This is a genomic window from Gordonia sp. 852002-50395_SCH5434458 (genome assembly GCF_001665905.1).
Lineage (GTDB): Bacteria > Actinomycetota > Actinomycetes > Mycobacteriales > Mycobacteriaceae > Gordonia > Gordonia jacobaea.
In genome coordinates this window covers 1-57,671 of sequence record NZ_LZTC01000059.1, presented here as the reverse complement: position 1 = coordinate 57,671, position 57,671 = coordinate 1, and the positions used below count along the sequence as shown (strand labels likewise).

Genomic DNA, 57,671 nt, shown 5'->3' with positions numbered 1-57,671 from the left:
GCGGTGTCGGTGCCGCCGTGATAGGAGCGGTAGCGCGACAATACTTTTCGACGACCCGTGTGCAAACGGGCCATGCGAACCGCGTGCTCGTTCGCGTCGGCACCACCGTTGGTGAAGAAGACCTGATTCAACTCACCGGGAGTGCGCTCGGCGATAAGTCGTGCGGCCTCCGAGCGCGCATCGTTGACATGTGCCGGCGCGACGGTGCACAGCTTGGCGGCCTGCTCCGCGATCGCGGCGACGACCTTCGGGTGCTGGTGGCCGATGTTGGTGTTGACCATCTGTGACGAGAAGTCGAGAAGGCGATTGCCCTCGCCGTCCCACACGTAGCACCCGTCGGTGGCGGTGATCGTCATCGGGTTGAGCTTCGCCTGCGCCGACCACGAGTGGAAGACGTGCTTGCGATCAAGTTCGTAGGCACGCTTCGCCGCGTCGAGATCGATGGCGGGAGTAGTGCGTTCAGACTGAATGGTCATATGCGGCAATCCGTTTCGGTACTCGGTGAAGCTCAGGCGTTCTGGGGGAATCCGAGGTTGATTCCGCCGTGGCTGGGGTCGAGCCAGCGGGTGGTGATGGCTTTGGTGCGTGTGAAGAAGTGTATTCCTTCGGTGCCGTGGGCGTGGCTGTCGCCGAAGAGGGAGGCCTTCCAGCCGCCGAAGCTGTAGTAGGCCATGGGGACGGGAATGGGGACGTTGATGCCGACCATGCCGACCTCGACTTCGTTGCCGAAGCGTCGGGCTGCGCCGCCGTCGTTGGTGAAGATCGCGGTGCCGTTGCCGTAGGGGTTGTTGTTGATCAGGTCGAGCGCTTCGTCGTAGGTGTCGACGCGGACGACAGACAGGACGGGCCCGAAGATCTCGTCGGTGTAGATGCTCATGTCGGGGGTGACATTGTCGAAAAGTGTTGGGCCGAGCCAGAAGCCGTCGGCTCCGCCGTCAGCCTCGACCGTGCGGCCGTCGAGAACGACGGTGGCACCGGCCTTTTCGCCAGCGTCGACGTAGCCGGCGACCTTGTCGCGGTGAGCCTTGGTGACCAGGGGTCCCATGTCGGCGTTGGTGGTGCCGTCGCCGGTGACGATGGTGGTGGCGCGTTCGGTGATCTTGGCGACGAGGTCGTCGGCGATGTCTCCGACGGCGACGGCGACGCTGATGGCCATGCAGCGTTCGCCTGCGGAGCCGAAGCCTGCGTTGACCATGGCGTCAGCGGCGAGGTCGAGATCGGCGTCGGGCAGGATGATGGCGTGGTTCTTGGCGCCGCCGAGAGCTTGGACGCGTTTACCGTTGGCGGTTCCGGTGGCGTAGACGTACTGCGCGATGGGGGTGGAGCCGACGAAGCTGACGGCCTTGATGCTCTTGTTGGTGAGCAGTTCGTCGACGGCGGTCTTGTCGCCCTGTAGGACGTTGAATACGCCGTCGGGCAGGCCTGCTTCTTTCCAGAGTTCGGCGAGCCAGATCGATGCGCTGGGGTCTTTTTCCGACGGCTTGACGACGACGGTGTTGCCTGCGGCGATGGCGATGGGGAAGAACCACATGGGGACCATGGCGGGGAAGTTGAAGGGGCTGATGATGGCGACGGGTCCGAGTGGCTGGTGCACGGAGTGGATGTCGACGTTGGTGGAGGCGTTCTCGGTGTAGCCGCCCTTGAGCAGATGCGAGATGCCGCAGGCGAATTCGACGACTTCCTGGCCGCGGCTGATCTCACCGAGCGCGTCGGAGAGCACCTTGCCGTGTTCAGCGGTGATGATCGCTGCCAGCTCTTCCTTGCGCTCGTTGAGAAGTTCGCGGAAGCGGAACAGCACCGCGGTGCGCTTGGCCAGTGACGTGTCGCGCCATTCGGGGAACGCGTCGGCGGCCGCGGCGATGACCGTGCGCGCATCCTCGACCGACGCCAAGGCCACATTCGCGGTCACGACGCCGGTTGCCGGATTGGTCACCGGCGCCGTCGCCGACGAGTCGCCGGCGAACGCCTTGCCGTCACACCAGTGCTGCACGATGGCTGTCATCAGAACTCCTCCACAAGAACGGAATTTGGCACGCGACTCCACAGTGGGCAGAGTCGTCGCGCGAGTACCTCCCAGTCTGGTGCAGAACGGAGAGTTTGGCGCGCTACACTCTGTCAGTGAAATTCGATCGGAATTTACACCTCGTAAAGCTCTGCGGATGAGATTCGGATGACTCTGACTGTCGGCGACGTCATCGATCTGCCGGTGATCCGCGCTGGGCTCCCCGACGTGCTGAGCACGGCGGGCGTCGACCGCACAGTGAGGTGGGTTCACGTCAGCGACGTCGGCGATCTCGGGCACCTGCTCGAGGGCGGCGAACTCGTCCTGACCACGGGCGATGCCCTGCGGCGTGATCCGCGACGTTACCTCGAGAATCTCGCTCGGGCGGGTGCGCTCGGTGTGATCGCCGAGTTCGACGATTCGTCGGCCATACCGTCGGAGATCGGGCCGGTGGCCGTCGAGCTGGGTTTGACGGCAGTGGTGTTGCGCCGGGAGATCAAGTTCGTCGAGGTGACCGAACAGGTTCACCGCAGCCTGGTTGCCGAACAGTATGCCGCCGTGGAGTTCGCGCACCGCACTCACGAGACTTTCACGCAACTCACCATACGACGGGCGTCGCCAGCGGAGATCACGAACAGTGTTGCGGCGCTGCTTGATTCACCAGTGGTGTTGGAGAATCTGCAGCATCACGCGGTGGCGTCGGCCGGAGCTCCGGCGGCGTCACTGCTTCACGACTGGGAACGCCGTTCGCGGCTACACGCATCGGACGTCGCGACGACTGAGGTTTCCGATCACGCACCGTGGAGAATCGTCGACGTCGGTCGCGGCGACGACCACTGGGCCAGGCTGATCGTCCCCGAACCACACGCTGACGAACAGCGAACAGCGATGGTGCTCGAGCGAGCGGCGCAGGCGCTCGTGATGCATCGGATGGCCGAGCGTGGCCGCCTCGACATCGAGCGGCAGGCACAGGCAGGGCTCGTCGACGACGTTCTGCAAGAACGCATTCGAGACGAGGGCGAGGTGGCGGCGCGAGCGTTCGCGCTCGGCCTGCGCGAAGCCAACGAGTACGTGCCGATCTCGGTGCGAGTGCCCGGCTGGCCGGCGAGTGACGATCCGATCTCCACACGACGTCGCACCGCCCAGTTGCTCGACGTCGTGGTGCGGGTTGTCGGCGCGCAAGGGCACAGCGCGCTCTTCTCAGTGCGAGGCGACGGGGAGATCCTTGTAGTGCTCGCGTTGACGACGGCACGTGGCAGGTCGCGTCAACACGCACTCGACACACTCGCCGCCGCCACACGGCGCGACATAGAGCGAACCGTCGGCCATGCAGGTGCCGTTCTTGGTCTGGGCGCGCCCGGACGACAGGTGATGTCGACAATCCACACGCTGCTGCAGGCGTCACAGGTTGCCGAGGTCGCTGCCGGAATGCCGACGTCGGAGCGTGCCGTATTCGGAGTGCAGGACATCGGAATTCGCGGATTGATCTCATTGCTACGCGACGATCCGCGTTTACAGCGGTTCGCCGAATCCGAACTACGCGACCTCGTGCTCGACGACATCAACACCGGCGGTGACCTGCTCGACGTCTTGCGCGGCTACGTGCGGCACGTCGGCAACAAGTCGGCACTCGCCTCTCATCTACACATGAGCAGACCGTCGTTGTATGCGAAGCTTGCGCGCATCGAGCAGATACTCGGCGTCGATCTCTCCGACGGTGAATCCGTCACCTCGCTGCACGTCGCTCTTCTTATTCTCGACGGGCGGTCACAGGGAACCGCAACTCCTTAGCTGCGAGAAACTTTCCGGACTGCGGTCCGTTTTGCAATGTAGTTTTGTACGAATTTTCAGGCGATCGTAAGAAATCGGTGGTGAGGTAAGCCTTATGAAACCTCCAGAGACGATCACCGACCCGAACCACTCCTCCACGAGCGGGGAGGTTGCACGATGAAGCGACGCTACCTGTGGTGGGGGCTCGGAACGCTTGTCGTTCTCATTGTTGTCGTTGTCGCGGCAGGCCCGTGGGCGTACTCCAAGTGGATTGCGGGCGACGCCGACGAGGAACTCAAGCTCCCGACGTCGACGCAGGCGGCGTCGGAAAGCGTCGACGGCGCATGGACGATCGTGCCCGGGCCCTCCGCCGAGGCGACCCGAACGCAGGCCGGATATCGAGTCGACGAGACGCTGCGTGGGCAACCCGTCACGGTGAACGGACGCACGACATCGGTGACCGGCACGGCGACGGTGGCGTCGTCGAAGTTGGAGAGCGCCGACATCACGGTCGACGTCGAATCGATCACCAGTCCGGAGTCGATGCGCGACAACCGTTTCCGCGGTGAGTCGATCATGGACACCGAGAAGTATCCGACCGCGACCTGGAAACTGACTCAGCCGGTTGATATTTCGTCCGTCCCCGAATCTGGCCAGCCGCAGGCCGTGCAGGCAACCGGCGACATCACCATCAAGGGAGTGACCAAATCGGTCACGACGGCCCTCAACATCCAACGATCAGGAGCATCGGTGATCGTGCAGGGATCGATACCCGTCACCTGGACCGACTTCGGCGTCACCCCACCGTCACTGGGCTTCGTCGAGGTGGAGAAGACCGGCAGCATCGAGTTCCTGGTGAACCTCGAAAAGAAGTGAGCGGTGGTCTCGACAGGCTCGACCAGCGGGTGTGGCGCGACCCTTTCCGCTGGTTGAGCCGGCCGCGAGCGTAGCGAGCAGCCGAGTCGAAACCACTTCCGTGGGGGTGTGGTCTCGACAGGCTCGACCAGCGGGTGTTGCTCGGCTGGCGGTGGTCTCGACAAGCTCGACCATCGGTGGGGCGGCGCTCGACCAGCGGTGATAGCTCGACCGGCAGGTGTGGCTCGACCAGCGGCGAGTGGCAGCGCCGGACACGCGGGGCGCCCCTTACGCTTGCGAACTTTCGGTAAGCGCGGCAGACTCCAACACGGACCACAGCGTCGCCGCGGCGCGGGAGGGATCGCGATCGGATGACCGACGAGCGCCAGCAATGCAGGTCATCTCCGTCGGTCTCGTCTATTCCGCTGAACCGTCGTCGATTCTTCACTCTGAGCGCCGCTGCAGGCGTGGGTGTGTTCGGGGTGTCTGCGCTGAGCGCGTGCTCGCCCGGCTCGGGTTCGGGATTAGCAGGTTCTGCCAACACAATTCGGGCAGCGATCGCCGGTGAGCCCGATCAACTCGACCCGCACAAGACCTCCGCCTACTTCTCCTTCGAGGTACTCGAGAACGTCTTCGACACTCTCGTCGAACCCAACGAAAAGCTCGAGATGGTCCCTGCGCTCGCACAAAGCTGGCAGGTCAATCCCGAAGAGACGCAATACGTTTTCACGCTGCGCCCGAACGTTCGGTGGCACAACGGTGAGCCGCTGACCGCATCCGACGTCGTCTACTCCTATCGGCGGATCATCGACGGTGAGCTCTCGGCGTCGTGGCGATTCGACAACGTCGCCACCATCACGGCACCCGATGATGCGCACGTCGTGATCACCACCCGCACGCCGAGTCCTAACCTGCTCAGCAGTATCGGCGGTTTCAAGGGACTCGCGATCGTGAACAAGCGCAACGTCGAGTCGGGGCAGATCCTCACCCGTCCCATCGGCACCGGGCCGTTCTCGTTCGAATCACGTTCGCCGGCAACGTCGATCGTGCTCAAAGCCAACCCGGGACACTGGTCGGGCGGACCGCATGTCGACGGCGTGGCCTTCAGTTTCATCTCCCAGGGGACGACGGCCGTCTCGTCGCTGCGATCTGGCGAGGTGGACTGGACCGACGCCATTCCCGCGCAGCAACTGCGCATCCTCGACAGCGACGACGAGATCAACGTCGGAACCGTGACCGCCAACGACTACTGGTACGTTGCAATGAACTTCGCGCGTAAGCCGTTCGACGACCGACGCGTCCGGCAGGCGGTGGCTTACGCGATCGATCGCAAATCCATTGCGCAGGTGGTCGGATACGGGACGGCGACACCGAATCAACTGGCGATTCCCAAGACCAGCCCGTGGTTCACCCCCTATGACCGATTCACCGCCGGTCTGGATCGGGCTGCCGCGGTGAACAAATCGCGGTCGCTGCTTCGTGACGCCGGGCATTCGTCGTTGTCGATGGGTCTGATGGTCTCCACCGAGTATCCCGAAACCGTCACTGCCGCACAGGTCATCGCGTCGAATCTCGCCGACGCCGGAATCAAGGTCACCATCGAGCAACTCGACTTCGGTGTCTGGCTCGACCGCCAATCCGCCGGGCAGTTCGACTCGTTGCTGATGGGCTGGCTCGGCAACATCGACCCTGACGATTTCTACTATGCGCAACATCATTCGGGCGGCACGTCGAACTCGCAGAAGTACTCCAATCCGGAAGTCGATCGGCTCCTCGACGCCGGACGTACCGAACTCGACGTCGGTCGTCGCAAACAGATCTACGCCGACGTCTCGTCGCGGATCGCCGACGACGTCAGCTACCTCTATCTCTACAACCCGTCCGCCACACAGGCGTTCTCGAAGTCGGTGCGCGACTACACCGTGCGAGCCGACAAGGCCGTCCGATTCCGCAACGCCCGACTCGACAGGGGAGGTGCGTCATGAGCGACTTCGGTTGGCCGCTCATCAGGTTCATCCTGATCCGACTGCTCTACACCGTCCTCGTCTTGATCGGTGTGACGATCGCGGTGTTTCTCCTGATGCAGATCGTTCCCGGTGACCCGGTCAAGATCGCGCTGGGCACCCGCTACACGCCCGAATCCTATGCGGCACTGCGTAGTGCATCTGGGCTCGATCAGCCGTTGTTCACCCAGCTCATCCACTACATCGGGAATGCTGCGACCGGAGACCTGGGCGTCAGCTTCCGCAACAATGAACCGGTCACTCAGATGTTGATGGATCGACTGCCCGCGACGATCGCCCTCGCGGTGGCGGCCATCCTCGTGGCGCTGGTGATCGCGATTCCGTTCGGTACGTGGGCAGCGTTGCGCGAGGGTCGCGCTGCGGACAACACAATTCGCGTCGTCTCGCAGTTCGGTATCTCGGTGCCTGACTTCTGGATGGGCATTCTGCTCATCGCACTGTTCTCGACTTCCCTTGGCTGCCTGCCGTCATCGGGATATCGTTCGCTCGCAGACGGATTCGTGCCGTGGATATCTCACCTGGTGCTGCCGGCGATCACCGTCGGCGTCGTCACCGGCGCCATCATGACCCGATACGTTCGCGCCGCCGTCCTCGAGGTGGCGAACGCGCCGTACGTCACCACCGCGGAGTCCAAGGGGCTGAGCCGTAGACGAATCATGGTGTCGCACATCGGCCGCAACGCGTTGGTCCCGGTACTCACCATCTCGGGTATCCAGCTCGCAGGACTGCTCGGCGGCGTGATCGTCGTCGAAGTGGTCTTCGCCTGGCCTGGCCTGGGGCGACTCGTCTACGACTCCGTTGCCGCACGCGACTATCCGATGCTGCAGGGAGCGATTCTGCTCATCGCAGCGATCTTCCTCATCATCAATCTGATCGTGGACATCCTCTACGCCGTCATCGATCCGAGGATTCGGTTGTCATGAGCGAGCTACCCGAGCCAGAACGCACCGCACAGACCGCACTCGACGACGCGGGCGAACCGACCTCCGCAGGTACCGGCAGCACCGACTCGGCGTGGCGACTGCTGCTGCGCAACAAGGCGTCGGTGGTCGGCATCGTCGTCATCTTGGTGATGGTCATCCTGGCGATCTTCGGTTCGTTCATCGCCCCGTACGGCGCCAACGACATCGACGTCCCGAATGCGCTGCAGGCACCCGATTTCTCGCATCTGTTCGGCACCGACGACCTTGGCCGCGACGTGTTCTCGCGGGTGGTCCTCGCGGCGGCGGTGAGTATGCGTGTCGCCGTGATCGCCGTGGCGATCTCGTTGATCGCGGGCGTGATCATCGGCATGGTGTCGGGTTTCGCGGGCGGAATCACCGACACCGTGCTCATGCGGGTGATCGACGTCGTCTTCTCGTTCCCGGTGATGTTGCTGGCGTTGGCGATCGTCGCGATCCTCGGCCCGGGCGTCACGTCGGCGACCATCGCCATCGGCATCGTCTACATCCCGATCTTCGCCCGTGTCGCGCGAGCCGACACCCTGCGTGTTCGCGAAACACAGTTCGTGCAGGCCGCCCGCACGATGGGGGTGTCGACGCCCCGCATCCTGTTCGGCCATGTGCTGCCGAACATCTCGGGTCCCGTCGTGGTGCAGACGTCGATCTCGTTGGCCTTCGCCATCTTGTCGGAGGCCGCCCTGTCGTTCCTCGGACTCGGAGTTCAACCACCCGAGCCCTCCTGGGGCCGCATGCTTTACGACGCCCAGGGCTTCCTCACCACCGCGTGGTGGATGGGTGTGTTCCCCGGCCTGGCGATCCTCGTGACCGTCTTCGCCTTCAACCTGCTCGGCGACGGAGTGCGCGACGTCCTCGACCCTCGGCAACGAACTCTGTTGCGAAATCGGGGCAAAGCGGGTCGACGCCCCGCCACCCGCAGCGCGAAGGCGGCGACTACCGAAGCGGCACAGGCAACGTCGGACGCCGCGGCGCACGACGACGACCAGGGGCGAACCGACCCGGTCTTCTCCGTCTCACAGCTCGTCGTCGGCGTCGGTCCACGGGAGATTGTGCACGGCATCGACTTTGCCGTGGCCAAGGGCGAAACGCTGGGCATCGTCGGCGAGAGCGGTTCGGGCAAATCGCTGTCGGTGCTGTCGGCGACGGGGTTGTTCCACGCACCGAGCTCGTACGTCGACGGATCGTCGACTCTCGCTGGCACACAGGTGATCGGCGCCTCCCGCGCGGTTCTGCAGTCGCTGCACGGGGCGCGCGTGGGATTCGTGTTCCAGGACCCGTCGTCGAGCCTGAATCCGTTGCTCACCATCGAACAACAACTGACCGAGGGTCCGCGCCGGCACCTCGGATTGAGCCACACGCAAGCCCGCGAGCGTGCGGTGCAGTTGCTGACCGACGTCAACCTCCCCGACCCCGAGAGTCGTCTGCGTGCCTACCCGCATCAACTGTCCGGCGGTCAACGGCAACGCGTGATGATCGCGATCGCGCTCTCCTGCGATCCCGATGTGCTCGTCGCCGACGAGGCGACCACCGCGCTCGACGTCACGACGCAGGCCCAGATCATCGACCTCGTCGCGCGGTTGCAGCGCGAGCGAGGCATGGCGGTGGTGTGGATCAGCCACGACCTGGGGGTGATCGGACGGATCGCCGACCGCGTCGTCGTTCTCCGGCAGGGCGAGGTCGTCGAAACCGGTGACGTCGCAGAGATATTCGCCGATCCGCAGCACGAGTACACCCGCGAGCTGTTGGCGTCGCGTCCGCTGTTGTCGAAGGTTGACGATCGTGACGACACCGACCTCGAGTCCGGAAAAGACACCGCCGCAACACCTCTCGTCACCATCTCTGACCTGGACGTGAGGTTCGCGGTACGTACCTCGACCGGTCGCGACGTGGTGCACGCGGTCAGCGATGTCACCCTCGACGTCGCACGCGGGACGACGCTGGGCATCGTCGGCGAATCGGGATCGGGCAAGTCGACGATCGCGGGCGTCCTCACCGGATTGACCACCACTGGCCACGGCACGGTGGTTCGCGGCAGCGCACGAATCAATGTGGAGGACAAGGAGATCGACGCTGTCGGCGTGCACGGTGCCGAGCAGAAGGCGCTGCGTCGACGGGTTGCCATGGTGTTCCAGGACCCGGGCGCCTCACTCGACCCGCGGATGACCGTCGTCTCGTCGATCGGCGAGGCGCTACGCGCGCACAATCTGGTATCGGGTAAGGACGCATTGCGGAGTCGCGCAACGCAATTGCTCGACGACGTCAGTCTGGACAGTTCGTACCTCGACCGCTATCCACACGAGCTCTCCGGCGGTCAGCGGCAACGTGTCTGCCTCGCCCGCGCACTCGCGTCCGACCCCGAGTTACTGATCCTCGACGAGTCGACGGCCTCGCTCGACGTGACGGTGCAGGCGTCGGTTCTCGATCTGCTCGCCGAACTTCAGCGCGAGCGCGGGCTGACGTACCTGTTCATCGCACACGACCTCGCCGTCGTCGAGCAGATCAGCGACACGGTGGCTGTGATGGAGAAGGGGCGGGTCGTCGAGACCGGCCCGGCGTCGAAGATCCTGCATCACCCCGAGAGCGACTACACCCGCAAACTGCTGGCCGCCATCCCGCCGGAGACGCCTGCCCGGGCCTGAACTCCGAGAGACGAGCGACCATTAACCGTGCAGCAGTTGCTGCCAGTTCGACGGCACGCGGTCGACCGGACCGGGTGCGGTCTGGTCGTCGGGGTGGCTTGTCGGCGGAGCCAGCTCCGGGCCGCTGGCCATGGCCGAGTCCGGGAAGCTCCAGAACCAGTCCTCGCCGGGTTCGAAGCTCTGGATGTACGGGTGCCCCGTGTCGTCGGCGTGATGCGAAGCGTGTTGGCCGGGGGAGGAGTCGCAACATCCGACGTGTCCGCAGGCGGCGCAGCGTCGAAGATGAAACCACCAGCCGTCGGCGGTGTCGAGGCATTCGACGCAGCCGGTGCCCGACGGCGGGACTGTGGGATCGATGAGGTTCTCAGCCATAATCCGACGCTACGCTCGGGTGGAGACGAGTTCGACCCTCACGCGACTCGACTCTCACATGACTCTCAGAAGGGTCGGGACCAAATCCGACGTGGCTGCTGTTGGAGTAGATGACATCGCAGCCAGCGGTGATCAGAAGGAGGATCAATGTCCCACGACTACCGCAAGAACCCGCAGGCCCTCGAGGCCCTCACCGCGGACCAGTACCGAGTAACCCAGGAAGACGGGACCGAGCCCGCGTTCCACAATGCCTACTGGGACAACCACGAGCCAGGCATCTACGTCGACGTGGTCTCCGGAGCGCCCCTGTTCAGCTCGCTCGACAAGTACGACAGTGGCACCGGATGGCCGAGTTTCACCCGCCCGATCAGCGACGACGCGATCTCGACGCGCACCGACCGATCGCTGTGGATGAAGCGAACCGAGGTCCGCTCGGCGTACGCCGACAGCCATCTCGGCCACCTCTTCGACGACGGACCGCGAGCCGAAGGCGGCAAGAGGTACTGCATGAACTCGGCGTCGCTGCGGTTCATCCCCGTGGCCGAGCTCGACGAGCAGGGTTATGGCGAGTACCGCCGCCTGTTCGAGAACACCGATAGTCCCGACACCACGCAGGAGAACGCATCATGACCAGTGGAAGCAACGACGACGGCCGCATCACCGAGCAGCCCGGCACCGAGACCGCGGTGCTCGCAGGAGGCTGCTTCTGGGGCGTCGAGGATCTGATTCGCCGCCAGCCCGGCGTGCTCGCGACGCGCGTCGGCTACACCGGCGGCAGCAACGACCACCCGACCTACCGAAATCATCCCGGGCACGCCGAGGGGGTGGAGATCGTCTTCGATCCGACGCAGACGAGCTACCGCGACATCCTCGCGTTCTTCTTCCAGATCCACGATCCGACGACGAAGAACCGGCAGGGTAACGACGTCGGTAGCAGCTACCGGTCGGCGATCTTCCCGGTGACGCCCGAGCAGGAGCGCGTCGCGCGTGACACCATCGCCGACGTCGACGCCTCGGGCCTCTGGCCGGGTAAGGCGGTCACCACGATCGAGCCTGCGGGCCCGTTCTGGGAGGCCGAGCCCGAGCACCAGGACTACCTGGTGCGCTACCCCAACGGGTACACCTGCCACTGGCCACGGCCGGACTGGGTGCTCCCACACCGCGACGAGGCGCACGCCTGATCTGATCTGACGGGGAACGGCCCGGTCACCGAGTTACTCGGCGACCGGGCCGTTGTCGTGGGCGGGGCCGCAGAATGTCGCGGAAGGGTGGTCCGGCCGCGCAGGAAGTAGGGGAAGTGTGGTCCGGGGCCGCAGAATCTCGCGGAAGGGCCATCGGGCGGCGCAGAAAGTAGGGGAAGGATTCTTTCCGTGGGTTGTGTACGTTTCCCCGGGTTGTGTCTGGGGAAAAGGTAAAAACCCCGAGGAAAGAACTCTTCCCCGAGTTTCTGCGAGCGGGGTGTGGTGGACCGGGCGCGCCTCGGCGTCGAGAGTCGTGCGGCGTCGACCGATGTTCTGATTCGACGGCGATGCCGACGTCCGGGTCAGCAGAGTCCTGCGGAAGGAACGTCGGGCGCCGCGGAAAGTCGGGGAAATGTGGACCGGCCCTGCAGAATCTCGCGGAAGGGCCGTCGGGCGCTGCAGAATCTCGCGGAAGGGCCGTCGGGCGCTGCAGAATCTCGCGGAAGGGCCTTCGGGCGCTGCAGAATCTCGCGGAAGGGCCTTCGGGCGCTGCAGAATCTCGCGGAAGGACCGTCGGGCGCTGTAGGAAGTGGGGGAAGGGTGGTCGGGCGGCGCAGAGAGTGGGGGAAGGATTCTTTCCGTGGGTTGTGTACGTTTCCCCGGGTTGTGTCTGGGGGAAAGGTAAAAACCCCGAGGAAAGAACTCTTCCCCTAGTTTCTGCCGGTGGGGTGGGGCGGTGGGTCTGGACCGGGCGCGGCGAGGAGCGCGGCGTCGACCGATGACCTGATTCGACAGCGAACTCGACGGCCAGCCCGCAGAATCCCGCGGAAGGTCCGCCCGGCGGCGCAAAATTCCGCGGAACCTTCGCCCCGGCGGCGCAGAGAGTAAGGAATCGAACCCTTCCCCGACTTTCTGCCGGCGGGGGTGGGGGTGGACCGGGCGCGGCAACGGGCACGGCCCGGCCGCCGAGAAACTCGGTGGCCGGGCCGCGTTCGTTCACAGCCGCAGTGGCAATACGACGACTCAGTGCGCCATCGCGGGAGCCTCGTCGCCCTCGGTGACGGGGAGTTTGCCGTTCGGGACGAGCAGCGCGGAGATCACGGCGCCCGCGGCGAACACTGCGGCCGCGACCCAGAAGGCGGTCGTGTACGAGTGCACCGCCGCAAGCTGTTGCAGCGCAGCGGGATTCGCCACCTGGCCAGCGTGCGACGTCGCATACGACGCCGCGGCGCTCGCCGCGATCGTGCTGAGCAGCGCGGTACCCACCGAGCCGCCCACCTGCTGCATGGTGTTGACGGTTGCCGACGCGACGCCCGCGTCTTCGGGCAGCACGCCCGACACCGCGCCCTGCATGGCCGGGGCCATCGACGCGCCGAGTCCGACGCCCATGATCAACAGCGCGGGCAGGACATGAGCCGCGTACGTGCTGGTGTCGGTCAGTTGTGTCAGCAGCACCATGCCCACGGCGGCGATCAGCATGCCGCCCGCCATCAGCCAGCGCGGTCCGAATCGGGGCAGCAGAACACCCGTCGACGTCGTTGCGGTGACGATCAGCATGCCGATCATCGGCAGGAACGCCAAGCCGGTCTGGATCGGGCTGAAGTGCAGATTCACCTGCAGGTAGTAGGTGAGGAACAGGAAGATGCCGAACATTCCGATGCCGACGATGAACACCGCGAGGTACGAGCCGCCACGAGTGCGATCAAGAATCACGCGCAGGGGGAGCAGTGCGTGCGGGGTCCGCGACTGCCACCAGACGAATCCGGCGAGCAACACGGCTCCGACGACCAGCCAGGTGATGGTGGCCCAGTCGGCCCAACCGTTGGTCTCGGCGTTCGAGAAGCCGTAGACGATCGAAAACAGTGCGATCGACACCGTGATCACACCGGGAAGGTCGAGCTTCGGGCGGTGTTCGGTCTTGTGCGCGCCGATGAACAGCACCGCGCCGACGAGCGCGATCGCGGCGATCACGAGATTCACGTAGAGGCACCAGCGCCAGTCGGCCCACTCTGTGAGCATGCCGCCGAGGAGGAGTCCGAGTGCACCGCCACCGCCGGCGATGGCACCGAAGATGCCGAACGCCTTACCGCGCTCGGCCGGGTCGGTGAACGTGGTGGTGAGCAGCGACAGTGCTGCGGGCGCGAGGAGTGCACCAAAGACGCCCTGGCCTGCGCGGGCGACGACGAGCATGTCGAAATTGACTGCGGCGCCACCGATCGCGGACATCACGGCGAATCCGACGAGGCCGACGATGAAGGTGGTCTTACGGCCGAGGAGATCCGACAGTCGCCCGCCGAGGAGCAGCAGGCTGCCGAATGCCAGCGAGTATGCGGTGACGATCCATTGCCGATCGGCGTCGCCGAATCCGAGTGACTCCTGCGCGTGCGGGAGTGCGATGTTCACGATGGTCGCGTCGAGCACCACCATCAACTGTGCGAGGCCGAGTACGCCGAGCACGACCCACCGAAGGCGATGGTGTCGTTCCTCCCGAGACTCCCCGTTCGCCGACAATCCGTCGGCAGTGTCGTAGGTTGTGGTCATCAGTCCTCCAAGTGGCGGAATAGTGGAGAAGACTCCTCCGTTTACGAGGGTGGCAACGAAGCGAATACGGAGATGATTCCTCCGGTTGAGAGAATGTGACGATGACCACACAACAGAGCCCGGTCGCACCGACCGGACGACCCCTGCGCGCCGACGCCGAGCGCAATCGGCGTCGGATCATCGCCGCTGCTCACAAGCTGTTCGCCGAGCGTGGCCTCGACGTCTCACTCGACGACGTCGCGGCAGCGGCCGGTGTGGGTGTGGGGACGGTTTATCGACGATTCGCCAACCGGGACGAGCTGATCGTCGGAGTGTTCGCGGCGCACCTGGAGGAGGTGGCAGAGCAGACCGAGGGAGTCCTCGCGGCGGACAGCGACCCGTGGGCGTCGGTGGTGACGATGGTGTCGACGGTCTGCACGGCAATGGCCGAGGATCGTGGGCTGGCCGCGATCATCATGCAGATCGACCACACGGATCCGACGATCGCGACGGTGAAGGCGCGGATGACGAAGCGGATGGGCGAGGTCTTCGATCGGGCCCACGCCGCCGGTGTGCTGCGCGAAGACATCGTCGAGACGGACATCTTCTCCATCTTCTCGATGGTGTCGTCGTACGCGGATATCACCGAGGCGACGGTCCCCGGAGCGTGGAAGCGCTACCTCCAGCTTCTACTCGACGCCATCCACGCCGCCCCGCCGTCGGAGCCGCTGCGGACCCCGGCGCTGACCGAAGAGCAGATCCACGAGGTGCAGGCGTGCCGCATCGCGTTCCGGCGCGGCGGCGCGTCGAGCTGACGTCGGTCAGAGCATGTGCACCTTGCGGTAGACCGATGCCGCCGCGGGTGTCAGCAGCCCGACCTCGTCGAGAAAGCTCATCAGGTGCGAGCAACTCGTTCGGACCATCGCCTGGAAGTGATGATTTCGTCGCATCTCCGAGACGGCGCGGTACTTGTCGAGCCCCGCGTCGGCGTAGGCCTGCGGTCGGACGAGGCTGGTGAAGATGAACGACGCCGCCACTGCCGTGTAGTACGCGCTGGCGTGGCGACGCACCGGGCCGACGTCGGCCATCGACTCCCGGATCTGCTCCCGCGCGAAGCGCATGTGGCGTGATTCCTCGAGCACGTGGATCTCGTTGACGGTGCGGACCAACGGCAGTACGCGTTCGTCGCTGGTGCAGCCGCGTTGGAATACGTCGAGGATCTCCTCGGCGGCGAGGATGCCGCCATACGCGATCTCGCCCCCGGTGGTGGCCGCAAAGAACTTGCCTCCCTTGCCGATTCGAGGGTGCGGCACATACGACGTCCCGGCGAGTTTTTGCGACGCCTTCGCGAACATCAGCGAGTGCCTGCATTCGTCGGCGATCTCGGTCATGGCGAACCAGTACTCCGGGCGGTGTCGGTCGGCGAGGTACTGATCGCGGAGTACCAACTGCTGCAACAGCATTTCGAACCAGATTCCGATCGACATCACCGACGCCGTCTCGTGTCTGGTGAGCCGCACGCGCTGCTCCTCCGTCATCTCCGCCCAGTAGGAGGTGCCGTACAGCGTCGACCACTCGGGGCTGCAGCCGTAGAGCGTCGGGTCCATCGGAGCGTCCCAGTCGATCTCGACCAGAGCGTTGCGCGACAAGCGTGCCGACGAATCGACGAGTCTCGCCGACACCTCATCGGTGCCGCGGTCGAGCGTGCTGACGTGCGGTGCTGAATCGTCGACGACCTGAACCGACACGTGCGCCTCCTGGTCTCAATGCCATTGGATGATGTAACCGTAACATCCATAAATGGCAAAGTGGAGAGCCGGCGCTGAACGCGCAGTGGTAACTAATTCTTGGGGACGATCAATTTCTCGCTGAGTAACCAGTCGTATGCTACGTCGGCAGGGTCTTCGCCGTCGATGTCGACGCGGCCGTTGAGGTCCTGCATGACGTTGTCGGTGAGACGCTCCGAGATGGTTCCGAGTAGTTCGTTGAGTTGTGGGTAGCGCTTCATGACGTCCTCGCGAACGACGGCGGTTCCGCTGTAGGGCAGGAAGAACTTCTTGTCGTCCTCGAGGACGGCGAGGTCGAGGTTCTTGATCCGGCCGTCGGTGGTGTAGACCATGCCGAAGTTGCACGGCGAGCTCTTGGCCGTCGATGTGTAGACGACGCCGGCGTCCATGCGTGTCACGTTGCCGAGCGGGACCCCGTTCGGGCCGTCGAGCGGCATACCGTACTTCGCCAGCATCGGCTTGAAACCATCTGGGCGGGAGAAGAATTCGTCGTCGACGCAGAAGGTGCGATCAGCGACCGGCAGTTTGGCGACGTCCGAAAGAGACTTCACGTTGAGGCGTTTCGCTGTGGGTGTCGACGCCGCGAACGCGTAGGTGTCGTTGAAGTTGGCGGGAGGCAGCCAGACGAGCTGGTTCTCCTTGAGTTCGATGTCGTGGACCTTCTGCCAGAGTTCCTTCGGGTCGGCGATGGTCTCCGTCTCGTTGTGGTAGTTCACCCATCCGGTTCCGGTGTACTCCCAGAGGATGTCGGCGTCGCCGTTGAGTTGCGCCTGGCGAGACGACGCCGAGCCGGGTGCGCCCGTGAGGTCGGTGACGTCGGCGCCCGCGGCGGCGAGATAGGTTGCGGTGATCTTGCCGAGGATGACGCCCTCGGTGAAGCTCTTCGACGTGACGGTGAGCTTGGCTCCGTCGAGCGGTCGGGAACCGTCGGGGAGCGACGCCTGCTTGAAGGTGCCCGACGAACTGACCAGACCACATCCCGCAAGGCCGATGACGGCGACGACGAGAAGTGTTGCGACGGTGGCGAGTCGTGCTCGCGTGGCGCTCATGCGACGCCCTTCGGTGTAGCGACCAGTTCGAAGACCCGGCCGAGCCAGTCGATGATCATGGCGAGCAGAGCGACGAGTATCGCGCCCGAGATCAACAGCTTGGGCAAGAAGAGCGTGACGCCGGTGGTGATCAGCGTGCCGAGGCTCGTCGCGCCGATGAAGGTACTCAGAGTGGCCGTGCCGACCAGGATCACCAGGGCGGTGCGGACACCGTTGAGGATGACGGGCACGGCCAGCGGGAGTTCGACCTGCACGAGCGTGCGCGCCGCCGAGTATCCGATACCGCGCGACGCCTCGATGGTGCGTTGGTCGACCTGGCGCAACCCGACGATCGTGTTCTGCAGGATCGGCAGGACCGCGTACACGACCAAACCGATGACGGCAGTACGGAATCCGGTGCCGAGCCAGAATGTGAACAACACCAGCAGTCCGACGGCGGGCGCAGCTTGACCGATGTTCGCGATGTTCACCGCGATCGGCGAGAGCCATCGCATCGACGGCCGGGTCAACAGGATTCCCAAGGGAATCGCGATGACGATGACGACGATTGCCGCGACGAGAGTGAGCTCGATGTGGTCGATGATGGTGGACTGCAGAGTGGACCAGCCCAGCGACGCCTGCTCGGTCTCGGTGAATGTCGTCGTCGCATACCAACTGAAATATCCGACGGCCAGCACGATGAAGACGAGTGGCTCGAACCACACGTCGATCGGGAGGTTGCGGAATCGTTGTTTCATGCGCCCGCGTTCTGCTCGGGGTCGTCGGCAGCGATCACCGGCGTCTCGGTGGGGGCGGTTCCCTCGGTGTGACTTTCGTACGAGCCGTCGTCCTCGTCGGGGCGGGCTTCGGAAAGTTGCGTACGGATGATGTCCATGACCGAGGCGATGGTGAGCATGCCGACGACGGCGCCGTGACGATCTGTCACCAGCGTGCCGCCCTGGCTGGCCGCGAGCATGGTGTCGAGGGCGTCGTTGAGCGTCGACGATTCGGCTACGACGGGTAGCCGCGGATCGAGGTAGTCGGAGACCTCCGGCTTGGAGGCGACCTCATCCAGCGACGGCCATGCACGCGGGCGGTCGTGCTTGTCGACGACGACCACCCAACTCTGCCCCGCGGCCCGTGCGCGCGTGATCACCTCTCCGGAACCCTCGCCGACGCGCGCGGTGATCACCGAGTCTTGTTCGACGTCGCGCACGCGCGACAGCGTGAGCTGCGCAAGCGTCGCCCCCGACCCGATGAACTCTTCGACGAAGGGTGAGGCGGGGTTGGCCAGAATCTCCTCGGGCGCCGCGTACTGCTCGACGTGAGCGCCCTGCGACAGGATCAGCACTTTGTCGCCGAGTTTGGTGGCCTCCTCGAAGTCGTGCGTCACGATCACGATGGTCTTGCCGAGTTCGTGTTGGATGGCGATCAGGCTGTCCTGCAACCGGACTCGCGTGATCGGGTCGACCGCGCCGAACGGCTCGTCCATGAGGAGGACCGGCGGATCGGCGGCGAGGGCCCGGGCCACGCCGACACGCTGCTGCTGACCGCCCGACATGTCCTTGGGGAGCCGAGTGGCGAACTGCGCGGGATCGAGTCCGACGAGATCGAGTAGGTACTCGGTGCGTTCGGCGATCCGCTTCTTGTCCCAGCCGAGTACACGGGGGATGGCTCCGATGTTCTTCTCGACGGTCCAGTGTGGGAAGAGGCCGCCCGATTGGATCACGTAGCCGATGGACTGTCGGAGTTTGTCGGGATTCTCCTTGGTGACGTCGCGCTCGTCGATGAAGATCCTGCCGTCGGACGGTTCGATCAGCCGGTTGATCATCTTGAGGGTCGTCGTCTTACCGCAACCCGATGGGCCGACGAAGGCGACGATATGGCCCGCCTCGATGTCGAGGTCGAGGTGTCCCACGGCGGGCTGGTCTTGCCCCCGGAATCGTTTCTCGACGCCGTCGAGTCGGATGGGGGCACCGGTCACCGTTGCCCCGGATGCGCTACCGGCCCCGGGGGCCGGCGTGTTGGCTACGTCGGTCATGACAGTCCTTTGGAGATGGTGAAGCGGCCGAGGAGAACGAGCAGGGCGTCGAAGACCAGAGCGATCAAGACGATGAGAATGGTTCCGGTGAGCGCCATTTGGAGCGCATTCGCGCCACCGAGGCGAGACAACCCGTTGAAGATCAACGATCCGAGGCCGGGTCCGAGGACGTAGGCGACGATCGCGGCGACTCCGACGATCATCTGGGTCGAGACGCGAATCCCGGTCAGGATCACCGGCCACGCGATCGGCAACTCGACGCTCAGCAGAATTCGCCAGCGGGACAATCCGATTCCCTGTGCTGACTCGATCACGCTTGCCGGCACCGAACGCAGCCCGACGATCGCGTTGCCGATCACGGGGAGCGCGGCGAAGAACGCCAGCATGATGAACGACGGCACGACGCCGAGACCGAACGGGACGATCAGCAGGGCGAGAAGCGCGAGTGAGGGGATCGTCAGCGCCACGCGACTCGACGTCAGCGTGAGCGCCGAACCCAACGGGCGTCGGTACACGAGCACCGCGACGATGATCGCGACCACGGTGCCGACGAGAACCGTCTGAAATGCCAGAGATGCGTGCTGATAGGTGAGGAACGTCAGGTTCGCGGCGTGTGCGTGGATATAGTTCCACAAACTGCCCACAGCTATCCCCTCGTCGTGGTGAGCGTTCAGAGAGAATTCAGCCTACAAAGCAACCGCGACTCTTGGGTGATTCCCGCAATTCCGTGTCGGCGTGTACACCTGACAAGCGAGCATGCTGGCCCGCTGACCGGCGCCGACGTCCCTGAGGGCAATCGCCGGACCTCAGTGTCACGTTTTGATCACGGTGAGTAAAAGGGTCGAAATGTGCGCGCACCATCCGAATGCAGCGCGAGGTGATCAGGTCAGGTGTTGGTGCAGGAAAGCGAGTGTCCGGGTCCAACAGTCCCGCTGTGCCGCTGCGATATGGCGCGGATCGCCGCCCCCGATCAGCGAGGCCGACCGGGTGACCGTCGTGGGAATCGCGGGCGGACGGATGAAGTGGCCCACCCGGGGATAGATCAGCAGTTCGTCGTCGGCTGCGTGGATGGCGTGCTCGTCGCTGCGGCGTCGAACTATCTCTTGTGCCATGTCCGCAGCGGGATAGCACTGGTCGTCGGTGCCCGCGGCGACCAACATCGGGCACCCGATCTTCTCCACGGCGATGGTCGCCGCCCGCACAGCCGAATGATCCCGCAGACCTGCGGCGTACGCCACGTGGGTCGACATCGCCATCGACGAGCGTCCGTGAGAGATTTTGCGGCGCAAGAGATTCATGGCGAGTTGTCCGAGTAGACGCTCACTGCGTACGGGGACATACGGCAGGTCGACGCCGCCGTGGGTGAGGGCAGAGACCTTCTCGGGCGGGCCATCGCGGCGGAGTGCCTGGAACACGACGTGGCTGGGAGCCACCGCGACGACCGCGCGTGCCGGGGTCCCCATTGTCACCATCGTCGACAGTGCTGTCTGCACACCTACCGACGATGCGTGTAGCGCGATCCTGTCCTCGTCGACGCAGGGCAGAGCGGCGAAGTATTCGATGCCCGCGGCGATGTTCTCCGTGGCAATTCTGCTGAACGAATCGGGCAACCCCGGGCGCTGAGTGTAGAAGAGGACCGCCGCGACATAGCCGTGAGCGGCGAGCAGCGCGGCCATCGCTGTCACCGACCTGGTGACCATCGTCCCGGGGAACACGATGATTCCCGGCAGAGGGTAGTCAGCTGACTCCGGACGGTAGATCTGTAGCTGCCATCCGTCGCCTCGTCGCTGTTCCACCGTGTGCTCGCGTCCCCACGTACGAGGGACCGTGACCTTGGCGCTGGACGTACCGTCGGATACCGAGACAGTGAAATCCAATGTGCCGTCGCAGGATTCGAAAATATCCGGGGAGCTCGGGTTGTCGACGAGCCGCATGTCCCACCACGGTAGGTCTGGATCGGCGAGTTCTATCCGCCCGTCGTCGCCAAGCCGATGAGTGCCGCGGGACCGCCAGTGCGATCCCGCGGCGTCTACACCATCGACGACGAGTTCGACCTTCTCCGCTGGTGTGTCGAACACGTTGAACCCGATGAGCGAGTCGACGAGTCCGTCCGCCGTGTCAACACTGATTCGCATGAGGATCAGACTCGGTTGCGATTCACGACAACACGTAGGTGGCGAACATTCTCGGAGCGGGACGGATCAGGGTGGCCCTCACGGATTCACCGGGGGAGGCTTTACTGCCGGAGATATCGGTGAATCCGAGAGTGTGGCGCAGGGAGGCTGTGTAATTCACCACGGCGGAGCGGTAGGTGTAGGTGTAGGTGACAGTGACGCCCATGGCCAGAGGGTTCGACGTCCAGGCGCGTACGACAGCCGTTCTGCCCATGCCGAGCGAGGCGGGTGGCGCATCGATCCATCGGAAGTCCATCGAACTACCCGCACCGACGCTGGTATCGGGGAATTGCTTCAGGGTCAACGGCATACCGGTGTTGTTGGTGATCACCAGGACGGCACTTGAACCGCCCTGCGGGATAGGCGTGGCCTCGCTCTTCGCGGCGGTGGCCGTTGTCAGGCCGAGGATCATCGCGGTCACGGCGATCGACATGCCGAGTACCTGGAGCAAGCTTCTGTGAGGTCTCATGGTCCATCCTTCGTCTCTCGTCGTCCGTTGCCACGCGCTGGATACGTGACTCTCTACGGGCGATGTATCTGACCGTAGGAAATCCAGACTCTCGGCATAAGTCCGAAATATGGGGGGTTTACAACCGCGGAAGAGGTGAGTACGTCTAAACCGACGAGAATAGGTGGATTGCGCATCTTTATAAGGTGAATGTGTGTCGAATCGAAGGATGTGTGTGCTGCAGCGCCCACTTCCTTCGATACGACACACATCCTCCGGTGAGCTGGGTGCGTCTTCTCGGATCCTGCCGCGTGGGACGGCGGGCGGCCGGAGCGTCAGGTCGATTGGGCGTGGGAGATCTCGTAGGGTGGCCTCATGGCTGTCAGCCGTCCGGCGAACTCGAGCACAGGTGAGGTCAAACGCGCGCCACGGGCCCGCATGACCGGCGCCCAACGACGCCTGCAACTGATCGAGGTCGCGCGCGGTCTGTTTGCCGAGCGGGGCTTCGAGGGCACATCCATCGAAGAGATCGCCCAGCGTGCCGGGGTGTCGAAACCGATTGTGTACGAGCACTTCGGAGGTAAGGAAGGTCTCTACGCGGTCGTCGTCGACCGTGAGATGGAGACGCTGCTCGAGATGATCACGTCGTCGCTCTCCAAGAACCGCTCGCTGTACCGCATCCAGCAGGTGGCCTTGGCGCTGTTGACCTATATGGAGGAGCGCACCGACGGATTCCGCATCCTCGTGCGCGGCGACAGCGCGTCGTCGAGGGACAACGCGACGTACGGAAGTCTTCTGAACGACGCCATCAGCCAGGTCGAGCACATCCTCGCCGGCGACTTCGAACGACGGGGATTCGACCCAAAGCTGGCCCCGATGTACGCGCAGGCGCTCGTCGGGATGGTGTCGGTGACGGCGCAGTGGTGGCTCGACGTCCGCGAACCGTCGAAAGAGGTTGTCGCGGCCCATCTGGTCAATCTCTGCTGGAACGGACTCACCCGCCTCGACCCCGACCCCGAACTCGTCGGGCCGGATTACGTCGAGCACAAAGCGCGAACGGTTGGCGACGCGACACCTGTCCCGGCGTCGGCTGAGGGGTCGGGGACTCCCGAGGCTTTGGAGTCCTCTGACGCGTCGGTGCCATCTGATTCGGTGGAGTCCCCCTGATCGGCTGAGGTCTGCTGCGGGCGAGGCCTGAACACGCCGAACTGATCTATCACGTGCGAATGACGCTGCGCGTGGCGCAAGTTGGCGCCGACGGTCTGGCGTGCTGGAATCAGCCGGTGTTCGGACTTCTCACACCGTGTCGCCACACGATGCCCGACGACCTCTTCACACAGTGGCAGGCGCACCTGTGTGGCTTATGTCTGTCGTTGCGTGACGGACACGGCCATCCCAGTCGGCTGACGACCAATACCGATGCGGCTACGGTGTCAATTCTTGTTGCGGCACAGCGCAATACGATGCCGTCGACGACGCGTGCCGGCCGCTGTCCGCTGCGTGGAATGAAGTCGGCCGAGGTCGTCGCGATCGGTGATCCGGGACTGCGACTGGCCACCGGGGTCTCGTTGACGCTTGCCGCAGGCAAGGCTGCCGACATCGTCGAAGAACAGCGGTCCGGGCTGGCGCCGCCGTCGCGGGTGCGTCGCGTTGTCGCAGGAGGGGTTTCCGCGGCATTGCGACGTCACGCCGTCGATGACGGCCATGTGGCCCGCCTGCTCGACGTCGACTCCATGCTCGCTCGGCTGTCGGGGCAGGCCCAGGTTGAATCGAGGTCGACGGACCTCGACGATCTGCTTCGCGCGTCCTCGGAGTCGGCGGCCCGTGTGTTCGCGGCTACGGCCGACATCGCGGGTGCTCCCGACAATCGCGAGCATCTCGAGGCCATAGGTGCCGATTTCGGTCGGCTCGCGCACCTGATCGATGCGATCGACGATCTCCCACAGGATCGCGAACAGGGGGAATTCAATCCGCTCGACGCATCGGGGACCACCATCGACGATGCCCGTGCGGAATGTCGGCTCCTCGTTCGGGCGATTGTGCGTCGCTACGCCAAGCTCGAACTGGTCGACGACAAATTGCTGCGTGCCGTCCTGGTCGACGGGCTGCGTCATGCGGTGCGTCAGCGCATGCCGCGCCGTAGCTCATGTGCCGTACACCGACCTTCGGCTACCGAGCCGTCACTTCCCGAACCACTACTTCCGGAACAGCCGTCAGTTCCCGAACAGATGCCGCCGCCCGGATACCCGGAAGGGTGGCCGTTCCCGCCGCCGTTCAGTCCGGATCGGTCTTTCTACGAGCGTCTACTGCCGTTTCTGGGCAACTCGTGTTGCGGGCCCGCATGCTGTACCGACCACTGGAATCATTGCTCGGACACGTGGAAACCCGCGTTGTGCGACTGTGGCGATTGCTGTGACTGCGACGACTGCTGCGATTGCGGAGATTGTTGCGATTGCGGCGACTGCTGTAGCTGTAACTGACCACCGCGCTGGTGAGGGGTCCCCCTCAGGCAAGCACCAGCGACCGCTTGGCCAGGCCCATCCAGAACCCGTCGATGACCTGGTCGGCCTGTTGCTCGGGATCGTCGCTGGCGCCCAGTGCGACGAAGAGCGGCGCGAAATGCTCAATAGTGGGGTGGGCGTAGGGCATTCCCGGGGCGGTCCGTCGAAAATCGATCAGGGACTCGACGTCGCCGGCGGCGAAACGTTCGTGCGCCCAGGCGTCGAACTCCGACGACCAGCTCGGCGGCGCGGCGTCGGGGGAGGGGTCGGTCAGATACGGCAGCCCGTGCGTGGTGAAACCCGATCCGATGATGAGCACTCCCTCGTCGCGCAGCGGTGCGAGTCGACGGCCGAGGTTCAGCAATTGTGCGGGGTCGAGTGTGGGAAGCGAGATCTGGAGCACCGGAATGTCGGCGTCGGGGTACATGACCGTCAACGGCACGTATGCGCCGTGGTCGAGGCGACGGTGCTGGTCACGCGCGATTGCGGTGCCGTCGGGCATCATCGCCGCGACTCTCGCCGCGAGATCGGGAGCACCGGGCGACCAGTAGGTGGTGCGATAGAAGCGCTCGGGGAATCCCCAGAAGTCGTAGGTCAGGGGCGTGGCTGGGTCGGTCGAACCGATCGTCAGCGGCGCGGCCTCCCAGTGCGCCGACACCACCAGGATCGCCGAGGGACGGTCGAGTGTGGTGGACAGCTCAGTGAGCTGGGAGACCCAGCGTTCGCTGTCGACGAGTGGTGGGGCGCCATGACTCAGGAACAGCGTCGGCTGGCGGGTGGGTTCGGGGGCTGACATGCGAACATCGTATCAAGCGGACCGCAGTCCGGTTAAGCTTCGGGTGCAGACGTTGCGGCATCGTTGTCGGGAGCAATGCTGTCGGCAGCATCGTTCTCGGGGCCTTCTGGCACGTGGCCAAGCGCCAACGGCTCGCCGACGGGCGACGTCGACGTGCCCGGTTCACCGATCTTGGCCGCGATGACCCCGACGACAATCAAGACGCCGCCGACGATCTGGAGCGCCGCCGGGACCTGATCGAGCAGGATCGCGGCCCATACGACCGCGGCCAAGACCTCGACAAGCGCGAACATCGAGGCGAGCCGCGCTCCGAGTCTGCGCGCGGCACCGATTCCGGTGAGGTATGCGGTCGCTGCGGTGACGAGCGCGAGAGCAGCCGGCACCGTCCATGCCGGTGCGTCGAATCCGGCGAAGTGGACCGTCGGGTCGCCGATCGTCATCGGTAGTGCATGCACGAGGCCGAGTACTCCGAGAAGTGTTGCCGCAAAGACCATTCCGCTCGCCGCGAGCACGGACGGCGGCAGTGAATCGTTCTCCTTGGCCGAAATGATGAAGTAGCCGGCGGCGCCGAGCATTGCGCCAGACGCCCACAGCGCACCGATGGGGCTCACCGAGGTGCCGCCGACGAGGTCGAGGACTCCGACCAATCCGACGCCGCTCACCGCAATACCTGCGAGCGCCCACCGCGACGGCCGCTGGCGGTGGATCGCCCACATCCACGCGACCACCACTACGGGGGCGGTGTACTCGATGAGTAGGGCCGGTCCGACGTCCATGTGCTCGATGGCGGAGAAGTAGCAGAACTGCGCGACGGCCATGCCGAGGAATCCGTAGAGCGCGATCGTCCTGCCGTGGTCGCGAATCAGTGTCCACGCAGTCGACCATCGCAGCGCCGAGACACCGCCGAGGTCGCGAATGGCGAACGGCAGCAACGCGAGACCGCCGATGCCGATGCGGATCGCGACGACAGCGCCCGCGCTCCACCCCGCGGCCATCAGCGGCGTGCCGAGCGCGCCCGACAGCCCGAAGCTCGTTGCCGACACCAGGGCCAGGATCAGGCCCGCGCGTCTGCGAGCGGCCACCTCCGCCGGCGTGCGGTCATGGGTCACCGACGTCATGGGTAATGACGCTAGCGGCGGCCTTGGTAAGGTGTCAACATGGTTTTCGGTGATGACGTCGATCTGGCGCTGCAGGCGGCGGTTGCACTCGCCAACTCAGCAGAGTCGCCCGAGACCCTGCGTTCCATCGACGACCTCGACGCCTTCTGGGACCACTACGGCTATACCGGCCGCCATGACGGTGACCAGCAAGAACTCGACGCGGTGTCGGCGATCCGGCCCGCGCTGCGAGCGCTGCTCATCGCCGACCGCGACCGTGCCGTCGATCAAGTCAACGAGATCCTGAGTCGGCACCGGGCCGTGCCGCGGTTGGTGCGACACGGCGACACGGACTGGCATCTGCACGCCATCGACGACGACGCCCCCCTCGCCGACCGGATCATGGTCGAGACCGCGATGGCCATGATCGACGTGATCAGGGCCGACGACATGTCGAGGTTGTCCGTCTGCGCCGACGCGGGCTGCGAGGGCGTCGTCGTCGACCTTTCTCGCAACCGGTCTCGGCGGTATTGCTCGACGGCCTGCGGTAATCGCAACGCCGTCGCGGCGTATCGCGCGCGGCAGGCCGCGGCAATGGACTAGTGGCTGTGAGCGGCAACGGACCAGTGCTGCCCGCTGCGCCTGTCTGACCAGCGGCGCGCTGCGGCATCTGCCTGGCAGAATTGCCGTGCCCTAGAATTGCCGAAGTGTCGTCTACTCCCGCCCTTCACGGACTCGCATCCCTCGCCTGCGCGGACACGAGCATCGCGGCACTGCGTGACCATCGCGACGATCCGCAACTCGCGATCACTGCCCCCGACGCCGCCCGGCCGTTCGTGGTCAGTTGTCTCTCCGAGGTCGCTGACGCGCCGATCCTCGTCGTTTCGGCAAACGGACGCGAAGCCGACGACCTGACGGCCGAACTACGCGAGCTTCTCGACGACGAGTCCGCGGTGGCGCAGTTCCCGTCGTGGGAGACGCTTCCGCACGAACGGCTCTCGCCGAGCGCCGAGGTCGTCGGGCAGCGTCTCGAGGTGTTGCATCGGCTGGCGCACCCGGGAGACGCGCCGCTGCGCGTGGTGGTCACCACCGTCCGTTCGCTGGTGCAGCCGATGGCACCCGGGCTCGGGGAGATACGCACCATCACGTTGCGTGAGGGCATCGAACTCGACTTCGACGGCCTACTCACCGATCTCGTCGAGATGGCGTACGAGCGCGTCGACATGGTCGGTCGGCGCGGCGAATTCGCCGTGCGCGGCGGCATTCTCGACGTGTTCCCGACCACCGCCGATTTCCCTGTGCGAGTCGAGTTCTGGGGCGATGAGATCTCCGAGATGCGAGCATTCTCGGTGGCGGATCAGCGTAGTCAACCCGAGGTCGACGCGTCGGTGGTCCTCATCCATCCCTGTCGCGAGCTGCTGCTCACCCCGCCCGTGCGTGAACGTGCGGCCGCACTCGCCGTCGAGAACGCCGACGACCCGTCGCTCGTCGAAATGCTCACCTCGCTCGCCGAGGGTATTCCGGTGGCGGGAATGGAAGCGCTGACACCCGCCCTCGTCGACGGCGAGATGCAGTTGCTGACCGAGGTACTTCCCGCCGGGACCCGCGTGCTCGTGCTCGACCCCGAGAAAGTCCGAACGCGCGCAGCCGATCTCGCGCAAACCGGAGCCGAGTTCCTCGAGGCGTCGTGGAACGCCGCCGCGATGGGAGCCACGGCGCCCGTCGACACCCGCGAGATGTCCGGTCCGACGGGAATTGATCTGCAGGCCAGTGCTTATCGGCCGCTCGATGACGTCGAGAAGGCCACGCTCGCGGCGGGTCGGTCGTGGTGGACGATGAGTCCGCTTTCTGCGGGCTTCGGCGAAGAATACGAACTCGACATCACCCCGGGGCCGACGCCGCATGGTGACGACGAGGAGATCCGGATCGTGTTCGCCGGACTGCGCGCCCACGTCAGCGCGGGCAACACCGCTGCGATCGTGGTCGCGGGCAAGGGCACCGCACAGCGCGTCTGTGAGCGACTTGCCGACGCAGAGGTTCCGCACGCGCTCGTCGACGGGGGCGCGCGACCCGAACCGGGAACCGTGTCGGTGTTCAATGGCGCGCTGCGTCACGGAATCGTCAGTCCCAGTGCCGGATTGGTGGTCGTGACGGAGACGGACCTCACCGGCAACCGCGTCGCCAGTGTGCGCGACGGAAAGCGATTGCCCGCCAAGCGTCGTAATCAGGTCGACCCACTTGCGCTCACCGCGGGTGATCTCGTCGTGCACGATCAGCACGGCATCGGCAAGTTCGTCGAGATGATCGAACGCACGGTGTCGGGCGCGCGACGTGAGTACCTCGTGCTCGAGTACGCGGCCTCCAAGCGTGGGCAACCCGGCGACCGGCTTTATGTGCCGATGGATTCGCTCGACCAGTTATCGCGCTACGTCGGAGGCGAGCAGCCGTCGTTGTCGAAGCTCGGCGGCTCCGACTGGCAGAACACGAAACGCAAGGCGCGCAAGGCTGTTCGTGAGATCGCCGGCGAGCTGGTCCAGCTCTACGCGGCCAGGCACGCCGCGCCCGGCTACGCGTTCAGTCCGGACACGCCCTGGCAACGTGAGATGGAGGACGCGTTCGACTTCACCGAGACCGTCGATCAGATGACGGTGATCGGCGAGGTCAAGGACGACATGGAGAAGTCGGCTCCGATGGACCGCGTGATCGTCGGCGATGTCGGTTACGGCAAGACCGAGATCGCGGTGCGCGCGGCCTTCAAGGCCGTGCAGGATGGTAAGCAGGTCGCGGTCTTGGTCCCGACAACGATTCTCGCGCAACAACATCTGCAGACATTCACCGAGCGTATGTCGGGATTCCCGGTGCGCATCAGAGGACTCTCGCGGTTCACCGATGCGAAGGAGTCACGCGAGATCATCAAGGAGATGGCGAAGGGCGAGGTCGACATCGTGATCGGTACGCACCGATTGCTGCAGACCGGCGTCACGTGGAAAGACCTCGGGCTGGTGATCGTCGACGAGGAGCAGCGTTTCGGCGTCGAACACAAGGAACACATCAAGTCGTTGCGCACGCACGTCGACGTGCTGACGATGTCGGCGACGCCGATTCCGCGAACGCTGGAGATGTCGATGGCGGGCATTCGCGAGATGTCGACCATCCTCACCCCGCCGGAGGAACGGCATCCGGTGCTCACCTATGTCGGCGCCTACTCACCCAAGCAGGTGGCGGCAGCGATTCGCCGAGAACTGTTGCGCGACGGCCAGGTTTTCTACGTCCACAATCGGGTGTCGACCATCGACAAGACTGCCCGCGATATCGCCGCGATGGTCCCCGAGGCGAGAGTTGCTGTGGCACACGGTCAGATGAACGAGGATCAACTCGAACGCACCGTCGCCGGTTTCTGGAACCGCGAGTTCGACGTGCTGGTGTGTACCACCATCATCGAGACCGGTCTCGACATCTCGAACGCGAACACACTCATCGTCGATCGCGCTGAGAATCTCGGTCTGTCGCAGTTGCATCAGTTGCGTGGTCGTGTCGGTCGAAGTCGTGAGCGCGGTTACGCCTACCTGCTCTACAGTCCCGAAAAGCCGCTCACCGAAACGGCTTACGACAGATTGGCGACGATCGCGCAGAACAACGAACTCGGCGCGGGCATGGCCGTGGCGCTCAAGGACCTCGAATTGCGCGGTGCCGGAAACGTTCTCGGTGCCGAGCAGTCCGGGCACGTCGCGGGTGTCGGATTCGATCTGTACGTCCGTCTCGTCGGCGAGGCTGTCGAGGCATACCGCGCAGCGGCAGACGGCCTGCCCGTCACGTCGTCGGAACCCAGCGAGGTCCGCATCGACCTGCCCGTCGATGCGCACATCCCGGTCGAGTACGTCGACTCTGATCGGTTGCGCCTCGAGGCGTACCGCAAGCTCGCGTCGGCGACGTCGGACGACGAGGTCGACGGCGTGATGTCGGAACTCACCGACCGCTATGGCGAACCGCCCGAGGAAACACGACGCCTGGCGTCGATCGCGAAACTCCGTCTGCGCGCACGTGAACGGGGTGTCACCGAGATCGGCACCACCGGTACAGGTGTGAAGGTCGCGCCGCTCCCGCTGGCCGACAGCGAGCAGGTGCGCCTCAAACGGTTGTACCCCGCGGCGTCGTATCGGGCGACCACATCGGTTGTCACGCTACCGATCCCGCGCACCGGAGGCGTCGGATCGGCGCGCCTGCGCGACGACGAGGTCATCGAGTACCTCGCGACGTTCCTGCGCAACCTCAAGCCGCTCGAGTCAGCTGACCGATGAGTGCACGGAGCATCTTCGATGCGCACTTCCACATCATCGATCACGCCTACCCCGTCGTCGAGAACAACGGATTTCTTCCGGAGCAGTTCGGAGTGCCGGAGTACCGCGCACGCACCGAATCGCTCGGGATCGTCGGCGGCGCAGTGGTTTCCGGATCGTTCCAGAAGTTCGACCAGATGTATCTGGTCGCGGCGTTGGAGCAACTCGGTCAGGGATTCGTCGGGGTCACGCAGTTGCCGGCCACTGTCACCGATGAGGATGTCGTCGACTTGTCTGAGCGTGGCGTCCGTGGCATTCGATTCAACGTTGCGCGAGGAGGGTCGGCATCACTCGATGAACTCGACGCGTTCGCCAGACGTGTGCACGACGTCGCGGGCTGGCATACCGAGTTGTACGTCGACGCAGCACATCTCGACCACCTGGCCGATGTCATTTCTCGGTTGCCGGCGGTCAGTATCGATCATCTCGGATTGTCGACGGAGGGACTGCCGGTTCTGCTGTCGCTCGTCGAACGGGGAGTACGGGTCAAGGCAACAGGTTTCGGTCGGGTGGAACTCGACGTTCCGTCTGCGATTCGACAGATCATGGCGGTCGATCCGACGGCCCTGATGTTCGGTACCGATCTGCCGTCGACCAGGGCGCGTCGACCGTTCAGTGATGACGACATCGACCTGCTCGTCGCCGAAGTCGGAGAGGACGACGTCGAGGCGGTGCTGCGCACCAACGCCGAACGGTTCTATCGCGTGGGGGAGTTGCGTTGACGGTCGTGGTGCTCGATCCACAGCAACCAGGGGTGATCCCGATCGCGGCGCGCACAGTGCTGACCAGCACCGTGCTGGTGACCGAAGACGTCCCCGCGTCGGTGCTGTGGCAACTCGACCACGTGGTCACCGCGGCAGCCGATTGCGACTCGTCGCTCACCCTGGTGACGACCGACGCGCTGCATCCACTCGTGCGTATGCGGATCGCCGACGGCGACAACGTCGTCGAAGTCGAACGCCGATCGGGGGCGAGTCTGCTCGACGCCGTCGCGCTGATGGACACGCTGCGTCGGAACGGACCGTGGGAGTCGACGCAGACGCATGCGTCGCTGCGGCGGTACCTGCTCGAAGAGGTCTACGAGTTGCTCGATGCCCTCGACGGTGACGACCAGGAGAACCTCCGCGAGGAACTCGGCGACCTGCTGCTGCAGGTGCTGTTCCACGCGCGGATCGCCGCCGACGACCCGGTGGCCCCCTTCGACATCGACGACGTCGCGCGGAGCTTCGTCGACAAGGTGCGTGGCCGGACCCCGGGCGTTCTGTCCGGCGAACACAGCGACCTCGAGACGCAGATCCGTGAATGGGAGGAGCGCAAGGCCGCCGAAAAGCAGCGCGGCTCGGTGCTCGACGGCATCGCGACGACGGCCCCTGCGCTCGCACTGACGCAGAAGGTGCTCGAACGCCTGACCGCCGCAAACTACCCCGTCGACACCATCGACCCCGCAGTGCTCACCGTGACGATCGCGATCGGCGACGACAGCGTCGAAGCCGCCGCCAGGGCCAGGACGCTTGCGCTGATGGAACGGGTCCGTGACGCGGAGGTCAGTGCTGCAGCTGCCGGCGCGACGCTCGGCTCGCGCGAGGCGTGGGAGTCGTTTCTCGCGCGGTGAGGGCAAGGCTTGGGTGGCCCCGGCGCTGATCGGCCTGAATGTGTGTCGAATTGAAGGATGTGTGTGTTGCAGCAGCCACATCCTTCGATACGACACACATTCACCCGCGACGACGCCCGAACCGCGCGCCCGGATATACCGGCATAAGTCGATGTGGTGCGCGTAGATCGTCAGGCGACCGGCGCCGTCACGCCGGCGTGAATCAGGAAGCGGCCCAACAACTCGTCGGCGTCGGCCGCAGCCGCCGCCGCGCGCCGGCGGATGTCGGCGGCCACTGCGGCGATATCGACTCCCGACTCGCCGATCGGGCGCTTGCGTGTCGTGAAACCGATGCGCCACGCGTCGAAACATTCGGGGGTGATCTCGGGGTGGAATTGCAGGCCAAGGTGTCGTCGGACGGTGAATGCCTGGACGTTGTGCTCGGTGCGGGCAATCACCTCGGCGTTGTCAGGAGGGGTGATCGTGTCGTGGTGGAACTCCATCCATGGTCCCGCAGAGACGAGTTCAGGTCGCGTGGTGTCGATTTCGGTGAAGCCGTGCTCGGGTCGGGGACTCGGCGAGACCGATCCGCCGAGGGCGCTGGCGAGAATCTGTCCGCCGAAGCACACCCCGAGGATCGGTACGTTCGCCGCGTCGGCCTGCTGAAGGAATTGTCGTTCGGGCGCGACCCAGTTCAGCTTCTCGTCGTAGACGGAGTCGGGTGAACCGGTCACGCAGATGAACGCGAGACCGGCCAAGTCGACCGAATCGAGGTCGTCGACTCCGACGATCTCGACGGTAAAGCCGCGATTCTCCATTGCGGGCAGCAGCGACCCGAGAATCGTCTTCTGCTCGTCAGGAATCACGCCATGCATGACGGCAAGTGCTCGCTGTCCCATGCGTCGAGGCTACCGTCGTCCGTCAGATCAGGAACGTGAGGTTGTGATGGCTGCGGTGTCCGTCGACGAGGCAAGAGATCTTGCGATCGATCTTCAGTTCGCCGTCCTCGCGGATGAATACGTGTCCCATCCAACCCGGGACGGTTTGCAGTGCATGCCCGTCGCGCATCTCGTGCACGATGAATTGCGAACGAATCTTGACCTCGTCCGGGTTGTCAGTCGCGATGCGCACGAAGCCCGTGTTGACGTGTGTCGTGTAGGAGGGAGGCAGCTGCGAATAGGCAACTCCGGTGCGAAGCCAGACGATACGGTCGCCCATTCGACGACGGTCGTCGAAAGCGATGGTGACACGCTTCTGAGGATCGCCTGCCTCGGGGTCGGGCATGTCGCGGACCGCCGGGACCCAGTACAGACACTGACGGGAATAGAGCTGGTACCACTGTTCGAAAGCGCGGCGGTCGAGTAACCAACTCTCGTGCAGGACAAGCGCTTCGTAGGCGTTGCGTTCCTCGGGCGTGAGAGGTGTGCCGACTGTGTCCCATTCGACGAGATCGTGCCGCAGCTTGGCGTAGTAGTCGTCGTCGATGTAAGTCGATTCCAGACTGTCGCGCAGGATCGTGTCCAAGGCATAGCGGACGACGGGATCGTCGACGTTGCGGTGCACCCCCATCTCGGGCGCGTTCATCGGGCAACCAGCTTCGTGTCGGAGATCATCAGCTTCTTCCAGTACCGCCAGAAGGCTCGGATTGGCAATTCGTCGGTGATCAGCCCGGTGAGATTGCCGTTGGCGTCGAGGGTTTCGGTGTCGGTGTCGATGTGACGGTTGGTGACCACCCATTCCATTTCCTCAACGCCCAAACCGACCTGGCACTCTTCGAAGTTCGCGAGGTCGTCGGGTTCCCCGAACGCGGGGAAGTCTTCTTGCAGTCGAACTCTCAGCGAGTTGATCTCGTCCGGCAGGTCGGGTGCTCGCAGACTTGTCGAGTACCAGACGATGTCGGTGTCGGCGACCGCCAACGGTTCGATCACCTGGATCTGGTTACCGATGATCAACAGATTTGGAAAGATGTTGAGATTCATCCCGGACCCGACGACGACATCGAGGGCGGCCTTGGCGGCAGCGTCGTCGAGCTTGGCGCGGACCGCATTCGCGTACGGGTTCTGGCCGGGCATCGGGGCTGCGGAATCCCAGTAACTGTCGATCTCAGCTCGCTGATCGAGGAAGGTGTTGCCGTTGCCGAGGTCGGTGACCGTTTGCTTGCCGGCGTCGGTGTCCCCGAGCGCCCATTGCATGTCGACGCCGACGCCGTATCGCTCCTTACGCATCCGCAGCAGCGATGCGTGGGAGAACCCGGGGTGGTAGCCGTCGGCGGAGTTGTCGTAGATGAGTTTCCAGTTTCCCTTGCAGTTCAGGCGGGTCTCGCCGTGCCGGACCACCAACTCGGCGCCGGGCCAGCGGTCGAGCCACTGGTCGATGTAGTCGGTGACATTGCCGAGATGTGTTGCGAGATCGGTGATCTCTTGGTTCAGCGTCCCGAAAATGAAGCCCCGGTAGGAGTCGACGCGCAGCCGGCCGAGACCGAGTTCATCTCTGTTGAAACTTGCTCCGTAGCCCTTGTGCATCGGGACGCCGGTGAGTTTGCCGGTGTTGTTGAAGGTCCAGTTGTGATACGGGCACATGAAACTACGTGCGTTCCCCGAATCGGTTCGGCACACCGTCGCACCCCGGTGAGTACAGCGGTTGATCAGCCCGTGAATCTCACCGTTTCGGTCGCGGGTGACGATGATCGGTCGCAAGCCGAGTTTCCGGCGGACAAAGTCGTTCGGTTCGGGGATCTCGCTCTCATGGGCGAGGTAGGTCCAGGTGCCGCCGTACACGCGGTTCATCTCGGTGACAAAGATCTGCGGGTCGGTGTACATCGTGCGGTGGACACGCAGATCGGTCACGAGTTCGTCGAACGGCGACACCGACGTTTCGGTGGTGTTGGTCATTGATGACACTCCAGAGAGGTTGTGGGAGAGACGGTTTCAGTACTTGGTGAAGTACTCGCGGTGTTCCCACTCGGTGACCGCGTCGGGATTCTGCTCCCATTCCGGCTCGGCCTCGAGGAACCTCCCGATCTCGGAAGCCTTCAGCCCGAGAAGCCAGTCGACGAAAACATTCCCGAAGGTGTCGCGGAAGAACTGGCTGCGCTTGAGCTCGTCGACCGCTTCCATGAGTGTGACAGGCAGTTTCGGGCGATCGGTTGCGCTGTAGGGGTCGGCTTCCACGGGACCTGGATCAAGGTTGCGCTTGATTCCGTCGAGCCCGGCCGCGATCTGGCAACCCAGGTACAGATAGGGATTCGCAGTCGGTTCCCCGACGCGGTTTTCGATGTGCGACGACGGATCGCCCGGCCCGCCTTGCGCACGACACATCGCGGCGCGGTTGTCGTGACCCCAGGTCGCGCGATCGGGGGCCAGCGAGTAGGGACGACGGCGTCGATACCCGTTGACACTGGGTGTGGTGAATACCGAAGCGGCGCAGGCATGTTCGAGTAGACCCGCGACAAAGCTACGGCCGATGGGCGACAGGAGGCCGTCGGACCCGGCGTCGGCGACGAACAGGTTGTTGCCCTCGGCGTCGGTGAGGCTTTGGTGCAGATGCCAACCGCTCGCGCAGAATCCCGGCAGGCCGGGTGCGGTCATGAAAGTTGCGTGCAGGCCCATGCGTGCGCTGACCTGCTTGACCATGGACCGGAACAGCGTCATGGTGTCTGCGGCCTCGAGGGCGCCCTGCACGTCGAAGGTGAACTCCAACTGGCCGGGGCCGAGCTCGTCTTCCATTGTGCGCAAAGGCATGCCGAGTTGTTCGGCATACTCCGCGATTGTTCCGAGAAAGTCGTCGATGGCATCCATCTGTACCTCGGACTGATACGCGTAACCCTTTCCGATGGTTTCCACTTCCGGAGGTGCGGGCGGGCTACCGAGCGCGCCGCTGTCCTCAGGCGCCAACTTCGGGTCGACGACGCGCGTGATGTAGAACTCGACCTCCAGGCCGGCGACGAAGGTCATGCCCTCGGCGGCGAGGTCGCTGATGACGTTCTTGAGTTTGTGGCGGGCATCAAATGGTGCCGGTGTCCCGTCGTTGAAGTACATGTCGCCGAGAATCCAGCCGGTGCCCGGTGTCCAGGGCAACTCTCGAAAGGTCAGCGGGTCGGGGACGAGGACCAGGTCGGGAAAGCCTTCCATCTCGACCATGTCGAGGCTGCCGCCCTTGGTAAACGGGTTGAACGCGATGTTCTCACCGGAATCGAAATTGTATTGTGCCGAACTGAAGTCGAGGGCATTGCGCAGTGTTGAGAGAAATGTGTTGGGTAGCAGCGTCTTTCCGCGAAGCTTGCCCTGTGGGTCAGCCACGCTCACGCGAATGGTCTTGAACTCCCTTGCCTTGACGCGTGTGGCGATCGCATCAGCGGCTGCGTGTTGTTCGGGTGTCCACAGGTTGTGGCGGACGATGAAGTCGCGGGGAGATGATTCGGACATGAGAACCTCCGGGAAAACGGCAAGGACAAGGGCTGTGGGCGACTGCGATGACGTAGACGTTATGTTCGTTACGTGTCGAAGGGGTGACGTAACGGGTTAAACGTATGTAACGCGCGCCAGGGCCTCTAAACTGCGAGATATGACGGAGTTCGCGACGCTCGAAGGAACCGTGGCACAACGGATTCGCCGCATACGGCATTCCCTTGCGCCCGGCGAGATGCGCGTGGTCGAGGCTCTCGTCGAGTCGTACCCGACCGCGGGATTGGTGCCGATCGCGCAACTTGCCGCGGAGGCCGACGTCAGCGCGCCGACCGCGTTACGCCTCGTCGGCAAGCTCGGATTCGCAGGTTACGGCGCATTTCAGGAGGCGCTCCGCGCCGAGGTTCAGACTCGGTTGTTCTCACCGGTTGCCGTTTATCCGGCGGCAGACGAGGCGGGTGAAGAGTCGATGTTGACCGCGGCGTCGACCCTCTATGGCGACGGCGTTCGCTGGACGATGACCAATCTGCCGGTCGACGAAGTGCGCGAGACGGTGACCGCGCTGGCCGACGCGTCACGACCCGTGATCGTCTCCGGCGGCCGATTCAGCTCGGTGCTCGCTACACAGCTCGCGCGCTATCTGCACATGCTGCGACCCGGAGTCCATGAGGTCGAGCCGACGTCTGGTGATCTCATGGCTTCGCTCATCGACGTCGACGAGAGGACCATCGCCGTCGTCTTCGATTTCCGCCGGTATCAGCAGTCGACTATCGACTGGGCGTTGGCGGTGACCGAGCGGGGTGCTCAGCTAGCGGTTGTCACCGACATGTACTTGTCGCCGCTCGCGTCGAGTGCGAATGCCGTCTTTCCCGTCAGCCACTCCGGCCTGGGTCCGTTCGACTCGATGGCGCACGGATTCATGCTGGTCGAGTTGCTGGTCTCGCTTGTCGCCAAGGAACTCGGCGAACCTGCCCGTGATCGGCTCGCGGAGTTCGAGCAGTTGCAATTGGCCGAGGAACAAGAACGCCGGCAGACGGGTAAAGCGCGCAAGCATGTGAAAAATGAGCCGAAGGGCTCGAGGTAGGCGGAAGCGCTACCTCCGGTCCGGCGCGGCCCCGAACGCCTGTCGCGACCATTGCACTCACGCTGATTTCATCCCGTCGTGCTGGCGCGGTGAGCCCAGGTGGACAGCCTCGGCGTGCCACCCGCCGCCACGTGCGGAAACGGCGGGTGCATCATGGGTAAATGCCTTTCGACAACACCGGCAGCGCCTCAGGCCCCACGCGGGAGAACGTCATCTTCGTGCACTGGCACGACCTCGGGCGTCATCTCGCGTGCTACGGGGCCGACGGTGTCGAGAGTCCGAACATGGATGCCTTGGCGTCGGAGGGAATCCTGTTCACCGACGCCCACGCCACCGCGCCGCTGTGCTCACCGGCTCGTGGGTCGCTCTTCACCGGTCAGTACCCGCATCACAACGGACTCGTCGGCCTCGCTCATCACGGGTTCGAGTACCGCGACGGCGTGCAGACACTGCCAGCCCTGCTGGGCGACGCCGGGTATCGGACCGTGCTGTTCGGCATGCAGCACGAGAGCTCCGATCCGCAACGACTCGGCTTCGACACCGTCGACGTCTCCGACTCCCGATGTGATCACGTGGTCGACGAGTCGCAGCGCTGGCTGCGCAGGTATGTCGAGCGAACCGCGAACGAGCAAGCGGCCCAACCATTTCTGCTCACCGCAGGCTTCTTCGAGACCCATCGCCCCTACCCCGTCGACGAGTACAAGCATCCCGACACCTCGGGCATCGAGGTACCCGGTTTCCTCCCAGACACCGACGATGTGCGCGAAGATCTCGCCGGCCTGCACGGCAGCATCTCGAACGCCGACGACGCGGTGGGTCGCCTCCTCGACACCGTCGCCGATCTCGGACTCGACCACAACACCTGGATCGTCTTCATCACAGACCACGGTCTGGCGTTCCCGCGAGCAAAATCGACGCTCTATGCGGAGGGGACCGGCGTCGCGCTGATCGTGCGGCCTCCGACGGGGCGCGCGATCGAACCGCGCGTGTACGACGACCTGTTCTCGGGTGTCGACCTCACTCCGACGATTCTCGACCTTCTCGGCCTCGACGCCCCTGCCGACGTCGACGGCGTCTCGCATGCCCCCGAGATCGTGCGCAACGCGCAAGAGCCGATACGCGGGGCGGTGTTCACGGAGAAGACGTATCACGACGCCTACGACCCGATCCGGGCGATTCGGACAAAGAAGTACAGCTATATCGAGAACTACGCGCATCGCCCGGCGTTGCTGCTCCCGCTCGACATCGCCGACAGTCCGTCCGCGCGGTCGATCGACGCGTCGGTCATCACAGCGGAACGGCCGGCCGTCGAACTCTACGATCTCGAGCACGATCCCTGGGAGCGCACCAATCTCGCCGACGATCCGGATTTCGCGCACGTCCGCGCAGAACTCGCGGCACGGTTGGCCCAGTGGCGAGCCGACACTCACGACGCGCTCCCGGACGAGAGCGCGGGGACTGCCATCGCGGATGAGTTCATGACGCGCTACTTCGAACAAGCCGTCGAGACCCCACCCGACGAGCAGGCACTTCCGTCGCGGCGCCCGCTCGGACGTGAGCGCGATCTCACCGGTGAGATCCAGCAGGGCGAGGTCGACGACGAGGCTCGCCGATCTGCTGATGCACCCACCACGCAGGGCTGACACACAGACGTCGAGTTTTGTAAATAGTTTGGACCGTCGAGCGCCTAATTGCCCAGGTTGCGGGCGGTTTCGGGCTGGTTAGACTGAGCGGGTGCCGCCAGTCGACAACTACCTCGTGTGCGCCAGTCAGCGCAGCGGGAGCACCCTCCTCGTCGAGTCTCTCGCCGAGACGGGGGTCGCCGGGACTCCCGAGGAGTTCTTCCAATACTTCCCCGCGACATCACAAGCGCCGCAACCACGTGAATGGTTCGCGGACGTCCACGACCCCGAGATCATCGACGTTCTCGACGAACTCGACGACGGGGTCGTCGACACCAGAACCTCCGCACAGTGGCGCGACGACGTCTTTGCCGCGGGCCGGACGTCGAACGGGGTCTGGGGTGGCAAACTCATGTGGAATCAGACGCCCCTGCTGATCTCGCGAACGCGGACCGGGTCGGGTTCGCTGCGCACCGCCATCCGCACCCTGTTGGGCGACGATCCGCTGTACGTGCATGTCTACCGGGAAGACGTTGTGCCACAGGCAGTGTCGATGTGGCGTGCGGTGCAGACGCGAGTGTGGCGACACGACGGCGATGCCTCCGAAGACGCGGCCGTCTACAACGCCGAAGGTATTGCCCATCTCGCGGAAATACTGCTGGCGCAGGAGAAGTCGTGGCGCGAGTGGTTCGCCGCGGAGCGCATCGAGCCCCTCGACATCGAGTTCGGTGAACTCACCAAGGACCCATCGGGCACCACAGCTCGCGTTCTCTCCGCATTGGGTCAAGACCCTGCGCTGGCGCCCCCGCCGCCGTTGAAGCCACAGTCCAATGCCCGCTCCAAGGAGTGGGTCGAGCGGTACCGCGACGACGCGGTGCGGAACGGATACCCGCAATGACCACGCAGATCGACGCCGCAGCCGACCTCGACCACGTATCCGCATTGCGGGTACTCGAGTCCGAGGCCGTGCACATCATTCGCGAAGTGGCGGCAGAACTCGAACGTCCAGTGCTGCTGTTCTCCGGCGGCAAGGACTCGATCGTGCTTCTCCGATTGGCGGAGAAGGCATTTCGCCCACACCCGCTGCCGTTTCCGATCCTGCACGTCGACACCGGACACAACTTCGACGAGGTGATCGAGTTCCGCGACCGTCGGGTCGCGCCGACCGCCGACAACCCCGACGGAATCAAACTCATCGTCGCATCGGTTCCCGACGCCATCGCCGCGGGACGCGTGGCGGAGTCGACCGATCCGTCGGGTTCGCGCAACCGGCTCCAGACTCGCGTGCTCCTCGACGCGTTGGAGGAGGGACGATTCGACGCCGCGTTCGGCGGTGCCCGACGCGACGAAGACCGCGCGCGTGCCAAGGAGCGGGTGTTCAGCTTCCGCGACGAGTTCGGCCAGTGGGACCCGCGCGCTCAACGTCCCGAACCGTGGTCGCTCTACAACGGACGTATCCGACGCGGCGAATCGGTTCGTGTGTTCCCACTGTCGAATTGGACCGAAACCGACATCTGGCGCTACATCGAACTCGAGGACCTCGACCTTCCGCCGATCTACTATGCGGCCGAGCGCGAGGTGTTCGACCGTGACGGCATATTGCTCACCGTGTCGCCCTACTCGCAGCCGGATTCCTCCGACGATGTCAGCACGGAGTGGGTGCGCTACCGCACGGTCGGTGACCTGACGATCACCGGCGCGGTGCGCTCGCGTGCGACAACGATCCCCGAGATCATCGAAGAGATCAGTGCCGCAACGGTATCCGAACGCGGTGAGACCCGCGCCGACGATCGCACGTCGTCGGCCGCCATGGAGGACCGCAAACGAGAGGGTTACTTCTGATGACCGAGACCGTGACCCGCGATCCTTCCGAGGATGCGCAGCGAAGCGAAACCCCATTGGGGACAGGCGTTCCCACGCGTCGACGGCAGATTCTGCGTCTGGCGACCGCAGGCAGCGTCGACGACGGTAAGTCGACGCTCATCGGCCGCATCCTGCACGACACCGGCTCACTGCCGACAGATCACCTCGAGGGAGTCACGTCCGACGACGGCGACGTCGATCTGGCCGCACTGTCCGACGGCCTGCGGGCCGAACGTGAGCAGGGCATCACCATCGACGTCGCCTACCGGTTCTTCTCGAGTCCCACACGTAGCTACGTGCTCGCCGATACCCCGGGGCATGAGCGCTACACCCGCAACACGTTCACCGGAGCATCGAACGCTCATGTCGCGGTATTGCTCGTCGACGCACGAAAAGGCTTGCTACGCCAAACCCGTCGGCATGCGCGTATCGCCACGTTGGTCGGTGTCCCGCACATCGTCGCCGCGGTCAACAAGATCGATCTCGTCGACTTCTCCGCCGAGCGATTCGCAGAGTTGGTCGCAGACCTCAACGAACTGGCCACGAATGTCGGTGCAGCGGAGATCACCGCGATCCCGGTCGCGGCGAAGCTCGGCGACAACGTCGTGAACAAGTCGGAGAACACGCCCTGGTACACCGGCCCGACACTGCTCGAATACCTGGAGGGTATCGAGCTGCACGCGCCCAATCCCGTTGCGCGCGAACTGCGTCTGCCCATCCAGTGGGTGTCTCGGCCGGGAGCCGACGGCAAGCGTAGTTACACCGGTCGCGTTGCCGCGGGAACCCTCGACGTCGGCGATCCTGTTCTCGTACTGCCGTCGGGATCACGCACCACCGTGACCGCGCTCGACACGCTCGATCCGGCTCGGTCGACAGCCGTTGCGCCGCTGTCTGTTTCGGTGCAGTTGGCAGACGACATCGACGTCGGCCGTGGCGACGTGATCGTCAGCGGGGCCGAGGATGCGCATCTGCCCGTGGCCGCACGCGAACTGTCGGCGACGGTCTGCTGGCTGTCGGAGACTCCGCTCCACGCGGGCGATCGTGTCGCGCTCAAGCAGGGTGCGTCGACGGTACGCGCGACGGTTCAGGCGCTCGAGCGCAAACTCGATCCGGAGACACTGCTCGAGCAGGTCGGGCCGTCGGAGTTGGCGCTCAACGACATCGGCACACTCACGCTGCGGACGTCGTCGGTTGTGGTTGCCGATCCGTATGCGAGCAACCGCGACACGGGCGCGTTCATCCTGATCGACGAGGCGTCGAACGACACGGTCGGTGCGGGAACGATCCTCGAGCCGCGCGAGGTGATTCCGGGCAAGGCGACCCGCAACGACATCAAGTGGCACCCGAGTGCGTTGAGCCGCAACGAGCGCTGGACCAAGACCGGCCAGCGCGGAGCGACGGTGTGGCTCACCGGCCTACCCGCTTCCGGTAAGTCGACGGTTGCTGTCGCGCTCGAACGCGAACTGGTGAATCGTGCCCGCGTCGCCTACCTCGTCGACGGCGACAACATCAGGCACGGGATCTCCGACGATCTCGGCTTCTCGCCCGGCGACCGCGCCGAGAACATCAGGCGCGTAGGGCATCTCGCGCGTCTGTTCGCCGACGCCGGGGTGATCGCGATCGCGTCGATGGTCTCGCCATTGCGGTCCGACCGCGAGATCGCCCGCGAACTGCACGACGCCGCCGACCTCGACTTCATCGAGGTGCACGTGTCGACGCCGGTCGGGGAGTGCGAACGCCGCGACCCCAAGGGCCTCTACGAACGCGCGCGGCGTGGCGAACTCAAGGGACTCACGGGAGTCGACGCGCCATACGAGAAGCCCGAGAACCCCGACCTGCGCTTCGACACCACCGGCGCCGACATCGCAGAACTAGCCGGCCGCGTCGTCGACGAGCTGGTCCGCCGGGGCGTCCTGGCCGAGTGATCTCGACAGGCTCGATCAGCGGGCGGTCGGGTGCGGTCCGAGGGCGCGGGGAGTAGGGGAAGGGTTTCTTCTGCGCGGGTCTGCTGGCCTGAGCAAGCGTGCAGAAACTAGGGGAAAGGCTTCTTCCGCGGGTTGTGTGTGTTTTCTCGAGAAGTGTCGCGGGGAAACCTCAGGAACTGGGGGAAAGAATTCTTCCGCGACTTTCTGCGCGGGCGTGCGGGTGCCCCATGGTGCAGAAACTCGGGGAAACGCTTCTTCCGCGGGTTGTGTGCGTTTCCTCGGGATGTGTCGCGGGGAAACCTCAGGAACTGGGGGAAGAATTCTTCCCCTACTTTCCGCGCGGGTGGGTGGGCGGTCCGCCCCGACGACCCGGCCCCGACGACGCCGCGCCGACGACGCCGCGCTAGTCCGTGTACCCGAAGAGCTTCTTGCCGTACCAGTCGCCGATCTCCGACAGGCCCGGCGGGATGGCGAACAGTGAGCTCGAAATGGGTGCGATGTACTCGTTGAGTCCGTCCTGGGCGAGGTTGTTCTGGATGCGGACGAACTGCTCGTGCGCGTTCTTCTGGTACGCGATGAAGAACAGTCCTGCGGCCAGAGTTCCTGTGCGGGTGTCGATTCCGTCGGTGTAGTTGTAACCGCGACGCAGGATCTGGGCGCCGCCGTTGTTGTCGGGGTGTGCGAGTCGCACGTGCGAGAACCGGTCGACTGCGTACTTGCCGGTGTCGAGTCGTTTGTGGAAGTCGATCGTGGTGAACTCGCTGCCACCCGACAGGGGAGCGCCGTTGTCCTTGGTGCGGCCGAAGATCAACTCCTGGTTGCCGATGTCGTCGGAGTCCCATGCCTCTATGTGCATGCGGATTTTGCGCGACACCAGATACGAGCCGCCCTTCATCCACGGCTGATCGGTCTCGTCGCCGACCCACACCCATTCTTTGGCGACGCTCGGGTCCTCGGCCTTGATGTTCGCCGTTCCGTCCTTGAATCCGAACAGGTTCCGCGGTGTCACCTGCGAAGTCGACGTGGCGGATGCGCGCCCGAAACCCTCTTGGAGCCAGCGCAGCGTGACAACGGTGCGGCCGATCCGGGCAAGGTTGCGGACGGCGTGAAAAGCGACCTGTGGGTCTTCGGAGCACGCTTGCACGCAGATGTCGCCGCCGCTGATCGACGGATCGATCGTCGTGTCAACTGCCAACTGCCCCAACGGTTTCAGTGCGGCGGGCATCTTGTCGCGCAGGCCGAATCGATCGTCGAACAGAGTTGGGCCGAAGCCCACTGTGATCGTGAGTTTGTTCGGGCCGAGGTCGAAGGCCTCGCCGGTGTCCGCGGGAGGTGAACCAGGACGGGTCTCCACCGGTCCGACCGGCTTGCCCTGTGTGAGCAGGCTTGCCGCGGCGGCCCACCGTGCGAGCATCACCTCGAGCTGCTGCGTTGTCACCGAGTCGGCGACGTCGAACGCAGCGAATACGAGTGAATTCTGTTGGGGCGTAGTGATTCCCGCTTGGTGCTCGCCGTAGAAGTCGACGATTTCCGACGCGGTATCCGTCGGTTTGGGTGCGGCGGCGTAACCGATGGCGCCACCCGCAGCGCCGCCGACGACAACCCCCGCGAGGCCGGCGGCACCGAGAAATCCCCTGCGTCCCAAGCGCGGTCCACGTCCACTGCTGGACGTGTCGGCGGTCTGGTCGGATGGGGTGGCGTCATCCGGTTGCTGCGTCGGAATGTTGTCGTCGGCGGACATCACATCAGCTCGCTGCGGCGATCTTTCCGCCGGCCTGCGCCAGCGGATCCTTGACGGCGACGATGGCGGCTGCCATCTCGCGCTTCTGCTCGGCGGTCACCTGCGTGAAGTTCTTGAAGCCGCCGGGCTCGTTGGGGTCGCGGAAGGTGTCGATCAGAGAATCGACCCTGGCGAACGCGTCGGTGATGGTCTGCGTGAGCTGCGGATCGATCTCCTTCAGCGCAGGCTTGACCATGGCGAAGGCCTGCTCGGAGCCCTCGATGTTCGCCTGCATGTCGAGGGTGTCGATGTGCGAGTACGCCTCTTCCTCACCGGTGAGTTTGGTCGTCGAGACCTCGTCGAGTAGATCGCCTGCGCCGTTGACGATTTCAGCGGGAGCGAAGGTGAATTCCGGCTTGTTGACGACGGTCTGGAGCAGTTCGACGTTCTTCTGCAGTTCCGCTGCGACAGGGCCCATGTTCGCGAGGTTCTTGTCCTGGTAGATCGCCTTCTCCAGAACGTGGAAGCCCTCCCACTTGTCGCCGGGACCAACTGCATCCGGGCGGGCGTCGATCGCGAAATCGAGGCTGACAGAAGCGTTGTCGGAGCAGTCCGTCGAACCGTCGGTGCAGAATGCGCCGGCGATCGGCTCGATGCGCTCGTAGTACGGGCGGGCCTTGGGATACGCGTCCCGTGCGGCCTCGAGGTTGTTGGCCTTCACGGCGTCGGTCAGCGTCCTGGTGTTCTCGACGAGGCTGTTGACCTGAGTGATCACGTAGGCCTTGTAGTCGGCGGACGCGGTCTTCAGCTTGTCCGCGACGGTTCCGGTTGCCTCCGTGGCCTTGCCGGTGACCGTGAACTGAGTCTTTTCGTTGGTGGCGCCGGGGCAGTACAGCTCGTACGTGCCGCCGTCGAGCTTGTGAGAGAACGAGACCGACGCCATGCCGGGCACGATGTTCTCGCGCTCGGCGAGAATGCGGTTGTCCTTGATCAGCTCGACCTCGTTGACCGCTGCCGCGTTCGTGTTGGTGATCTCGAAGGTGATCGGCCCGGCGTCGACCTTGTCCGGGGTGGCCTTGCAGCCCTGATCGGTGATCTCGACCTTCACGGTCTTCACATCCGACGACGAGTTCGACGAGTCGGAGCTGTCCGAACAGCCCGCGATCCCGACGACGGCGACGGCTGCCGCGCCGACGGCCACCAGTGGTCGCACCCTCATGTGGTTTTCTCCTTTGTGTGAACGGGGCCGGTCAGGGTCCCTGTCTGCAAATCCTCGTGTTCGGGCGGCGGCGTCGGACGCCTGCGTCGCACCAGAAGCAGTCCGGCCAGGATCGCGGCGACGACGGCGCATCCGGCAAGCCACAGCGGTACTACGACCGAGCGGACGTGATGTGCCGATCGTTGGTCGACGGCGTTTTGCAGTGCACCGAGTTCTGCGGCATCGGCGGTGTGCTCGGCGTCGAACGTCGCGACCTTCCCGAGCACCACAGCGGCGCCGGAATCGGGTGTGGCCGTCGCGGTGACGACGTAATGGACATCCGCGGCGACCGGCGAGTGGAACGTTGGGTCGACGCTGGTCGTCACCGTCGCGGTGACCGTGTAGATCACCGGTGCGTCGGCTCCGAACGTCTGCGTGTTCAGGCCGACCGGGAGGCGTCCGTTGTTGCCCGCGGCGACCTGTGCGGGCGTGACGCGCGCGGGAGCGTCGGGAACCAGCGAGGCGATATCGAGGTTCGGCGAGGCAAGCTGCTGATAGGTCGGGTAGCTCGTCGAGCCGATCTGCGCGTCGTCGGTGGCAGTGAGCTTGGGCAGCGGCGTCGACACAGATCCTGAGGTGAGTGTGCCCGATGCCTGCGTGGCGTCGGCGGACTCGACGCGTACTGCGACGGGGTCGGGGACCCGAATGGTCTTGCCCGTCAGCACACCGGACGTCCACGGCGTGCCGGAGACGCTGGCGCGCATCGTGTCCGACGGCCCCTCCGGTTCGGTCGGCGCGGTGGAGAAGACGACGACGGCCGCGATCGCGAGCACTCCCGCGAGAGCGCCGCACGCCAGCCCTGCGGCGCGTCGGGGGAATGCCTTGCCCGCGGGCCAGAGCACGATGGTGCCGACGATGAGCAGATACACCGCCCAGCCGACGACCTCGATGAGCACAGGCTTCGGCTGAATCCCGAGAACGCCGGTCAGCAGCGAGGATTGGATGGAGCCGGGTTGGACCAGCCAGGTCAGGTCGACGACCTGTTGCTGGCCGACATTGAGCCAGCCCGCCTCGTGCGCGGTGCGGAAGGCGGTCATCACGAGTCCTGCGGCGACCAGGGCGAGCAGCAGGCCGGTGACCTTGAAGAAGCGGGCGAGGTTGATGTGGACGCCACCGCGATAGATGCCGTAGCCCAGGAGCACGGCTATGCCGATTCCGAGGATCGCGCCCACCGCCGACGGCACGGCGTTGTTGCTGGCGTTGAAAGCCGCGACGAGGAAAACCGACGTTTCGAGTCCCTCGCGGAGCACCGCGAGGAATGCCATCATCACGAACGCGATCGCCGAACCCTCGTTGACCGCGTCGGTGGCCGCGGCCTCCAGGTCGCCCTTGAGATCGCGTGCGTGCTGACGCATCCACACAATCATGTACGTGACCATCGCGACGGCGATGACGCCGATGACGGTTTCGAGGCCTTCTTGCTGGCGCTGCGGCAGGTCGCGCGACAGCACCTCGAGTCCAATGGCAACAGCGACGCAGATGGCGACGGCGACGCCGACCCCGACCCACATCCAGCGCAGAGCGTCGGTGCGGCCCTGGCGTCGGAGGAAGGCCGCGATGATGCCCACGATGAGCGCCGCCTCGAGCCCCTCGCGGAGGCCGATGATGAGGGTCGCGAACACGTATCTCTCCGGTTTGTCCGATTTGCTGTGTTGTGGCTGGTCAGCACAGCCTTACTTACGGTAAGCGAGCTAAGGCTACGCTGCGCGATGCGAGATCACCAAGGGACCAATGGCACGATGGTGAATCGATGACCACCCTTCGACGGGCACTCGCCTCGATATCCGCTCTCAGCTGCGTCGCAATTCTGACGTCGGCGTGCCTTGACCTGCCCTCCCTGAAGCGTCCCGACATTCCCGACGGCATCCCGCCCGGCCTCGGGACGCCGGTACCTTTCGTCGACATCAACGCACCCGGACGCACTGCCGAGCAGCTACGCGACTGGGCCAAGCCGATCTCCGACGCCACGGGTATCCTGTTCGTCGCGCTGGAGTCCTACGGCAACGCCGCCGAAATCCAAAGGCAGCAACACCCCGAGTGCGGGATCGGGTGGACAACGCTCGCAGGCATCGGGGGCGTCGAGAGCAAACACGGTCGGTACCGAGGCTCCGAGATCGCGCCGAACGGCGATGTCCGCCCACCGATCCGGGGCGTGCCGCTCGACGGGACGCGCGGAAACATGGAGATCCCCGACACCGACGGCGGGAAGCTCGACGGCGACGCCACCCACGACCGCGCGATGGGGCCGTTCCAGTTCATCCCCGAGACGTGGCGACGCTACGGCGTCGACGCCAACGGTGACGGCAAGGCCGATCCGGACAACATCGACGACGCCGCGCTGTCAGCGGCCCGCTACCTCTGCGTGTCAGCGGGCGGCGACATGACCACACCGCAGGGTTGGGAGAAGGCGGTCAAGGTCTACAACAATTCGATGGCGTACGTCATCGACGTGCGCGATCACGCCAACGCGTACTCGATCAACGTCCGCTACTGAACGCCGCACCGGCCTCGACGCCCCCGCCTTGCGCGCTTGATGCGTGACTGTTGACTTCACCGACTAGGCTTTGATCCCGTACCCGTCGGCTGCGCGAGGCGCCGACATGTTCACCGATAGGGGCAACACCGTGGCAATCATCGAACAGGTTGGTGCACGCGAAATTCTGGACTCGCGAGGCAACCCGACTGTCGAGGTCGAGGTCGTCCTCGACGACGGCACGTTCACTCGTGCCGCTGTGCCATCCGGCGCGTCGACGGGTGAGCACGAGGCCGTCGAACTGCGTGACGGCGGCAAGCGTTACGGCGGAAAGGGCGTCACCAAGGCTGTCGAGGGCGTGTTGAGCGAACTCGCACCCGCGGTCATCGGTATCGAGGCCGAAGAGCAGCGGCTCGTCGACCAGGCCCTCATCGACGCCGACGGCACTCCCGACAAGAGCAGGCTCGGCGCCAACGCCATTCTCGGCGTGTCGCTTGCGGTGGCCAAGGGTGCCGCAGAGTCGGCAGGACTGCCGCTGTTCCGCTACATCGGCGGCCCCAACGCCCACATCCTCCCGGTCCCGATGATGAACATCATCAACGGCGGCGAGCACGCCGACAACGGCATCGACTTCCAGGAGTTCATGATCGCTCCGATCGGCGCGCCGACCTTCAAGGAGGCGCTGCGCTGGGGTGCTGAGGTCTACCACTCGCTCAAGTCGGTGCTGCACAAGCGCGGCCTGAACACGGCGCTCGGCGACGAGGGTGGATTCGCCCCCGACCTGCCCGACACCGCGTCGGCCATCGCTGTCATCGGTGAAGCCGTCGAGGCTGCTGGCTACAAGTTCGGCCGCGACATCGCGATCGCCCTCGACGCCGCGGCAACCGAGTTCTACAGCGACGGCGCCTACAACCTCGAGGGTAAGAAGCTCTCCAGCGACGAGATGATCAGCTACTACGAGAAGCTCGTCGACGAATTCCCGATCGTGTCGATCGAGGACGGCCTGTCCGAGGATGACTGGGACGGCTGGGTCAAGCTGACCGACGCGCTCGGCGACAAGGTGCAGCTCGTCGGCGACGATCTGTTCGTCACCAACCCCGAGCGTCTCGAAGAGGGCATCTCCAAGGGTGCGGCAAATGCGTTGCTGGTCAAGGTCAATCAGATCGGAACGCTCACCGAGACCCTCGACGCCGTCACGCTCGCCCACAACAACGGCTACAAGACGATGATGAGCCACCGTTCGGGTGAGACCGAGGACACCACGATCGCCGACCTCGCCGTCGCCTGCGGCTGCGGTCAGATCAAGTCCGGCGCACCCGCGCGCAGCGAGCGTGTCGCCAAGTACAACCAGTTGCTCCGTATCGAAGAGGGCCTCGGCGACGCGGCACGCTACGCGGGAGACCTCGCCTTCCCCCGATATACGTACGGTTCGTGATTAGCTAGAGCCCATGGCACAGGGCTCAGGACGTCGACGCACGCGTGCGTCGACGAGCGATCCCCGCTCCCGGGAGCGTGCCCGCAAGACGCCCCGGCGTGAGCGGTCGACATCTCGCCGTTCGCCGGTCTCAGTCATCGAGACCGGCGAACAGGAGATCTACGACGACGCGGTCATCGATTTCGAAGCCGAGGTCGCCGACGAACACTCTGACGACCTTCCCGATGTCGAGAGCGACGCGGCCGACGAATTCTCCGACGTTCGACGCGAACGCGAGCAGCTGCGGGCACAGCGGCGACGACGGGCGGGATTCACCGAACGGATTGCGCAGCGACTCCACCACATCGACGCGAAGCGTGCCGTGGTGTTGTCGTTGGTGGTCGGGATCGTCGCGCTCACCTTGGCGATGCCGCTACGCACCTACTTTTCGCAGCACTCCGAGTTCTCCCAACTCGAGGAGTCCAACGCGCAATTGCGCGACCAGGTCGCCGACTACCAGCAAAAGGTCAACGAGCAGAACGACCCCGCCTACATCGAGGCCAAGGCACGAGAACGACTCAAGCTGGTCAAGCCGGGTGAGACGCCGTTCGTCATGCTCTATCCCGACGAGGCTGCCCGAAGCGCTGAGCGTCAGCGCGAAGCGGCACACGAAGCCAACCCCTGGTACGGCAATCTGTGGCAGTCCGTATCGACCCCGCCCGGAGCCGGCGCGCCGGGGTCGCACTGAGTTCGCCACACCCGAACTGGTAGCAAAGACGCGTGAGTACATCCGACGGCAACCAATCTGCCGGCCAGCAGGTGAGCGACGACGACCTCGCCACCATCGCCACACAACTCGGCCGTGAGCCACGCGGCGTGATCGAGGTCAGCTATCGCACTCCGGACGGTGTGCCCGCCGTCGTCAAGACCACCCCGCGACTGCCCGACGGCACGCCGTTTCCGACGCTCTACTACCTCACCGATCCCCGCTTGACCGCGGAGGCGAGTCGGCTCGAGTCGGCAGGCGTGATGAAGGAGATGACCGCACGCCTGGCCGTCGACGACGACCTCGCCGCCGCCTACCGTCGAGCGCACGAGTCGTTCCTCGCCGAACGCGACGCCATCGAATCGCTCGGCACCGACTTCTCCGGGGGCGGCATGCCGGATCGGGTCAAGTGCCTCCATGTCCTGATCGCCCACTCGCTGGCGAAGGGGCCGGGTGTCAATCCCCTCGGCGACGAGGCCGTGGCGCTCGCCGCCGCAAATGGCATGCGCGGCAAGGCGATTCCGGCCGACTGGCCCGAAATCCCCGCAACCAAAGACGACGCGGAGCCCGACCGGTGACCGTGGTCGCCGCCGTCGACTGCGGCACCAACTCCATCCGACTGCTGGTCGCAGAGGAGGCCAACCCTCCCGCCGGCGCCGCCCCTGCTGGTCGAGATGCCCAGCCCGCTGGCGATGCCCAACCCGCTGGTCGAGCTGAAGGTTCCGCTGGTCGAGCTGAAGGTTCCGCTGGTCGAGCTGAAGGTTCCGCTGGTCGAGCTTGTCGAGACCACCTCCGCCTGCGCGATCTGCACCGCGAGATGCGGGTTGTGCGCCTCGGGCAGGGGGTCGACGCCACGGGACAGTTCGCCGACGAGGCGATCGAGAGAACTCGCGTAGCGCTCTCGGACTACGTCGACGTGATGCGCTCGCTCGGCGTCGAGCGCGTTCGTATGGTTGCCACGTCGGCCACCCGAGACGCGCGCAACCGCGACGTCTTCTTCGCGATGACCGCGGAGCTCCTCGGTTGCGTCGTCGAGGGTGCGCAAGCCGAGGTGATCACCGGTGACGAGGAGGCGCGGCTGTCGTTCCGCGGTGCCGTCGGCGAACTCGATCCTGCCGAAGGGCCGTTCGTGGTGACCGATCTCGGCGGCGGCTCGACCGAAGTCGTGCTCGGCGGTGCGGAGGGGGTGTCGGCTGCGTACTCTGCCGATGTCGGATGCGTGCGCACCACCGAGCGCGCTCTGCACTCCGACCCGCCCACCGCAGACGAGGTTCGCGACGCCACGCAGTTCATTCACGACAGACTCGCCGTCGCATTCGACGCCGTGCCGGTCGAGGGTGCACACACCTGGGTCGGGGTGGCGGGAACACTCACCACCATCGCGGCCGTGAATGCGGGGATGGACGTCTACGACTCCGACGCAATCCACTTGTCGCGCATCGGAATCAACGACCTCGACCGCGTCTGTCACGACCTCGTCGCGATGACACGCGACGCCCGCGCAGCGCTCGGACCGATGCATCCCGGTCGCGTCGATGTGATCGGCGGTGGGGCGCTGGTGACGCTCGAGCTCGCTCGGGTCCTGTCCGAACGCGCAGGCATCTCCGAACTCGTCGTCAGCGAGCACGACATCCTCGATGGCATTGCCCTGGGCTTGCTGGACTAGGCCCTCACTGGTTGGGCCGCGAAAAGTCCTGTCACAACACGACCTTCATCGACGCCGCGCCATCAGGTGAAACTCGGCGAATCGATGGGTGTCGTCGGCCTGCGCGATCATCCGCCACGCTTCGTCGAAGCCTGCGTCGAACAGCACGCGCGCGAGCGCATCCGGATGCCAGCGCCAGGCAGGCGCGACGCGGTGATCGAACGCGATGGTGTCTGGCGCTCAGCGATGCCACGTTCGACGGCACATTGGTACGGAGTCGGGAAGGAGTCGGCGTAGAGCTGCGCCAGGGCGTCGTATCCGGGCTTTTCCACCGTGCCAGTGTTACATCGGCGCCGGGGTAACTCAGTGAGTGTCGGCGGGTGCCTGCTCAGGATTGCGCAGCCAGATGTTGTTGCAGGCCTCGCACACGTCCTCGGGGATCACGCCGCGCTGCTGCAGGAACCCGAAGATCACGCAGCCGAGGCAGAATCCGAATACCGATTCCAGCACCGCCGCGACAATCAGCAGGCCGACGACGATCTGTGCTGCCAGCCCGTAGCCGAGCAGGCTCAGAACCAGCGCGGTGGTGGAGAAGGCGAGTCCGATCGCTTGCGCGAAGCGCTTGGGCGGTCCGGGGACGAGCTTGCTCTTGCGCCAGATCTTGGGCGCGATGACCCGGACGGAGAGCTGGCCGAATGGCGACAGCTTGGGGCCTGCCATCACGCGCAGCAGGAATCCGAGAGCCAGCAACGCGTAGACGATGGGGTGATTCACCACGTTGGCAACGATTGCCAGGATGACGACCAGACCCGCCGTCGACCGGGCGGCATACTCGTTGACCGGGTTGGGGAAGGTGAGGATGGCTGGTGCGGACACGGGACTCCAAGGCAGACGAGGCTAGCGAAACACCACAACATTACGGCGCGGCCGATTGCTGCCGCCAACCTTGGCGTCACGATGATCGGAACCCCGCCGACCAGCGGAGATGGCTCCGAATGCACAACAGCGGGGCCTGATCGGATCAGGCCCCGCCGTGAATGTGCGACGAACTATGCGCGGTCGTGCTCCTCGGGCGCATCCCTGCGGTCGGTCTCGATGGCACGGATCGCCGTCTCGGTGGCGTCGGCATCGTCGATCGCGTCGACCAACTCTGCGTCGACGACCTCACGATGGTCGTCGGCCTTGGCCTTTCGAGCCGCATCACGCATCTCGAAGCCGTCGGTGACGATGTCGCCGACCTCGCGCGCAACGTCGGCGACCGCAGTCGTGATGATCGTCGCGATCCGTCCGACGTGCGTTGCGGTGGATTCGACGATCTCCTGGACGATGTCCTTGTTGCGTTCGTAGCGATCGATCATGTGCGTCAGGCTACCCCGGCCGACTTCTCTCGCTCGACGATGACGGTGAGGTCGTTGTCGTCGGAGGTCATGAAGTTGGGCAGGGAGAGCTTCGCGATCTTCGACCATGTCGACGCCAACTGCTGGTGCAGAGGGCCGGTGTTGTACGGCAGGCCGTACTTCTCGCAGATCTCCTGGACGTCCTTGGCGATGGTCGGGTAGCGGCTCGCGGGGATGTCGGGGAAGAGGTGGTGCTCGATCTGGTGCGAGAGGTTACCGCTCATGATGTGGAACAGGCTGCTCCCGGTGATGTTGGCTGAGCCGAGCATCTGTCGCAGATACCACTGCCCGCGCGTCTCGTCCTTGCATTCGTCGGCGCTGAACGTCTGTGCCCCGGTGGGGAAGTGGCCGCAGAAGATGATCGAGTACGTCCAGATGTTGCGCACCAGGTTCGCGCTGGCATTGCCGAGCAGCGTCGGGAGGAAGAACGGACCCGACAGCGCGGGGAAGACGATGTAGTCCTTGAGGACCTGCTTGCTCGCCTTACGCCACATGCCCTTGACCAGGCCCTTGATGTCGGTCCACTTGCGCTTGCCCGCCACGATGTTCTCGGCCTCGAGGTCGTGGAGCATCACACCCCACTCGAACAGCAGCATCAGCGCTGTCGCGTATCCGAGATTGCCGAGATAGTAGGGGTTCCACTTCTGGTCGCGGGCCATCCGGAGGATGCCGTAGCCGATGTCACGGTCCTCACCGATGATGTTGGTGAAGGTATGGTGCATGTAGTTGTGGCTGTGCTTCCACTGGTCGGCGGGACACACTGTGTCCCACTCGAATTCGCGCGAGTTGTAGGTGTCCTCGCGCATCCAGTCGTACTGGCCGTGCATGACGTTGTGCCCGATCTCCATGTTGTCGAGGATCTTGGACACACTCAGTGCGCCGACACCGGCGACCCAGGCAGGGGGGAACCAACCGAAGAACAGCAGCCCGCGGCCAGCGATCTCGAAACCACGCTGCGCGCGGATGATCGAGTACAGGTATTCGCGGTCCTTCGTGCCGAGGTCGGCGACGACGCGCGCGCGCACCTCGTCGAGGTCGCGACCGAGCGCTTCGACCTGCTCGTAGCTCAGATGAAGGGTGTTGGGGTCCGACGATCCGCGCAGCGCAGGCGGAACGTTGGTGTGCTCGGACGGGGTGATGGTGGTGACAGTCATTGTTAAACCTCGATTTCCACGTCGCCGACAGGTGCGTTGATACAGAGCTGAATCTGCTTGTCGGCTTCGCTGTCGATGTCGCCGGTCAGCACGTTGCGGGTGCAGCCGGATTTCTTTACTGCGGTGCAGGAGAAGCAGATTCCCATTCGGCAGCCCGACTTGGGAGATAGTCCTGCGGATTCCGCCTGATCGAGAATGGTGCGGCCGTCGTTGGCTGCGACCTTGCCGGACGTCGTGAATGCGACGTCGCCGGAGATCGGTTCGTCGGGATCGATGATCGCCGCCGGAGTCGGGCGGAAGGATTCACTGTGTACTCGCGCCGTGGGGTGGGCGTCGGTGAGGTGGTCGATGACAGCATCCATCAGCGCGGACGGCCCGCAGACGAAGACGTCCGCGTCGTCGAGAGCGATGCCATCGAGATGTGCAGGTGCGAAGTGTCCTGCATTGGAATCTCCGTGGGACCCGCGGGTGTACCGCAGGCGCACATCGACGTTCGAGTGCGCGGCTGCGAGCGCATTGAGTTCTGTGGCGTACGCGACGCCGTCGGACGTCCGTGCGTAATGGACGAACGTGACGGGACCACCGTGCGCTGAGGCTACAAGTGTTCTCAGCATCGACAGCGTCGGCGTTACGCCGCTGCCTCCGCTGACGAACACCACGGGACCCGTCGGACTCTGCGGTAGGACGAAATCGCCGTCGGCTTGTTCGAGGCCGTAGACGTCGCCGACTTTCGCATTGTCGCGGAGGTACGTCGAGACGAACCCGTCGTCGTGAGCGGTGATGGTCAACTCGATGACGTCGGAGTGCCCCTGCGCGTTGGCAGGCGAGAAGCAACGGACGTGTCTGACGCCGTCGATAACCACCTTGAGCTGGATGAACTGTCCTGCGCGGTGGCCGCGCCACTGCCTGGTGGGGGCCAAGGTGATGCGGACGGTTCGTGAGGTCGGACGTGTGACGTCGACAACCTTTGCGCGCAGATCGCGCCAGGTGATCATGGGGTCGAGCAGTTCGAGGTACCGGTCGACCGGATGCGGCGAGACGCCTGCTTCGACGACCGATCCGATCACCTCGGGAAGACGGATACTCATGCAGTGCTCCGTTCGGAAGCGATGATTCGTGAGGCTGTCACAACCGTTCAGTGAACGACTGTGCTCTGAATAGTGTTGCACGTCTTCTCTCAGTTGTGCACCCCTCTATGGATCTGAAGGCCAGCTCTCTTTCGGGCTGGGTGATGATTCACATCACTTCAATTTGTCTCAAGTGATTGACATCACTGACTTCGTCTCTGAATATGAACTCAGATTCAGTTCAATCTGCTGAAGCCGAATGAGGAGTGATCGATGACATCAGAAGTAGTTGCCCAGGGCGACGAGGTCGCGCAGGGAAGAAGGCGAGCGCATCGGAAGTTGCTCGCCGCGGGGCTCGTCGGTAGCTCGATCGAGTGGTACGACTTCTTCCTCTACGGAACTGCTGCGGCACTGGTGTTCCCGCACATCTTCTTTCCCGACTCATCGCCGTTGATGGGGACGTTGCTGTCGTTCAGCACCTTCTGGGCCGGCTTCGTCGCGCGACCGATCGGCGGGATCATTGCGGGCCACTACGGTGACAAGTTCGGCCGAAAGCCAGTCGTGGTGGTCTGCCTGTTCGTGATGGGGTTGGCGACGTTCCTGATCGGGTGTCTGCCGACCGCCGGAACGATCGGAGTCGCGGCACCGATCCTGTTGGTCGCATTGCGATTCCTACAGGGCTTGGCTTGTGGCGGCCAATGGGGCGGAATCGTGCTGTTGCTGACGGAGTCGGCAAGTCCCAAGCGGCGTGGCTTCGCGGGCACCTTCGGTCAGATGGGTGTGGCGTGCGGTGTTCTGCTGGGCAACATGATCTTTTTGGGATCGAGTTCCGCGGTGTCGAATTCGGCGTTCCTGGAATGGGGTTGGCGTATTCCGTTCCTGCTCAGCGTCGTGCTGTTCCCGGTGGTCTACTTCATCCAGACGCGCGTCGAGGACAGTGACGAGTTCAAGGAGCTGGAACAGGAAGTCTCTGCAGGTAGGCAGGAGGTCACACAGGCGCCGCTGGTGGAGGCCGTCAAGAAGCACTGGCGGACGATCCTGCTGGGCTGTGGTCTGCTCGCTGCGACCAACTCCATCTTCTATATCTCGATTGCGGGCGTATTGAGTTATGCGACAGCCGAACTCGGCATGGATCGAGACGAATTGCTGATCGGGTCCATGCTCAGTTGCCTTGTCTCGCTTCCGGTCACGATCTGGGCGGGCTCGTTGTCGGACAGAGTCGGACGCCGACCGCTCATCATGATCGGCGGCGTGGGGATTCTGCTGTGGGCGTTCCCGTACTTCATGCTCGTCAATACGGCGTCGTTGCCGATGTTCATGATCGCGGTCACGGTGGCTGCCGTGTTCCAGTCGATGACCTACGGGCCGATCGCCGCGTACATGGGTGAACTGTTCGAGCCGCACGTCCGCTACTCGGGCGCCTCGCTGGCCTACCAGCTCGCTGCCATCCTGATCAGCGGATCGACGCCGTTCATCATGACCTGGCTGATCTCCGCTACCGGAACCACGACGCTGGTCGCAGCCTTCGTCGCGGTGATGGGATTGATCACTTTTGCGTCGGCATGGCGTTTGCGGGAGACGAATCCCGCATCGGTTCGGGAGGACCCGAACGCAGTTCCTGGTGTCGCGGTCACGAAGTGACCAACGCCGGCTGACCAATGGGAGAGCTGCCCACCTCTGTGAGGTGGGCAGCTCTCCCATTTGCAACGTGTTGTGTGTTACAAATTGAATATGAGGTCAAGTTCAACTATGCGATCA

General features: G+C 64.6%; 49 protein-coding genes (1 of these 49 running past the window's edge). 25 read left to right on the top strand and 24 right to left on the bottom strand.

Translation table 11 applies throughout. The features are described 5' to 3' along the window. Both A5785_RS14235 and A5785_RS14230 read right to left on the bottom strand, forming a co-directional pair. Positions 1-476 carry the beginning of an aspartate aminotransferase family protein gene (locus tag A5785_RS14235; protein WP_049699774.1) on the bottom strand. It extends 904 nt beyond the left edge of the window, so only the first 476 of its 1,380 coding nucleotides appear in the window; the start codon lies at positions 474-476; its stop codon lies beyond the left edge, outside the window. A 32-nt stretch (positions 477-508) separates the two neighbouring features. Next, a complete protein-coding gene (locus A5785_RS14230; protein WP_049699773.1) occupies positions 509-2,002 on the bottom strand; it encodes a CoA-acylating methylmalonate-semialdehyde dehydrogenase in 1,494 nt (497 codons plus the stop codon). Positions 2,003-2,170: 168 nt separating this feature from the next. On the opposite strand from A5785_RS14230, the gene A5785_RS14225 reads away from it, so the two are divergent. The 5 genes from A5785_RS14225 (at position 2,171) to A5785_RS14205 (ending at position 10,249) form a co-directional block, all read left to right on the top strand. After that, positions 2,171-3,793 (top strand): PucR family transcriptional regulator, encoded by a 1,623-nt coding sequence (locus tag A5785_RS14225; protein WP_064867075.1) that lies wholly within the window; start codon positions 2,171-2,173, stop codon positions 3,791-3,793. A gap of 156 nt (positions 3,794-3,949) precedes the next feature. Next, entirely contained in the window at positions 3,950-4,648 is a 699-nt protein-coding gene (locus A5785_RS14220; RefSeq protein ID WP_064867073.1) for a YceI family protein, read from the top strand. A gap of 350 nt (positions 4,649-4,998) precedes the next feature. After that, positions 4,999-6,612 carry an ABC transporter substrate-binding protein gene (locus tag A5785_RS14215; RefSeq protein ID WP_064867071.1) on the top strand — a complete coding sequence of 538 codons (1,614 nt, stop codon included), beginning with the start codon at positions 4,999-5,001 and terminating at the stop codon, positions 6,610-6,612. Beyond that, positions 6,609-7,574, top strand: coding sequence for an ABC transporter permease (locus tag A5785_RS14210; protein ID WP_064867069.1), 966 nt, complete (start codon positions 6,609-6,611; stop codon positions 7,572-7,574). Before A5785_RS14215 ends, A5785_RS14210 begins: the two co-directional genes overlap by 4 nt. Continuing rightward, positions 7,571-10,249, top strand: a complete 2,679-nt coding sequence (locus A5785_RS14205) for an ABC transporter ATP-binding protein/permease (RefSeq protein WP_049699768.1) — start codon at positions 7,571-7,573, stop codon at positions 10,247-10,249. The genes A5785_RS14210 and A5785_RS14205 overlap by 4 nt, the downstream gene beginning before the upstream one ends. A 21-nt stretch (positions 10,250-10,270) precedes the next feature. Here A5785_RS14205 and A5785_RS14200 read toward each other — a convergent pair whose 3' ends face one another. After that, positions 10,271-10,621 (bottom strand): UBP-type zinc finger domain-containing protein, encoded by a 351-nt coding sequence (locus A5785_RS14200; protein WP_049699767.1) that lies wholly within the window; start codon positions 10,619-10,621, stop codon positions 10,271-10,273. A gap of 147 nt (positions 10,622-10,768) precedes the next feature. Between A5785_RS14200 and msrB the strand changes: the two genes are divergently transcribed. Both msrB and msrA read left to right on the top strand, forming a co-directional pair. Beyond that, positions 10,769-11,251, top strand: coding sequence for a peptide-methionine (R)-S-oxide reductase MsrB (msrB, locus tag A5785_RS14195; protein ID WP_049699766.1), 483 nt, complete (start codon positions 10,769-10,771; stop codon positions 11,249-11,251). After that, positions 11,248-11,802, top strand: coding sequence for a peptide-methionine (S)-S-oxide reductase MsrA (gene msrA, locus A5785_RS14190; RefSeq protein WP_049699765.1), 555 nt, complete (start codon positions 11,248-11,250; stop codon positions 11,800-11,802). The genes msrB and msrA overlap by 4 nt, the downstream gene beginning before the upstream one ends. A 1,023-nt stretch (positions 11,803-12,825) precedes the next feature. Here msrA and A5785_RS14185 read toward each other — a convergent pair. After that, positions 12,826-14,343, bottom strand: coding sequence for a DHA2 family efflux MFS transporter permease subunit (locus A5785_RS14185; RefSeq protein ID WP_049699764.1), 1,518 nt, complete (start codon positions 14,341-14,343; stop codon positions 12,826-12,828). 101 nt (positions 14,344-14,444) lie between these two features. Between A5785_RS14185 and A5785_RS14180 the strand changes: the two genes are divergently transcribed. Further along, positions 14,445-15,137: a TetR/AcrR family transcriptional regulator gene (locus tag A5785_RS14180; RefSeq protein WP_049699763.1), complete on the top strand. Its 693-nt coding sequence runs from the start codon at positions 14,445-14,447 to the stop codon at positions 15,135-15,137. 6 nt (positions 15,138-15,143) lie between these two features. Here the strand turns inward: A5785_RS14180 and A5785_RS14175 are convergent, their stop codons facing one another. From A5785_RS14175 to A5785_RS22975, 7 genes are all read right to left on the bottom strand, one after another. Next, a complete protein-coding gene (locus A5785_RS14175; protein ID WP_049699762.1) occupies positions 15,144-16,070 on the bottom strand; it encodes an AurF N-oxygenase family protein in 927 nt (308 codons plus the stop codon). A 92-nt stretch (positions 16,071-16,162) separates the two neighbouring features. After that, the gene (locus A5785_RS14170) at positions 16,163-17,158 is read right to left on the bottom strand and encodes a glycine betaine ABC transporter substrate-binding protein (protein ID WP_049699761.1); all 996 of its coding nucleotides are present in this window, start codon (positions 17,156-17,158) and stop codon (positions 16,163-16,165) included. Continuing rightward, on the bottom strand, positions 17,155-17,895 hold the full coding sequence (locus A5785_RS14165) for an ABC transporter permease (protein WP_005207242.1): 741 nt from the start codon (positions 17,893-17,895) through the stop codon (positions 17,155-17,157). The genes A5785_RS14170 and A5785_RS14165 overlap by 4 nt, the downstream gene beginning before the upstream one ends. Then, a complete protein-coding gene (locus A5785_RS14160; RefSeq protein ID WP_049699760.1) occupies positions 17,892-19,178 on the bottom strand; it encodes an ABC transporter ATP-binding protein in 1,287 nt (428 codons plus the stop codon). Before A5785_RS14160 ends, A5785_RS14165 begins: the two co-directional genes overlap by 4 nt. Next, on the bottom strand, positions 19,175-19,822 hold the full coding sequence (locus A5785_RS14155) for an ABC transporter permease (RefSeq protein ID WP_049699759.1): 648 nt from the start codon (positions 19,820-19,822) through the stop codon (positions 19,175-19,177). Before A5785_RS14155 ends, A5785_RS14160 begins: the two co-directional genes overlap by 4 nt. Positions 19,823-20,059: 237 nt before the next feature. Beyond that, positions 20,060-21,313 (bottom strand): acyl-CoA thioester hydrolase/BAAT C-terminal domain-containing protein, encoded by a 1,254-nt coding sequence (locus A5785_RS14150; protein ID WP_049699758.1) that lies wholly within the window; start codon positions 21,311-21,313, stop codon positions 20,060-20,062. Positions 21,314-21,335: 22 nt separating this feature from the next. Continuing rightward, positions 21,336-21,821, bottom strand: coding sequence for a hypothetical protein (locus tag A5785_RS22975; protein ID WP_152930095.1), 486 nt, complete (start codon positions 21,819-21,821; stop codon positions 21,336-21,338). Positions 21,822-22,175: 354 nt separating this feature from the next. On the opposite strand from A5785_RS22975, the gene A5785_RS14140 reads away from it, so the two are divergent. Both A5785_RS14140 and A5785_RS23740 read left to right on the top strand, forming a co-directional pair. Continuing rightward, on the top strand, positions 22,176-22,967 hold the full coding sequence (locus A5785_RS14140) for a TetR/AcrR family transcriptional regulator (RefSeq protein ID WP_049699756.1): 792 nt from the start codon (positions 22,176-22,178) through the stop codon (positions 22,965-22,967). A gap of 116 nt (positions 22,968-23,083) precedes the next feature. Further along, the gene (locus A5785_RS23740; RefSeq protein WP_082946577.1) at positions 23,084-24,280 is read left to right on the top strand and encodes a DUF5685 family protein; all 1,197 of its coding nucleotides are present in this window, start codon (positions 23,084-23,086) and stop codon (positions 24,278-24,280) included. Positions 24,281-24,305: 25 nt separating this feature from the next. On the opposite strand, the gene A5785_RS14130 is transcribed toward A5785_RS23740, so the two are convergent. Beyond that, entirely contained in the window at positions 24,306-25,097 is a 792-nt protein-coding gene (locus A5785_RS14130) for a dioxygenase family protein (RefSeq protein WP_049699754.1), read from the bottom strand. Between the two features lie 32 nt (positions 25,098-25,129). After that, positions 25,130-26,215 (bottom strand): EamA family transporter, encoded by a 1,086-nt coding sequence (locus tag A5785_RS14125; protein WP_049699753.1) that lies wholly within the window; start codon positions 26,213-26,215, stop codon positions 25,130-25,132. 39 nt (positions 26,216-26,254) lie between these two features. On the opposite strand from A5785_RS14125, the gene A5785_RS14120 reads away from it, so the two are divergent. The 4 genes from A5785_RS14120 to A5785_RS14105 all read left to right on the top strand — a co-directional run bounded on the left by A5785_RS14120 (position 26,255) and on the right by A5785_RS14105 (position 32,143). Further along, complete coding sequence (locus A5785_RS14120) at positions 26,255-26,797, top strand: CGNR zinc finger domain-containing protein (RefSeq protein WP_049699752.1); 543 nt, start codon at positions 26,255-26,257, stop codon at positions 26,795-26,797. A 104-nt stretch (positions 26,798-26,901) separates the two neighbouring features. After that, positions 26,902-30,492 carry a transcription-repair coupling factor gene (gene mfd, locus A5785_RS14115; RefSeq protein WP_064867067.1) on the top strand — a complete coding sequence of 1,197 codons (3,591 nt, stop codon included), beginning with the start codon at positions 26,902-26,904 and terminating at the stop codon, positions 30,490-30,492. Then, positions 30,489-31,253, top strand: coding sequence for an amidohydrolase family protein (locus tag A5785_RS14110; RefSeq protein ID WP_064867065.1), 765 nt, complete (start codon positions 30,489-30,491; stop codon positions 31,251-31,253). Before mfd ends, A5785_RS14110 begins: the two co-directional genes overlap by 4 nt. Then, positions 31,250-32,143, top strand: a complete 894-nt coding sequence (locus tag A5785_RS14105; RefSeq protein ID WP_064867063.1) for a MazG family protein — start codon at positions 31,250-31,252, stop codon at positions 32,141-32,143. Before A5785_RS14110 ends, A5785_RS14105 begins: the two co-directional genes overlap by 4 nt. A gap of 170 nt (positions 32,144-32,313) precedes the next feature. Here A5785_RS14105 and A5785_RS14100 read toward each other — a convergent pair whose 3' ends face one another. From A5785_RS14100 to A5785_RS14085, 4 genes are read right to left on the bottom strand one after another with little or no spacing between them, the layout of a single operon-like run. Beyond that, positions 32,314-33,021: a type 1 glutamine amidotransferase gene (locus tag A5785_RS14100; protein ID WP_064867061.1), complete on the bottom strand. Its 708-nt coding sequence runs from the start codon at positions 33,019-33,021 to the stop codon at positions 32,314-32,316. A gap of 22 nt (positions 33,022-33,043) precedes the next feature. Further along, a complete protein-coding gene (locus tag A5785_RS14095; protein WP_064867060.1) occupies positions 33,044-33,706 on the bottom strand; it encodes an aromatic-ring-hydroxylating dioxygenase subunit beta in 663 nt (220 codons plus the stop codon). Beyond that, entirely contained in the window at positions 33,703-35,013 is a 1,311-nt protein-coding gene (locus A5785_RS14090) for an aromatic ring-hydroxylating oxygenase subunit alpha (RefSeq protein ID WP_064867058.1), read from the bottom strand. Before A5785_RS14090 ends, A5785_RS14095 begins: the two co-directional genes overlap by 4 nt. A 36-nt stretch (positions 35,014-35,049) precedes the next feature. Next, positions 35,050-36,546 carry a glutamine synthetase family protein gene (locus A5785_RS14085; RefSeq protein ID WP_064867056.1) on the bottom strand — a complete coding sequence of 499 codons (1,497 nt, stop codon included), beginning with the start codon at positions 36,544-36,546 and terminating at the stop codon, positions 35,050-35,052. Between the two features lie 139 nt (positions 36,547-36,685). Here A5785_RS14085 and A5785_RS14080 point away from each other — a divergent pair, with 139 nt between their 5' ends. The 5 genes from A5785_RS14080 to cysC all read left to right on the top strand — a co-directional run bounded on the left by A5785_RS14080 (position 36,686) and on the right by cysC (position 43,019). Further along, on the top strand, positions 36,686-37,609 hold the full coding sequence (locus A5785_RS14080; protein ID WP_064867054.1) for a MurR/RpiR family transcriptional regulator: 924 nt from the start codon (positions 36,686-36,688) through the stop codon (positions 37,607-37,609). 161 nt (positions 37,610-37,770) lie between these two features. Then, positions 37,771-39,252, top strand: a complete 1,482-nt coding sequence (locus A5785_RS14075; protein WP_064867052.1) for a sulfatase family protein — start codon at positions 37,771-37,773, stop codon at positions 39,250-39,252. 91 nt (positions 39,253-39,343) lie between these two features. Next, positions 39,344-40,129, top strand: coding sequence for a trehalose 2-sulfotransferase (gene stf0 / locus A5785_RS14070; protein WP_064867050.1), 786 nt, complete (start codon positions 39,344-39,346; stop codon positions 40,127-40,129). Further along, positions 40,126-41,073 carry a sulfate adenylyltransferase subunit CysD gene (cysD, locus tag A5785_RS14065; RefSeq protein WP_064867048.1) on the top strand — a complete coding sequence of 316 codons (948 nt, stop codon included), beginning with the start codon at positions 40,126-40,128 and terminating at the stop codon, positions 41,071-41,073. The genes stf0 and cysD overlap by 4 nt, the downstream gene beginning before the upstream one ends. After that, entirely contained in the window at positions 41,073-43,019 is a 1,947-nt protein-coding gene (cysC, locus tag A5785_RS14060; protein WP_231894568.1) for an adenylyl-sulfate kinase, read from the top strand. Before cysD ends, cysC begins: the two co-directional genes overlap by 1 nt. A gap of 403 nt (positions 43,020-43,422) precedes the next feature. Here cysC and efeB read toward each other — a convergent pair whose 3' ends face one another. From efeB to efeU, 3 genes are read right to left on the bottom strand one after another with little or no spacing between them, the layout of a single operon-like run. Further along, positions 43,423-44,760 (bottom strand): iron uptake transporter deferrochelatase/peroxidase subunit, encoded by a 1,338-nt coding sequence (gene efeB / locus A5785_RS14055; protein ID WP_064867079.1) that lies wholly within the window; start codon positions 44,758-44,760, stop codon positions 43,423-43,425. A 4-nt stretch (positions 44,761-44,764) separates the two neighbouring features. After that, positions 44,765-45,958 (bottom strand): iron uptake system protein EfeO, encoded by a 1,194-nt coding sequence (efeO, locus tag A5785_RS14050; RefSeq protein WP_064867046.1) that lies wholly within the window; start codon positions 45,956-45,958, stop codon positions 44,765-44,767. Beyond that, positions 45,955-47,619, bottom strand: coding sequence for an iron uptake transporter permease EfeU (gene efeU, locus A5785_RS14045; RefSeq protein WP_064867044.1), 1,665 nt, complete (start codon positions 47,617-47,619; stop codon positions 45,955-45,957). The genes efeO and efeU overlap by 4 nt, the downstream gene beginning before the upstream one ends. Positions 47,620-47,747: 128 nt before the next feature. Between efeU and A5785_RS14040 the strand changes: the two genes are divergently transcribed. The 5 genes from A5785_RS14040 (at position 47,748) to A5785_RS14020 (ending at position 52,316) form a co-directional block, all read left to right on the top strand. Continuing rightward, positions 47,748-48,491, top strand: coding sequence for a lytic transglycosylase domain-containing protein (locus A5785_RS14040; protein WP_064867042.1), 744 nt, complete (start codon positions 47,748-47,750; stop codon positions 48,489-48,491). A 130-nt stretch (positions 48,492-48,621) separates the two neighbouring features. After that, a complete protein-coding gene (gene eno / locus A5785_RS14035) occupies positions 48,622-49,905 on the top strand; it encodes a phosphopyruvate hydratase (RefSeq protein WP_064867077.1) in 1,284 nt (427 codons plus the stop codon). Between the two features lie 13 nt (positions 49,906-49,918). Continuing rightward, on the top strand, positions 49,919-50,632 hold the full coding sequence (locus A5785_RS14030) for an FtsB family cell division protein (protein ID WP_064867040.1): 714 nt from the start codon (positions 49,919-49,921) through the stop codon (positions 50,630-50,632). Positions 50,633-50,664: 32 nt separating this feature from the next. Beyond that, a complete protein-coding gene (locus A5785_RS14025) occupies positions 50,665-51,228 on the top strand; it encodes a DUF501 domain-containing protein (RefSeq protein WP_064867038.1) in 564 nt (187 codons plus the stop codon). Beyond that, entirely contained in the window at positions 51,225-52,316 is a 1,092-nt protein-coding gene (locus A5785_RS14020) for a Ppx/GppA phosphatase family protein (protein ID WP_269449593.1), read from the top strand. The genes A5785_RS14025 and A5785_RS14020 overlap by 4 nt, the downstream gene beginning before the upstream one ends. A 342-nt stretch (positions 52,317-52,658) precedes the next feature. On the opposite strand, the gene A5785_RS14010 is transcribed toward A5785_RS14020, so the two are convergent. The 4 genes from A5785_RS14010 to A5785_RS13995 all read right to left on the bottom strand — a co-directional run bounded on the left by A5785_RS14010 (position 52,659) and on the right by A5785_RS13995 (position 55,934). Then, on the bottom strand, positions 52,659-53,171 hold the full coding sequence (locus A5785_RS14010) for a DUF4395 domain-containing protein (protein ID WP_005208367.1): 513 nt from the start codon (positions 53,169-53,171) through the stop codon (positions 52,659-52,661). A gap of 173 nt (positions 53,172-53,344) precedes the next feature. Continuing rightward, positions 53,345-53,653 carry a hypothetical protein gene (locus A5785_RS14005; protein ID WP_005208366.1) on the bottom strand — a complete coding sequence of 103 codons (309 nt, stop codon included), beginning with the start codon at positions 53,651-53,653 and terminating at the stop codon, positions 53,345-53,347. A 5-nt stretch (positions 53,654-53,658) separates the two neighbouring features. After that, entirely contained in the window at positions 53,659-54,846 is a 1,188-nt protein-coding gene (locus tag A5785_RS14000) for a fatty acid desaturase family protein (RefSeq protein ID WP_005208365.1), read from the bottom strand. 2 nt (positions 54,847-54,848) lie between these two features. Beyond that, positions 54,849-55,934, bottom strand: coding sequence for a ferredoxin reductase (locus tag A5785_RS13995; protein WP_064867034.1), 1,086 nt, complete (start codon positions 55,932-55,934; stop codon positions 54,849-54,851). 252 nt (positions 55,935-56,186) lie between these two features. On the opposite strand from A5785_RS13995, the gene A5785_RS13990 reads away from it, so the two are divergent. Further along, positions 56,187-57,554: an MFS transporter gene (locus A5785_RS13990; protein ID WP_005208363.1), complete on the top strand. Its 1,368-nt coding sequence runs from the start codon at positions 56,187-56,189 to the stop codon at positions 57,552-57,554. Positions 57,555-57,671: the final 117 nt, after the last annotated feature.

Bases quoted from the DNA above. Each gene is read 5' to 3' on its own strand.
- A5785_RS14230 (WP_049699773.1), bottom strand. From the start codon at position 2,002: ATGACAGCCATCGTGCAGCACTGGTGTGACGGCAAGGCGTTCGCCGGC.
- A5785_RS14225 (WP_064867075.1), top strand. From the start codon at position 2,171: ATGACTCTGACTGTCGGCGACGTCATCGATCTGCCGGTGATCCGCGCT.
- A5785_RS14220 (WP_064867073.1), top strand. From the start codon at position 3,950: ATGAAGCGACGCTACCTGTGGTGGGGGCTCGGAACGCTTGTCGTTCTC.
- A5785_RS14215 (WP_064867071.1), top strand. From the start codon at position 4,999: ATGACCGACGAGCGCCAGCAATGCAGGTCATCTCCGTCGGTCTCGTCT.
- A5785_RS14210 (WP_064867069.1), top strand. From the start codon at position 6,609: ATGAGCGACTTCGGTTGGCCGCTCATCAGGTTCATCCTGATCCGACTG.
- A5785_RS14205 (WP_049699768.1), top strand. From the start codon at position 7,571: ATGAGCGAGCTACCCGAGCCAGAACGCACCGCACAGACCGCACTCGAC.
- A5785_RS14200 (WP_049699767.1), bottom strand. From the start codon at position 10,621: ATGGCTGAGAACCTCATCGATCCCACAGTCCCGCCGTCGGGCACCGGC.
- msrB (WP_049699766.1), top strand. From the start codon at position 10,769: ATGTCCCACGACTACCGCAAGAACCCGCAGGCCCTCGAGGCCCTCACC.
- msrA (WP_049699765.1), top strand. From the start codon at position 11,248: ATGACCAGTGGAAGCAACGACGACGGCCGCATCACCGAGCAGCCCGGC.
- A5785_RS14185 (WP_049699764.1), bottom strand. From the start codon at position 14,343: ATGACCACAACCTACGACACTGCCGACGGATTGTCGGCGAACGGGGAG.
- A5785_RS14180 (WP_049699763.1), top strand. From the start codon at position 14,445: ATGACCACACAACAGAGCCCGGTCGCACCGACCGGACGACCCCTGCGC.
- A5785_RS14170 (WP_049699761.1), bottom strand. From the start codon at position 17,158: ATGAGCGCCACGCGAGCACGACTCGCCACCGTCGCAACACTTCTCGTC.
- A5785_RS14165 (WP_005207242.1), bottom strand. From the start codon at position 17,895: ATGAAACAACGATTCCGCAACCTCCCGATCGACGTGTGGTTCGAGCCA.
- A5785_RS14160 (WP_049699760.1), bottom strand. From the start codon at position 19,178: ATGACCGACGTAGCCAACACGCCGGCCCCCGGGGCCGGTAGCGCATCC.
- A5785_RS14150 (WP_049699758.1), bottom strand. From the start codon at position 21,313: ATGCGAATCAGTGTTGACACGGCGGACGGACTCGTCGACTCGCTCATC.
- A5785_RS22975 (WP_152930095.1), bottom strand. From the start codon at position 21,821: ATGAGACCTCACAGAAGCTTGCTCCAGGTACTCGGCATGTCGATCGCC.
- A5785_RS14140 (WP_049699756.1), top strand. From the start codon at position 22,176: ATGGCTGTCAGCCGTCCGGCGAACTCGAGCACAGGTGAGGTCAAACGC.
- A5785_RS14130 (WP_049699754.1), bottom strand. From the start codon at position 25,097: ATGTCAGCCCCCGAACCCACCCGCCAGCCGACGCTGTTCCTGAGTCAT.
- A5785_RS14125 (WP_049699753.1), bottom strand. From the start codon at position 26,215: ATGACGTCGGTGACCCATGACCGCACGCCGGCGGAGGTGGCCGCTCGC.
- A5785_RS14120 (WP_049699752.1), top strand. From the start codon at position 26,255: ATGGTTTTCGGTGATGACGTCGATCTGGCGCTGCAGGCGGCGGTTGCA.
- A5785_RS14110 (WP_064867065.1), top strand. From the start codon at position 30,489: ATGAGTGCACGGAGCATCTTCGATGCGCACTTCCACATCATCGATCAC.
- A5785_RS14100 (WP_064867061.1), bottom strand. From the start codon at position 33,021: ATGGGACAGCGAGCACTTGCCGTCATGCATGGCGTGATTCCTGACGAG.
- A5785_RS14095 (WP_064867060.1), bottom strand. From the start codon at position 33,706: ATGAACGCGCCCGAGATGGGGGTGCACCGCAACGTCGACGATCCCGTC.
- A5785_RS14090 (WP_064867058.1), bottom strand. From the start codon at position 35,013: ATGACCAACACCACCGAAACGTCGGTGTCGCCGTTCGACGAACTCGTG.
- A5785_RS14085 (WP_064867056.1), bottom strand. From the start codon at position 36,546: ATGTCCGAATCATCTCCCCGCGACTTCATCGTCCGCCACAACCTGTGG.
- A5785_RS14080 (WP_064867054.1), top strand. From the start codon at position 36,686: ATGACGGAGTTCGCGACGCTCGAAGGAACCGTGGCACAACGGATTCGC.
- A5785_RS14075 (WP_064867052.1), top strand. From the start codon at position 37,771: ATGCCTTTCGACAACACCGGCAGCGCCTCAGGCCCCACGCGGGAGAAC.
- cysD (WP_064867048.1), top strand. From the start codon at position 40,126: ATGACCACGCAGATCGACGCCGCAGCCGACCTCGACCACGTATCCGCA.
- cysC (WP_231894568.1), top strand. From the start codon at position 41,073: ATGACCGAGACCGTGACCCGCGATCCTTCCGAGGATGCGCAGCGAAGC.
- efeB (WP_064867079.1), bottom strand. From the start codon at position 44,760: ATGTCCGCCGACGACAACATTCCGACGCAGCAACCGGATGACGCCACC.
- efeO (WP_064867046.1), bottom strand. From the start codon at position 45,958: ATGAGGGTGCGACCACTGGTGGCCGTCGGCGCGGCAGCCGTCGCCGTC.
- A5785_RS14040 (WP_064867042.1), top strand. From the start codon at position 47,748: ATGACCACCCTTCGACGGGCACTCGCCTCGATATCCGCTCTCAGCTGC.
- A5785_RS14030 (WP_064867040.1), top strand. From the start codon at position 49,919: ATGGCACAGGGCTCAGGACGTCGACGCACGCGTGCGTCGACGAGCGAT.
- A5785_RS14005 (WP_005208366.1), bottom strand. From the start codon at position 53,653: ATGATCGATCGCTACGAACGCAACAAGGACATCGTCCAGGAGATCGTC.
- A5785_RS14000 (WP_005208365.1), bottom strand. From the start codon at position 54,846: ATGACTGTCACCACCATCACCCCGTCCGAGCACACCAACGTTCCGCCT.
- A5785_RS13995 (WP_064867034.1), bottom strand. From the start codon at position 55,934: ATGAGTATCCGTCTTCCCGAGGTGATCGGATCGGTCGTCGAAGCAGGC.
- A5785_RS13990 (WP_005208363.1), top strand. From the start codon at position 56,187: ATGACATCAGAAGTAGTTGCCCAGGGCGACGAGGTCGCGCAGGGAAGA.